A 56,704-nucleotide genomic window follows, 5' to 3' on the forward strand; every position below is an offset into this window, starting at 1 on the left:
ACTGGCCCAGGTTGGCGTCATAGCCCATTTCAGCAGAGAAATTTTTATCGCGGTCCAGGTAAATGCGCTGGTAGTTGTCCGCGCCGAGCACCAACACGCCGCGCTGATCCAGGATCTTGATCCGCGAGACCTCGCCCCACTTCCGGTAGTGCTCGTCAGCGAGGTCTTTCAGGCGGAACACGGCATCGAGACCTCGGCCAAAATACGGCAGACCATCGCTGCCGGGGATATGGTCCAGATCCCTGTTATCGGGCTCTTGTTTGTAGGCCTGACTGGTCATCTCACGTTCCTGTAGGTAATTTGGCAGTAGCCGCCCCGTCGCCACACAGCGTGGCGCGGCCATGGTTCGCATGTATGCACAGGGCTGGCGATGCCTCTCCCCCTTTGCTGCGTATGGGGTGAAGTCATGGCACAACATTCGCAGGGCATCGGGTCTGCGCGCGTTGATTCAGCACACAACACGGGGCACCGACCATACGGCCCATTGTGCCATCGGCGAGCATGTCAGTAATCCCCAGAAACCACTCGAAGGTTTGATGAGGTGATGAAGCGCATTCGCGGTTCGTTTACTTATGACAGCAAGCGCTAAAACTATTGCTGGGAGGACGTAGTAGCCGTTGGACCTGCGTTAGTCTCCAGAATCCGATCAACTGCCGGTTTCAGGCGCCGATACCCAGGAGGTCATCGCGCTGTGCCATATAGATCTCGGCACAGTAGCCATAGTCCACCGGCAGGTTGACCCCGCTGACAAAAGCAGCGAGCGTGCTGCCCAATAGCACCAGCGGCCCGGCCATATCCCCGGCCTCGGCATAGCGGCCGTTGGCTGGCAGGAACAGGTCTATCGCTGCATCGGGCATCTGCCCTTCTCCCTTGAGCTTCTCCATGAACGCGCTGTCGGTGGGCGATGGTGAAATACAGTTGATGCGGATATTGCGCTGTGCCAGCAGCCTGGCTTTAGCCATGGTGTACACGATCAAGCACTGCTTGGAAAAACCGTAACCGTCGGCGCAGGACTCCGGGTTGGCATCCAGCCACTCGTCTGCCGCGGCAAAAGACGGCGGCCTGTTCAGGAATGCCGTGACGCTATCCAGCCTGGATTTCCAGGCCATGCCCGCGGTCGACGCAATCGAGGTTATGGAACCACCCTCCTGCAAACGCGGAAGCAAGGCCTCGGTGAGGTAACGCAGGCCGACAAAATTAACGCGTATGGTATCGCGAGCACTGAACGGCGGGCTGGGCACACCTGCGCAGTTGAATAAAGCGTATACCTCTCCGGGTAATTCGTTCAGCGCGGCGTCAATGCTGGCGGGGTCGCTCATATCAACTTGAATGCAACGCTTGACAGCAACCGAGACCGGCGCAATGTCGAGCGCATGGACCTCCGCTCCCAATTCAACCAGCTGCTGGGCCGCGGCCTGCCCCATGCCCGAAGCGGCGCCTGTAATGACCACATTCCTGCCTCGGTATCCCAGAATATCCTGCATTCTTTTTCCCTCTGCTTAACCCTTTGGTGACCGTCGCTGTGGCCGCAACTCGAGTAGATCCACTGACACGCCCCTGGGCTGGGCCAATGCGAACACAACCGCGTTGGCGACATCATCCACGGTCATACCGACCGCCATATAACTGCCTTCTTCGCGCCAGGCTGCGAAGGCCGCCATAGTCACGTCCATGTCCCAGGCCTCAGCGATGCTGGAATCCGCGCCCCCGGGACGAATACAGGACACGCCGATTTCCTCCGCCTGGCACTCCGTGGCCAGGTCGCGAGTGAAGCGCTCCACCGCCGCCTTGGAGGCGGCGTAGATCGAAAGATGGCTCATTTCATCGAAATGAAACGCCGAGGCGGAAGAGATATTGATAATGCGCGGGTTGTCACTGCCATGCTCTCGTAACTGCGGTATCACCGCCTGGCAGGCGAAAACCGTACCGAGGAAGTTGGTATTGACCTGCATCAGCACCTCCTCTTCCACCAGATTCTCAACCGTGTTGGGCCTGGCGGCGCCGGCGTTATTAACCAAACCATCCAAACGGCCAAAGTGCTGCGCGATAGCCGCAATAGCTCCCGTGATGCCAGTGCGTTGACCCACGTCGGCGGCGACGCCATAGGCACGGTCCGCGCCAAGTTCGCTCACCGCTTGCTCAAGCCCCTGCTGATTTCGGCTGACCAGGCCCACGCGCGCGCCTGCAGCCACCAGCGCCCTGGCTATAGCCAGGCCAAAGCCCTTCGAGCCACCGGTGACAATATAAACGCGATCAACCAGTTCCATCTTCATACCGCTATCGCTATGGTCTTGGTTTCCAGGTATTCCTCAAATCCCTCTGTTCCCATCTCCCGGCCGATGCCGCTTTGCTTGTAGCCGCCAAAGGGAGCGTCCGGGCCGTAGAAATTGCCACCGTTGACGTTCACAGTGCCGACTCGCAAGCGCCTGGCAACCTCCAGCCCTCTATCCAGGGTGCCTGCCCAGACACTGCCAGAGAGCCCGAAGGGCGAATCGTTGGCAATACGCACTGCCTCGTCCTCATTATCGTAGGCAATGACACACAGCACGGGGCCAAAGATTTCCTCGCGCGCGATGGTCATATCATTGGTGACGTCGACGAATACAGTAGGCTGCACGTAATAGCCTTTGGGCAGGTTTTCGGGGATACCGCCACCGAGCAGGAGCCGGGCGCCCTCCTGTTTACCTTTTTCTATATAGGACAGCACCCGATCGCGCTGTCGCGCATTCACCAGCGGGCCCATGATGTCCTGCTCTGAAGACTGGTCCCCGTAGTGAATCAGGCCGAAATAGGTTTTCAGCAATGCTTCCACCTCGGCCTGCCTGGCGCGGGGAACCAGCAGCCGGGTATTGAGAGCACAGCCCTGCCCGGCGTGAAAGCACACCGCGAGGGCGCTGAGCAGGCTGCCCGCCAGATCAGCGTCTTCGAGGATGATATTCGCAGACTTGCCGCCCAGTTCGAGAAATACCTTCTTCACCGTCTGCGCAGCGCTCGCCATAATATGTTTGCCAACGGCAGTCGAACCGGTGAAGGAAACCATATCAACGCGCGGGTCGGTGACCAGTTGCTCGCCTACCTGTACGGGGTCCTGCGCGGTAATCACGTTGAAAACGCCGGCGGGCATATCGGTATGCTCGGCGACGATCCTGCCGAGTGCAGAGGCGCACCAGGGCGTATCCGGCGCTGCTTTCAGGACCACGGTGCAGCCCGCCGCCAGCGCTGGCACGCACTTGGCCAGGTTGATCTGCAGCGGCACGTTCCACGGTGTGATGGCCGCCACCACGCCTATGGCTTCCTTCTCGACCAGGCGCTCGTTGTTGCCACCCATGATTTCGTTGGTCCCGATATTCCTGTGCCATTGATACCGCGGCAGGCTTGCAAGTGTGTAGTCTATAAATTCAATGGGCAATTCACATTGCGGGCCGGCCTGGCCACAGATGCCCAGGGGTGCGCCTGTCTCCGCGGAAATCTGCCGCTTCAGCTCTTCCATGTTCGCGAGCAGCCCCGCTTTCAGCTGCTGCAGGCAATGCAATCGAAAGGCGTGGTTGGTCGACCAATCGGTGTCGTCAAAAGCGCGTCGCGCCGCAGCGATGGCGCGATCCATGTCCTCGGGCCCGGCATCGGCCACGTGCCCCATTACTTCCTCGGTAGCCGGGTTGATATTAGGGTAGGTTTTACACTCCGCGGCGTTTACCAGCTCACCGTCTATGAGCAGGCGTGTCTCCGGATTCATCTCCTGGCCCTCAGTCTTGCGGCAATCGGGACTCATCCCGTGCCAGAAAAACGTCTTCAATCCGGTCACGTACATACACTGCGGTAGGCATGGTCACCCCATGGCCTGCTGCAGTATCCAGCGCGCACTGCAGGTCCTTGCGCCCAAGCGTGCCCATGGGACCAAACAGCCTTGCCATCTCTTCCTCGCTGCAGCTTGCTGCCATGCCATTACGACCGGATATGAACATGTGCATCTGCTCGTTGACGACGCCGTTGGACAACCCGACCTCACGCAGCACCTCCGCGGACAATCCACAGGCGTGGGCCAGGCGGGTGGCTTCGGCCATGGCCACGAACTCCGTGAATTGGATAAAGTTATTGCACAGCTTCAGCGCAATACCGGCGCCAACCGCCCCGGCGTGAACCACTTTTTCTGCAGACGTCTCAAACACCGGGGCTGCGGCCCGGACTACTGCTTCCGCGCCGCCGACCATATAACACAGCGTCCCGGCTTCAGCCTTGTGTGCGCCGCCGGTGATGGGCGCATCGACAAGCACAATACCCGCATCCGCGGCCTGTTGCGCCCACTTCAGCAGATTGGCCTGGGTGACAGTGCTGTGCACGGCCACGAGTGTTCCGCTCGCGGCGTTGGTGAAAATACCGCCGGGGCCGTAGAGCAGTTCCTCTACCTGCTGATCGTCACGGACACAGATACCGATATGAGTGCAGCGCGAGGCGATATCCCGCACCGACTCACCTGCAAGCGCGCCATGCTCTACCAGTTCCTTCACTGCCGGTTGGTATGTGTCATAGACCCATACCTCGTAAGGTTCAACGATGAGGCGCTGCGCACAGTGCCTGCCGATGTTGCCAAGACCGATAAAGCCCACTTGCTTTTTTTGCTTATTCATCAGCGCGAACAGCCTTGCTGGTTAGGGTCAGCGGCCAGAGTAGTTTCGAGCATTTTTATTGTCAAGCCAGATTGACTACTAGGCAATATGGCTTTACTTTACGCATCATGAACACGGCTATCGAACATTGTGGGCTCGACCTTGAGACGCAGCGTCAATACCGCGACAATTTCGCAAGGCACTTCCTGAGTGTCACGCTCTATATTCAGGCCGAGATCATGGCTGCGCTGACACTCAAACACGGGCACAGCAACCTACGGCTGAACTTTGCACCCTATATCACCCTGGCTGGTCACGACGGTGCGCGCTTGTCGGACATCGCAGAAACACTGGGTATCAGCCGCCAGGCAGCCAACCAGATTGCCAACCAGATCGAGGCTGCTGGCTATCTGCGGCGCACGGCAGACCGCAGTGACGGCAGGGCCAAATTGCTCACTCGCACCCCGCGCGCACGCGCCCTGGTTGAACAGGGCGCCTCGGAGGCAGCGCGCCTGCAGGCGCGGTTCGCGGCACTTACTGCTGCCGGGGATGTGGAGAAGACAACCCTCACGCTCGCGCAACTGAACAAGCACCTGGCATTACTTGTCGCACGGGAAGGCGGTGACTTATCACTGGCTGCAGTCCTGCCAAGGCTGTCTGACCATATCAGCACCCGACTGCAGGAACTCACCATGGCCCGGGGGCACCCTGGACTGAAGCGCAGTTTTGGTTCAGTGCTGATGTCAATTGGCCCGGCTGGGGGCCGCATTCAACAGATCGCCGATGCGCATGATGTGAGCAAACAGGCCATCAGCGCGATCGCATCAGAGCTGGAAGAACTGCGTTATATCGCGCGTCTGCCCGATCCCGGAGACGCCCGACAGGTGATTCTGGTGTTCACCGCCGCGGGGCGCCGGCTCATTGAGGATTCGGTCGCGTCCACTGCGCAGCTCTATAGCGAACTCGAGGCTCTTGTCGGGAAGCGAGCGTTCAGGCAGGCAGCATCCACGCTTGCCGCGCTGTACCAGTCGCTGAACCTGGGCGAAGAGATATTTGGCCACGTCGGCGACGATGACATCGGCAGCATCGCCCGGCAACTTACACGGCAATTGGGAGATGAGCGCGCGCGTGCACTCGCGAGGGTGATTCTTGCAGCTGATCCAGATGAACCAGCAAGGGTATCGTTATGAGTTCAAGTGAACGCCGCAAAATCGGCGCCAGAAAAATGGAGGAAGTCTATGCCGGTGATGTAACCGTGCCGGCTGAGGGCTATGCGTTCACCGACGTGATGCTGGAAACACTGTTTGCCGAAGTCTGGACCCGTGACACCCTATCCATGCGCGACAGGCGCATTCTCCTCCTCGGCATGTTGGCGGCACAGTCACAACACGACACCTTCAAAATACAGGTCAAGGCAGCGCTCAAGCGAGGCGAACTCACGGCGGACGAAGTCCGTGAGCTGCATTTATTCATTGCCCAGTATTGCGGCTACCCGACAGCGGCGGCACTGATCACACCCATGGAAACCGCAATCGCTGAAGCACAAGAAAAACCCGGGGACGTTGCAGCCGAGGGGGCCTCAGAATGAGCAGCATTATTGAGCACTATGATTGGCTAGCGGGCCTGGTCACGGTAGTCGGCATAATTGCGGTCACTGTCCTGGGCCGGGCTATCGCTTTTCGCATACCGGCCATCGCCGCAGCGCGCGCGGCGGACAAGGCCCAGAACATCGACAAGTGGCGCAACAAGGCCAGTAAATACCGCCCGAGAGTGCAGCCCAGCCAGAAGATAGGCCTGGGGCTAACCCTCGGCTTCTACATCCTGGTACAGCCGTTTATTGTCACACTGGATGCGGAGCCGATCTGGAAAATCCTGCTGGACAGTTTTCTGATACTGATGGTTTACGACTTCTTTTACTATTTAATCCACCGCTTCCTGTTTCATGGACAGGGTTATTTCCGCCGCGTTCACGCTGTGCACCACCAGGCTCGGAGCCGGGTCAGTTCGATCGACTCCCACCTGCTCCACCCATGGGAACTCTTCATCGGCGTCGCACTTTTTTACGTGGTGACGGTCGTCATGGCGCTGGTGAATGGCGGACCTTTCCATGTCGCGACCATCGTGATCACCTCGGTCATCTATACACAGCTGAACCAGATCAATCACTGTCGCATCGACCTGCACACGGCACCCTGGAAAACCCTCAACTGGATTGCCATGAAGCACGACGCCCACCACCTCGATATGCACAGAGGCAACTACGCCACCATCACCCTGCTCTATGACTGGCTGTTCGGGACGCTGGAGACGCACCCGATGGAACTGGAAGGAAAAACGGCAGCGCAGACTGGCGGCTGACACAGTCGACCGGCGCTGCACCAATCAATTATTTCGGTGCGCCTTCCTGCAAAGAAGCCGTTGCAGGAACCGCGTCGACCCGCACCCACTCAATGGTGCGGCTCATGAAGCCGACCTTGACCTTGAACTGCATCAGGTCAGGCTCCTTCAGGGATATCTCAGCGTCCTTGTACTCGCCCAATTTCTCGGCATAGACCTGGCCTCGCCACACGTTCTCACTGGCCCCATCGGCCTCCAGTTCCCTGATGATCTGGCGGCCGACACGTTCGGGAAACTTGTCATTGCGTAGCACGGTGCCTTCGCCCTCATCCAGGCTGATTTCGATCCAGCCCGGTTCGTCGGCATGTTTCCAGAAACCTGAGATATCACCCGCCAAGGACAGGGGTGCCGTGAGCATGGCACACAAAAATACTGCGATACGATTCATCTCTGTTCCCCTGTTAACTAGCCGTTAAGCTCACGCGCGGTCAGCTTGCCCAGCTGCGACATGTGCACCTCATCGGGACCATCGGCAATGCGTGAGAACCGCGCCAGGGTGAATACATCCGGGATCATGGTGTCCTGGCACACCCCCATACCGCCGAACACCTGCATGGCGCGATCGGCCACCTGCTGCGCCATATTGGGTGCGACGATCTTGACCATGGAGATATAGGGTATCGCCGCTTTCATACCCTGGGTGTCCATCACGTGAGCGGCCTGCAGGGTCAGCAAGCGGGCCTGCTCGATATCGCAGCGACAGCGGGCGATCTCGTGTTGTACGCTGGTTTTCTTGATCAACTTCTCGCCAAAGGCTACACGCTCGTCGGCACGGGCACACATCAGCTCCAGGCAGCGCTGGGCATTACCTACCAGCCCCATGGCGTACTGGAATCGGCCGGGGCCCAGACGACCCTGGGCAATTTCGAAACCGCAGCCCTCTCCCTTGATCATATTGCTCACCGGCACGCGCACGTTGTCGAACAGGAATTCCGCTTCGCCGCCCGGGGAGTGGAGGTTGTCGAATACGCGAAGTTCTCGCACCAGCTTCACCCCAGGGGTATCGCGGGGTACCAGAATAGTGGAGTGCTGGCGGTGACGCTCATTCTCGGGGTTCGACTTTCCCATTACCAGCATGATCTTGCAGCGCGGATTAACCGCATTGGTCGTCCACCACTTGCGGCCATTGAGCACATAGTCGTCGCCGTCGCGGACAATCTCCAGCTCCATATTGGTGGCATCGGAAGACGCTACCTGGGGCTCGGTCATCGCATAGGCGCTGCGGATCTCACCCGCCAGCAGGGGCTTCAACCACTGCTCCTGTTGCTCTTGAGTGCCGTATTTCGCCAACACTTCCATATTGCCGCGGTCTGGCGCGTTGCAATTAAAGACAGCCTGCGCCCAGATCACCTTGCTCATGGTTTCGAACAGCGGGGCAATTTCCACGTTGCTGAGGCCCGGGCTCCAGGGTTCATATTCGCGCGGGAGAAACAAGTTCCAAAGCCCCTGCGCCCTGGCCAATTCTCGCAGTTCGTCAAACCAGGGGGGCGTCTCCCAGAGATTGTCCTGGTTGAGTGTCCACTCGTGCCAGTCGTGCTCGCGGGGGTAAACATGCTCCTCCATGAACGCTTCGAGTTTGGCATTCAGGGCCATCACCTTTTCGCTGACTTCAAATCCCATATTCCTTCTCCTCAGTCTGTGTAGCGGGTGGCCAATCGATTTACCGCTTCATAAAATTCATTCACTGTGCTGTGGACAATATCCGCCGCACTCTTTATTTCATCAATGCGCCCGACCACCTGCCCGGATAAGGGAATAGCCGCTTCCATTTCACCGCCGAAATAGAGCTCGGGTATCCCCGCAAGGTGTTCCATCGCGTTGAACGCACCCAGTGGTTCCAGCATTTCAGTACGCTGCGTGCGCAGTGCACGCAGGGCGGGACGCGATTGCTGGTTGAGAAATACCGTATCCGTTTCCTTTGCTGCGACAATCGACTGTTTCCAGTTGTCGTGCACCGGCGAGTCAGAACTACTGAGCATACGGGTACCCATCTGCACCCCCTCGGCGCCCATGGCAAAGGCACCGGCCATAGAAAGTCCGTCGCACATGCCGCCCGCCGCAATAATGGGAAGATCTGTGCGTGAGCGGATCAGCGGCAATAGCACCATGGTTGATACCGGGCTCGGGTTCTTGAAGCCGCCGCCCTCCCCGCCTTCCACTACCAGGCCGTCCACGCCGCAGTCGATGGCCTTCAGCGCCATATCCAGCGTCGGCACCACGTGAAACACCTTGATACCCGCCTCCTGAAACGCCTGCGTGCAAACACTGGGGCTGCCCGATGAGGTGGTGACGAACTTGATACCCTGCTTGATCACAAAGTCGACAACGTTGGTGCCTTTGACGTAAGACAGGGCCACGTTCATGCCGAAAGGCTTGTCGGTGAGGTCGCGCATTTTCGCCACCTCATTGCGGATATTGTCGAACTCACCGGAGGCGGTTTCGATAACTCCCATGCCGCCGGCATTGCTCACCGCGGAAGCCAGCTGAGCGCGGGCAATCCAGCCCATGGGCGCCTGGATGATGGGATAGTCGGTACCGGTCATTTCGGTGACGCGGTTTTTGATAGGGCGTGCTGTGGTCATATTGTTCCTCTAGTAGCTGTGTCTGATTACGTGAGGGAAAGCATCGTTTCCACACCGGTGCCCTGCAGCAGTGCATCCACCCGCGAGCGATCGGCATCACCAAGGGCACGGTAGCGCTCATTAGTCCACTGCAGGCATTTAGCCTGGTAGGGAAAGGTCTGCTGGGTCCAGCGGGCGCCATCGATCTCGGACTCCCAGGTTTTTTCACCCGCCTGAACTGCGCGGGCATTCGCCAGCTGGGCAGGGGCGTAGACCCGGCCTATCTCTTCCATCAAACCACGCAGGCTCTCGGGTTGGTCATCCAGTGCGATCCAGTCCTGTTCTGATGGCTCGTGCCCACTCTGGTCGCTCATTTGGTCGACCCAGGCAACAGTGCGCAGGGATACCTCGTGGGCAATGGCACGGGGTGTGGGATCAAAGCCCACCAGCTGAGTCAACTGGCCATAGAGTCCGAAATCGCCAGCCCCCGGGCGATCACCCAGCATGAATTTCTGGTTGGCCAGGTGGTTCTCCATGGCTGCCAGAAAGCGCCGATAGCTGGCATCGATCACCGGCGCAGTGGTGTCATTGGATCCCACAACGTACAAACGGCCGACCTGGCGATCCGTAAAATATTGCTTGAACTGCTGGAGCGCCTCCGGTGGCAGGCTCACATCCATACCCAGCGGCAACAGGGTGCCCGCATTATCCGCGTCCGCTTCAGGGTACCAGCGATAGTGAAACATATACTTGGTACACCACTCGTCGCCAAAGTCTTCAATCAGGTAATCGATAAAGGCCAGCGCTGGATCACCAGGCAGCACCGAGCGGCCCGGGTACATCTGTTCCAGACGGCGGATAATCGGCGTGGAATCACACTCGGCTTTAAGCCCCTGGTCCCCGTCAAAAAAGAACGTGGGATGAAAAATGGGCTTCGGCTTCTCCACCCCCAGCGCATCACAAACCTGGTCCGGCTGGTCCCATGTCACCGCGTAGGGCACGCGGCGGTAGCGCAGCAACGCCACCATTTTCTGCGTATAGGGCGAGGCTGTGCCGCCCACCAGGCGGATCGGTTGCTGTGCCGTCATATGCACTTCTCCTCTATCTCAAGTGAAATTAGCAGGGTAAAACCCGCGCACGCCAGGCAAAACATATTGACACATAAACTGCCATTATGTAAACCTGCCACTGTAGTAAATTGATCGGCCACCGTGCATAAAAAGGGCGCAGCTGACGATACTTGAGAATCGCGGGTTGTCCCCGATTTTCTGTTCCCAGTTTATGGAGAGAGTATGTACCCAGGGGAATACCAGCTCGTTGGCAGCGAGATGAGCTTCTTTACGCGAAAACTCGAGGCCCAGTTGCGATGTCAGCAAGTGCCCTGGCGCTACCTGTTCAAAACCGAACAGCGAAAGGCTGAGCTGGAAGCCAGGGCCGGCACCCACTTTATTCCACTGCTGTTGACCCCTGACAAGTGGCTGATACAAGACACTATCGCCATCGGCCCCATGCTTAGCCAGCGCTTCAGGGCGCGCGGGGTCGTACCTGAAACGCCGCTACAACGCACCTGCTGCTATATATTGGAGGATGCCTTCAACCACTGGCTGGGGCGCGTCTGCGTGCATTCCCGCTGGTGCTACCCGGACAACGTTGCCTGGATCGGCCCCCGCTTCGGCGCCAATCTGATGCTGGACCGCTCCATTGAAGAGCCTTTCTCAGAAGCGGAACTGGAACAGTTCGCCCCTATCGGCCCGATGATGTACGAAGGATTCGGTAAAGGCGTGTGCGAGGTGAATGGCGCAGGACCAGACCAGGCCGCCGCCGTTCAGGGTGACTTCAGGAACATGCTGGACGCCCTGGCAGTACACTTTGCCAACAACGATTTCCTGCTGGGCGAGCGACCCTGCCTGGCTGATTTCGCCCTGGCCGGCGCCAGCAAGGCCCACTTTATATGCGACCCGGAGCCGAAAAGCTGGCTGGGGGAGCACAGTGCCATGCTGCATGAATATACCGGACGCTTCTTCAGTGACTGGCAGGGTGAACTCGTCCCCTGGCCTGCGCACGACCGGGTACCGGATAGCCTGCAAATCGTGCTGGATTACCTGCAAGGCAGCTACTACCAGTCAGCGCCAGCTAATATCGCCGCTGGCCTTGCCGGTGAGAAATATTACGAGTTCGACTACGGTTTCGGTACCACGCGGGCGCGCACCCAAAAACGTCTGAACCTGGCCAGACTGCATGTACAGGACGAACTGCAGCGGCTGGGGGCAGGCGAAAATGCCGACATCCAGGCACTGTTCGCCAGCCGTGGCATCCTACAGCACTACATGGCTTAAAACTGAAAACCAGGAAAACCAGGGACAGACCACGAATTGTGACCCCAATAATCGTGGTCTGACACGGTTTTAACGCAAAAGGCAATCACAATGTCCACACGCTTCAAAATTTGGCTGCTTCCCGCACTGTTCTACGCTGCCTTTTTCTACTGGTACACCGACTTCGGCGGCCCCTTGAGCGATGCTGAGATCGGTGAATTCGTGGCCACCATGCAAACCAACGGCAGCGACACCGAAGTCACAGCTTTCATCGAAAAGTTTGCTCGACAAGACAGCGGACGCCAATTCCTGATGGTGAACAACATCGACATGAACGAGAATCCACCGGATGTCGAAGGCGCCGAACCCGGCGAAAGCGCATCAAGCCTCATGGCACGCTACATGGAGCACATGATTCCCGCGTTACTGGCCCGCGCCTGCCACCCGGTGCTTATGGGCTCTGCAATCTATCCCGCCATGGACCTGGTCGGTATCGAGGGAGCTGAGAACTGGGACCAGGCCGCCCTGTTTCGCTATCGCAGCCGCCGTGCCTTTCTTGAAATTGTTACCAATCCCGCTTTCAGGGGAAAACATCACTTTAAAACTGCGGCGCTGGAGAAAACCATCGCTTACCCGATAGAAACCGACCTTTATCTCGGCGATCCCAGGCTCTTGCTGGGGCTGATCCTGCTGGCAATCACCGCACTAATCGACAGCTTCAGTTTGTCCAAAAAGGCCAGGCAAAAAAAAGAGACAGCCCACAGTGTATAAAACGCGGTCTGTCCCTGTTTCATTTGCTATTCTGTACTAAATGGTACATTATTAAACTCTCTGACCTCCAAGATTGAGAGCGGATATGGCACGTCCCGCCGAGTTCGACCGCACCCAAGCCCTGGAAGCTGCTATGAAGCTATTCTGGGCCCGCGGGTATACCGCAACATCACTGCCTGATTTGCTGGCGGCCATGGGCATTGCCCGCTCAAGTTTTTATGCCAGTTTCAAAACCAAGCGCGGGCTTTTCGTCGAATGCCTTGAACTGTTCGGTGACCGCACCCTGGACATTGTCGACAGGGATGCCGGCAAGATTCCCGCTGCTGCCCTGCCCCGTGCTTTTTTTGAAGCGACCTTGCTTCATGTGTCCCGACGTAAGGCAAAGCGGGGTTGCATGATGGTCAATACGGTACTGGAACTGGCCGATGTAGATCATGAACTCAATCAACTGGCGACGTTGAAACTCGAAGCCATTGAAAACGCTTTTGCGCTGGCTTTTGAGCGGGCGCAGCAAGAAGGCCAACTTGACACCAGGCGCAGCGCGCAGGAACTGGCCAGTATTGTGATGACGATCAATTTCGGCCTACGAGTTCAAAGCCGCCAGATGCGATCCCCGGAGCAAATCAGAACAATCATCGATAACAGCCTGTCCATGCTTGGGCTGGCTGCCTAACGACTAATCACAGGATACACGAGCAACTTATCATGTTGTCTGAGACCATGCCCTTTGAGAAAAATTTTGCCAGCGTAAACGGCAAACGAATCGCCTACCTTGAAGAAGGCAGCGGCGACCCTATCGTGTTGCTGCACGGTAACCCCACCTCCTCTTTCCTTTGGCGCAATGTCGTGCCTGAACTGGTCGAGTCGGGAAGAGTGATTGTTCCCGACCTGATCGGCCAGGGCGAGTCTGAAAAACTACCGGCCAGTGAAGGCCCAGACCGCTACACACTGGAAGTAGCCTACGCCTACGTAGATGGCCTGCTGGCAGCCATCGGCGCCACCAAGCGCGTCACCCTGGTCATTCACGACTGGGGCAGCGCCATCGGCTTCCTCTGGGCCATGCGCCACCCGGATGACGTCAGGGGCGTGGCCTATATGGAGGGCATCGTTAAGCCGATGAACTGGGCAGACTGGCCGGAGGGTGCCGTGGGCATTTTCAAAGGCTTCCGCTCCGACAAAGGGGAAGACCTGATCCTGAACCGCAACATGTTCATTGAGGCCGTACTGCCCACCTCGATAATACGCGAACTCAGCGAAACCGAAATGGATGCCTACCGGGCACCGTATCCCAACAGCGACGACCGCCAACCCCTGCTGAACTGGCCACGGCAGATTCCCATTGAAGGCGAGCCCGAGGATATGGTCGCCCTGGTGAACGAATACGGTGCCTTCATGGCTGGCAGCGAAATGCCCAAGCTATTTATCAATGCAGAGCCGGGTTCCATTCTGGTCGGCCCGCAACGCGAATTCTGCCGCAGCTGGCCAAACCAACAGGAAGTCACGGTAAAAGGCCTGCATTTTATTCAGGAAGACTCGCCGGTTGAGATCGGCCAGGCCGTCGCCAATTGGTTGAAAACCATCTAGTTCAATATTCAAGCAAGCAAAAGGAAACAGACCATGTCAGATGCGCCCGCGTATGTTATCGGAAACTTCACCATTCACGATAAGGATGTTTATAGGGAGTACGAGAAGGGATTTTTCACGATATTGAAAAAACACGGCGGTACATTTTTCACCTATGACGATAATACCGTACACCTTGAGGGTTCCGATCCCAGGCAAGGCCGCACGGTGATATTTCAATTTCCCTCCGCAGCCGCTGCCGACGCCTGGTACAACGACCCGGAATATCAAGCCCTGTCAGAACACCGCCGGGCTGGTACAAGCCTGGTGTCACTGACCATGGTGCATGGCTTGCCACCCCGCTAAAAAACGGGGACAGCTCAGGATAAGGAAAGCCGATCCAGTCAAAATGTCATATTTCAGGAGCAGACCATGATAAAGGTGTACGGTGTGCACGGATCACCGTTCGTACGCAAGGTTTTTGTCGCGTTGGACTTTAAGAACATTCCCTATGAAATTGTTCCGCAGATGCCCTTTTCCGGCGACGAAAAGTACCTGGAGATCAATCCCCTCGGCAAGATTCCCACTCTGGTGGACGGAAAGCTGACGCTAGGTGACTCCAAGGTGATATGCCGGTATCTCGAAAAAGCCTACCCGGAGCCGGCGCTCTACCCCGCTGATATCGTCGACAACGCCATGGCGGACTGGTTCGAGGACCTGTGCGGCGGCGCGGTGGCCGAGATGGCCGCTGGCATTTTCTTTCAGCGCTTTATGCGGCCTTTCGCGTTCAAGCAGGAACCGGATGAGGAACTGGTCGCCAAAATCATAGAAAAGCGCCTGCCGCCGATGCTTGACTATCTGGAGAGCAAAATACCCGCCGCTGGCTTTGTATTCGGCGAGTTCACCATGGCTGACCTGAGTATTGTCAGCCCCTTTATCAATGCCGCCTACGCGCGCTACGAGGTCGATGACCAACGCTGGCCCTCAGTGTCCGGCCTGCTCACCCGGGTCAAGGCGCAGCCGCAGGTCGCGGCCGTGCTGGAGAAAGAGGCCAAAGCGCTGGGGCTATAAGGCATCACCAGATATTGCGTGCCGGTTTCAGAAACCGGGGACAGACCACAATTTCGTGATGTATAAATCGTTGTCTGCCGCCGTCCCTTTTTTTGGGGGGTGGGAGACGCAGGTATTGGGACTATGCAGTTGCAAGGTGTAAGCCCGACCTGTCGCAGCAAGAGGCTGGGGTTTTGGCCTAACCTGGAAACGAGGTCCATTTAACCCGTTAGCGCGCCGTTACGAACCAGATGCATGGGGTGATTTGAGGCGGCATGTCCAAGCCCAGAGACACACATTTGCGTAGGGATTTTTTTCGCTCATGCGGAACTCCGTTGACACTTAACAGTGCTGTGCCCTACTGATCTAGGGCTTGGAAAAGGTACCAGTAACAGCGTATTTTTCGACTATTACTGTGGAACGGAACCTGGAAGCTGCGCATGCCGGAGAAGCCGAAGTAAAAGAAGGCGACGGTTGGCGTGGACAGCGCCACTCTTGGGAAATTGTGCTTTCATCAATTCCTGCAGTACTTTCATTGTGATCCTGCCTGCAACCACTTGCCTGAAAGTTTGCGTGTCTCAATGTTCAACTGGCCTGCCAACCCTGCGGTGCGGTGCACCCCGATTTCCTGCATCTCTGCTGACTGCATCACCTCGAGCATGACCTTACGCGAGGGCCAAACCGCCAGCGCGACCAGGTCCCACAGCTCCTCTACTTCACCCAACGCCAGGCGCTCCACGTCACCCTCGAAGCCAATACACCCACCAACGCCTTGCAGCAATTTCTTTACGCCCTTTTCATACAGAGCATAAGCCTCTCCCCCGGTGAGATCTGTTTCACGGCCATCCTCATACTCTGCCTTTACTTTAAATTTGAGCAGATTGACCATACAGATCGGGCCCTCGGCGCCGGGCTCAAGAAAGCCCTGTATCTGCTCTTTGTTGGGGTACACTTTGTTGATGACTTCCATCGTCATTTCCTTTTCTCAAGCAATTTTGTATTTATGGAGCCTGTCAATCGCCAGACCTGCCGAGTCCTGCAACGACACCATAATGCCCTGCTGACCGGAGATCTCGTTGTCCAGCACATCGTGCCAGACGTTGGCACAGACCTGGGCGCCCCGGTGAAACTTCATTTCAAGTTGCCCCTCAAGTTCCACGGCAAGAGCTGCAATGGCGGTATAGCCTTTTTGGGTCAGAACGTCGAGGGCACATTGCTGAGGCTCTCCACTACATCGTAGGTCACTACCTGGCCACAGTCTTTGGTCCGGCATTTAAACAACGGCGCTGTTTTCATAGCGCTGTAATATCTCGCGCAGGGTGCGGCTGACCCTTGTCTGCAGGCGTATCATCTCCAGTTTTGGCCAGGTACAGCGCTCGCCCGAGGCGATCAATTTCAACACCTGTTTCTCGCCGGGAAAGCCGAGCAAATTTTTGGGATTGATCAAGCGGTAGTCGGGCAGAATATTGATATCGCCCACGTAGTCCTGGTTGATGATCGAGCGCATCAAGCTGGCGACCTGTGTAACCGCACCATTTTTCCTGTCCGCCCGGTCAATAATCATGGTGATTGCATTGAACCATTCACGGGTCGAGCGCAGACCCGCATTCTGCAGCAGCCCCAGCGATGTCTGCTTGCGGTGCCCATCTGTCACAAAGGGCAACACATGGGGATTGGTCTGGCTGACGATATAGTGATTAACACCATACAGCCGCGCCAGGCGCTTGGCCGGCATATCGTCACTCACGGAACCGTCTACCCAGCGCCGCGACGGCAGGTAGCTCTTTAGCTGACCATCGTCATCCAACGCCTGCAGCGTCACCGGCGGGAATATACCCGGCACGGCAGCAGAGGCCATCACAGCACTGCGCATCAATACTGTGGGTGAGGTCGTGGCATTAAGCAGGCGGGATGTCTGGTGCGTTTCCGCGGGGGCAATAGAGACATTCATCGCCCTGCCGGTTCTTTCAAACGCCTTCTGGAAAGTCATGTCATCGGGTAGATAATGCTTCAGGTTCTCCTCCATATCTGCCGGGTCAGCGGTACCCCCGCGCTTGGAGGATTCCGGCATTTGCTGCAGAAATACCTCAGGCTCCATTAACTCACGCAACTCCTCGTCCGTGTGGCTGCTGACAATACTGCCGATGATAGAACCGCCACTGGAGCCCGACATAACAGATGGAAGCAGGTCCGCTTCAAATAGCGCTCGCGCAACTCCCATATGAAAATACAGCAGCGAACCGGAGCCGCTCATCATGAATGCGGTGTGGCCGAAGCAATGACTGGCCCGGCGGAAGAAATCGAGTTTTTCTTCGGGACTGATATCGCCCGTATCTTCCCCGGCCAGGTGCTCCAGGGTATGGACGATTTCCTCAATGTAGTCTTCTATTAGCAGTTTGGTACCGGTAAGCGCGTGACCATACAGGCCCGCCTTACCCATACCACCCATATTGCCGTGTATGCCCTCATTGAGGGTATACAACAGTCCGCGGTGATCGTGCCTGGCCTTGAGGCTGCGCAGGCGATCCAGCCGAGTTCGTATGGAAACATAATCGTACTGCTGGCTGTGGTCACGTCTGCGCCAGCGATCACGCCCCGTGCGTATATCATAGGCTTCGGCCGCCTCGCGCCATTCCTGGTAGCTGCCTGCACCTTTCAATGCTCGCTTGGCCTGTAACTGTGTCGCTATACCCACTTGGCTCTCCTTTACTATCGGGGACGGACCTCGTGCAAGTAAACGTGGCCCGTCCCCTTTATGTCTATCAGCCTAGGCGACAATTTCAAGCGCCATGCTCGCCAGCGGGTCCACCATATCACCCACCTCGCGGGCCGATGCGTTTGAAGCATTGCCCTGGGTTGCACGCTTGGCCACACCCTGGGCGATAGCTGCCAGGCGAAAGAAACTGAACGCCAGGAAGAAGTTCCAATTGTCGATGTGATCTATGCCCATATATTGGCAATAACTTGCTATATATTGCTCTTCACCAGGCAGGCCAAGCGGTTGCAGATCGAGTCCTGCAAGGCCGACAGGCGCCATCTGCTGCCGCTCACTCGCCGGCAGGCGCATGGCCATGCATTGGTAGGCCAGGTCTGCGCAGGGGTGCCCGAGGGTGGACAGCTCCCAGTCCAGTACCGCGATTACCCGACTGTTGTCCTTGGCGTACATCAGGTTATCCAGCCTGAAGTCACCGTGCACCAGGGCCACCTGGCCGTCATCGGCGGGCAGGTTCGCCTCCAGATAGCTGATCAACCGGTTCATTGACTCAATTTTTCCCAGCTCCGATGCACGGTACTGGCTGGTCCAACGTCCCAGCTGCCGCTGGAAGTAATTACCGGGACGGCCGTAATCTGCCAGCCCCGCTGACTCGAGATCTACACTGTGAATGCTCGCCAGGGTGCGCGCCATCTGGTCATACATGGCGCCGCGCGTATTGGGATCATCTATCTCGCCCAGCGCCGGATTCCAATAGACATTGCCGTCGCAGTATTGCATCAGGTAGAACATGGAGCCGATCACCGCGGTGTCCTCACACAGGTGATAAACCTCGGCTACGGGCACATCTGTGTCCCGCAGCGCAGCCAGTACACGATACTCCCGGTCGACCGCATGGGCCGACTTGAGCAACTTTCCGGGCGGTTGCCGACGCAACACATAGGTGCCGGAGTCTGCGTCGATCCTGAAGGTCGGATTGGACTGGCCGCCAGGAAATTTGCTGGCGCTCAGCGGCCCCTTGAAGCCCGGCACATTGGCTTCCAGGTAAGCGGCCAACACGGCTTCATCAAGCATGGCTACTGATGACATTACGAATCCTCGCTATTGAAAAAGGAATATCGCCTGCCCCTGGGTTGGGGCGCCCTGTGCTCCTCGGGCAGGGTGCAGATCCTGTCCATATAAGTGGTACTGCCATCGGCATATTCCCACACCAGCTGTTCACCTTCCATGTAGCGCTTCACTACCACCGGGCCCCAACCAAAGACATGGAAGTTGAGCACGCCCTCCTCCCAGATCATGGAAGCCGTGCTGCGCATGCAATACTCTTGTTCGCCAATGGTGAATAGCACCGACCCCTCGGTATCATCGGTGTTCAGGCCGGCAGTACTATTTGGGCCGTAGTCGTGAATGATTCCACTGGCCGTGACCACCGTACGACTGCCGCACTGCTCAACCCGCTCCACGTGACCCGTATGGCCGCCCTCAACACCAAGCCACAAACCCCTGATATCGTCGGCGCCGTCCGGCAGTGGCTCGGTACACTCGGCCAGTATCGGCAGTGGAAAGTGGGAATAGCCACAGCCCGGCGTATTGCCTTTGGGAATATCCGCAGCCATTTTTCCACTGCCATCAAGCTCGGGCAGCTCACAGTAGTCGAGGGTACTGCCGTCCCCCGCCAGTGTGGCAGGATCGGTAGTCAGTGGCGGCCGGGAAGAAAAGTAAGCCAGCCAGAACAGGAACAAAGCCAGGCACAACGGCAGTACTAAAAGTGTTAATAACAGCTTCTTCATCGCAGTGTACATCTCCCGTTCATTGAGACTCTGGCGAGAACATGGGGTCAGAGCTTTACTCTTAACCCGTGTTTGCAACCAGTGCGTTGGCCATGGGGCCGAACCAGGTCTGCTTTAAGGTTTTGAAAATACCTGGCTCCTTGGTACCCAGTTGGGTGGCCAGGGTCCTGGCCTGATCGAGGAGTTCTTCCCGGGAGGCCTTGCCATCGGCGATGCCTGCCGCCACTGCCTCATCCGCGGTGTAGCGTTTGCCGGTGAACAGGGCATCCCGGGCGGTACTGGCCGGTAACTTGCCCCGCAATATGCCCATCATGGGCGTCGGTATGGGTACTCCCACATCCACTTCGGAGACAGAGAACCAGCCCCGGTCCTCGCGCATGATGCGGTAGTCGCAGGACAGTGCCAGGAACGCACCGCCGGCAAAAGCGTGGCCGTTCATCGCCGCCACGGTCGGGCAGGGCAATACCAGGAACCGACTGTGAATCTTCGCCATACGCTGGCCGAACAGCTCCATCTCTTGTGGCTGAAGCGTCATCAGCTTTTCGAGGTTGAGGCCGTTGCAGAAGAATTTATCGACGCCGGTGAGCACCAGCGAGGCACCCTGACCACAATCGGCCTCCACCGCATCGAGGATTTCCAGCATGCGCTGCTGCCAGTCAGGGCAGATGGTATTCTGCCCCTCATTCATCGTCACCAGATGCAGTTCACCCTGCTTTTGGTAATCGATCACGATCACGCAGCCTCTACTGCGGCCGCGGCCTTGACGGGCGCATTCACCAGCGCTGAGAAACGCTGCTGCTGATAGTCGGCGTCACCAAACAGCGTGTTGGCAATCATCAGCCGCTTGACATAGGCGCCCACTGAAAGCTCTTCAGTCATACCCATGCCGCCGTGCATCTGGATTCCCTCACCGCCGATCTTGCGCCCTGAACGACCCACCATGACTTTCAGCGCCAGCAGGCTGCGCCGGGCGTCCTCGTCACGGGCATCCAGCGCGCACACGGCGCGATAAAGCAGGGACCTGGTATTCTCACAGGCGGCGAACATATCCACCATGCGATGCTGCAGGGCCTGGAATGAACCGATGTGCGCACCGAATTGTTTGCGCGTTTTCAGGTATTCCAGGGTCTGGGCGTTGAGGGACTCCATCGCACCCAGGGCATCAGCCGCCACTGCCAGCGTGGCCCGCTCTATTACCGGGCCCATCAGGGCATAGCCTTCACCCGGCCCACCGATAAGTGCTTCGGCCGTGACATTATCCAGTTTGACATTGGCCGCGTCGCGGCCATCGGTCATCTTGTAGCTGGTGGCCGTTACACCGGCGGCAGAACTATCCACCAGGAACAGGCTCAGGCCGTTTTTATCGGCCTGCTCGCCGGAGCTGCGCGCGAGCACCACCAGCTTCTCTGCGGCCCCGCCGTTGAGCACCACGGTTTTCTCCCCATTCAGCACCCAGCTCACCCCGTCCTGGCGAGCGCGGGTTTTGATGTCGGTCAACGCATAGCGGCTCTGGCGTTCCAGGAAGGCGAATGCACCCTGTAACTGGCCGGCGATGATCTGCGGGATCAATTCATGCTTCACCTCCTCGCTGCCGCCAGCCTGCAACAGCCCACCAAACAGCAGTACAGTTGGCAGGAAAGGCTCAGCCACCAGGCCGCGACCCAGCTCCTGCATGATGACCATGGTATCCACCGGGCCACCTCCAAAACCACCGTACTCCTCGGCAAAAGGAATAGACAGCCAGCCCAGTTCAGCGAATTGCTGCCAGTGCTCGGCGCTAAAACCATGCTCCAGAGCCACTACTTTGTTGCGCTGATCGTAGTCGTAATTGTCCTGGACAAAGCGGGCGATGCTGTCCTGGATCATGGTCTGTTCTTCAGATAGATTGAAGTTCATTGCGTATCTCCTACAGTCCCAGTACGTGCTTGGCAGTAACGTTTTTCTGCACTTCATCCGATCCGCCATAGATCGATGAAGCGCGGCCACGGAAGTACAACTTCTGCGCAACATCGGCAAAATCATGTCCCACCTGGCTCGAACTCAAATCACCCTGCTGCGCCTGGGAGTAGTAGCCGGCCACATCCATGCGCAGTTCCTGTATGGCCTTCTGTATCGTCGTTCCCTGCAGTTTCAGCAGCGAGGACTCAGGCCCGGGCATGCCACCTTCAGCGGCAGCAGCGAGAACGCGCAGCTCGGTAAACTCCAGCGCCATCAGGTCAATTTCTACCTCTGCCAGGCGATTGGCGAACAGGGGATCATCCAACAGAGATTCACCACCGTTGACTTCGGCACGGGCCAACTCTCGCACCTGCTCCAGGTTGCGCTTCGATTCGGCCACCTCGGCGATGGACAGGCGCTCGTGCACCAGCAGGGACTTGGCGTAGGTCCAGCCCTTGCCCTCTTCCCCAATGCGGTTGTCCATGGGTACCCGTGCATTGTCGAAGTGAACCTCATTCAGGTGATAAATACCGTCGATGGTTTCAATGGGGCTGACGGTCACCCCCGGCGTGTTCATATCGATCAAAAGGAAGCTGATGCCGTCCTGCTTACGGCCACTGTTATCGGTGCGCACCAGACAGAAAATCCAGTCTGCGGCCTGGGCGAAGGAGGTCCAGATCTTGCTGCCATTGACCACGTATTCATCCCCATCGCGCTCGGCTTTGCATTGCAGTGAAGCCAGGTCAGACCCGGCACCGGGCTCGGAATAGCCCTGGCACCACCAGTCCTCACTGTTGAGAATACGTGGCAGGAAGCGCTCCTTCTGCTCTTCAGTGCCATAGGTGTAGATCACCGGCGCCACCATGGTCACGCCGAAGGGGATGGGGGCCGGCAAACCCGCTTTGGCGCGCTCTGCATTGAAGATGAAATGCCGGGTCATGGTCCAGTCCTGCCCCCCGTACTCGACAGGCCACCCGGGTGCCATCCAGCCCCTGGCATTGAGGCGTTTTTGATACTCGATCATGCCCTCCTCGAGCTGCGTCGATGCTTCGCCGCCGTGCAACATGGCTTTCAGTTCCTCGTCCAGGACCTCGGCAAAAAAATTCCGGACTTCAGCCTGAAATGCGAGCTCTTCATCAGTAAAACGTGTATCCACAAATAACTCCTTTATTAAACTCGACCAGTAATATCCAGGATGGCCTGTACGCATTGCCCGGGCTGGTCCTGCTGGACAAAGTGCCCCGCCGGGGCAATGGTTCTGTGTTCGACACCCTTACAGCCCGGCACCCTGTCCAGGAACGGCTGGGCCATATTAGCCGTGACCGGATCGTCATCGGCAAAGGCCAACATAAAGGGTTTATCGAACTGCTTCAGTACCTGCCAGGCAGCCCGGTTCTCCTCGACTTCCGGTTCATCCTCAAACAGTGGAAGCAGCGAAGGGAAACGCCGCACCCCTGCCAGGTAGGATTCATCCGGGTACGGCGCATTGAAGGCTGCCTGCTCGGCCTCTGTGAGGTGTTTGGCCTTGCCGATCAGGTGCAGGAAATTGCCCGGCTGCTGTGCCTGGCGGCTCTCGGCGCAAAACTTGCGCCAGTACAGGAAGCCCGGAAGACCCGAGGTGTCACGGAAACGTGCATCCAACTCTGTGGCAGGAACCACTGGCAGGGTCTTGTATGCCTCGCGCAGGGGTGCAGCAAAGTCTTTCGGAACCGGCCCTGCGGGTAAACCACCATTGGAAAGTACTACATGTGAAAAACGCTCCGGAAAGGCCGCCACAAGGCGCAGACCGATGAGGCTACCCCAGTCCTGCAAGAACACAGTGACGCCTCGCAGGTCGAGCTGGGCCAGCCAATCACTCATCCAGGCGACATGACGGGCATAGGTATAGTCTTCAGGCCGGGTGGGCTTATCCGAACGCCCGAAGCCGACGAAATCGGGGGCAACAACCCTGAAACCGGACTCAACCAGCGGCGGAATCATGTGGCGGTACAGGTAGCTCCAGACGGGCTGGCCGTGCATCAACAACACCACATCGCCGTCGGCTGGCCCCTCATCCAGATAGTGGATACGCAGTTCACCGCCCTCCCCGTCATCAACTTGCAGGTAGTTGGGCTGAAATGGGTAATCGACCAGGTTGTCGAAGCGCTCATCGGGTGTACGTTTGCATTGCATACTGCGGAATCTCTTCTTGGTCTACCTGCGCGTGGCGCAATTTATGTTAGCGATTACTTGTGAAATCATAATGTGATTTTCTTGCATTCCATTAGTTATCGTCATATCTTATGCCACAACCTTATGTCATACTCAATGCCATTACAACATAATTTTAGAGGAGTATCACAATGATAAAAATGAGGCCGCTCGCTTCCGCTCTTGTTCTCGCCACTTATGGCGCAGGCACACTCGCCCAGACCGGCGCACTGGAAGAGGTGATTGTCACCGCCACCAAAAGAGCCGAAAGCCTGCAGGATATCGCGGTCACGGTGACCGCCTTCAACGAATACACTATCCGGGAAGCCAATATTCGCGATGCTGGCGATGTGGCTGTGCTGACCCCCTCGCTTAACATCAACGCCAATATCAGCCCGTTCAGTACACGGGTTACCGTACGCGGCATCGGCACTACAGGCTCCACCTTCCTTGAGCCCTCCGTCGGCACCTTTGTGGACGGTGTCTACCTCAATCGCTCAGGCCTCGCCGTTTCAGACCTGGTGGATATAGAACGTATCGAGGTGCTGCAGGGCCCACAGGGCACTCTCTACGGCAAGAACACCAACGCCGGAGCCATCAGCATTACCACGCAATCTCCCAATTTCGAGGAGACTGAAGGCCACCTGGAGGCCACCGCCGGCAACTATTCCATGCAGCGCATCACTGGCTCGCTGTCAGGCCCAATCGCTGACAACCTGGCCTATCGCATCGCAGGTAATTACCACGAGAGGGACGGATACCTCGAGAATCTTTCGGGTCCGGACCTCAATGATGCCGATGAGTGGAATGTGGTCGGAAAGCTGGCCTGGCAGCCGACCGACGAATTGTCGATTTTGTTCAAGGCCAGCCGGGTGGAACGCGATATGAACTGCTGCTCACCGGATTCGGTGCACGACCCTATAGCCGACCAGGCCATTATCGATCGCGGGCAGGCGCCCCTGGGAGACGATCCTTTCGATCACAAAACGTCACAGGATGTGCCCAGCCCTTTCAAGCAGGAATCTACCGCGGCATCGCTGCACATAGACTATGACGCCGACTGGGGCAAAATCGAATCCATCACCGCCTGGGATGACTATGACCTCGAATCCTCCCAGGAAGCCAGCCGCTCGGTACTCGACGCGACCTGGCTGGACCAGCCTCAATCGGGCAATAGCTTCTCCCAGGAACTGCGTTTCAGCAACAGCACTGACAACGTCGATTATATGGCCGGGCTGTATTACTTCGACCAGGAAACCCGGGAGTTTGAAAACAAGCTGTCGTCGGTGATTGGCGATGATGTACCGATTGGCGCACAGATCTTTGGTCCACAATTAGCACTCATCGTGGCCCCGGGAGATGAGAGCTACCAGGACAGCCTGTTCGAGACCGAAACCATAGCGGTGTTCGGACGCGCCACCTGGCATGTCGGTGATAACTGGCACCTTACCGGCGGCCTGCGCTGGAGCGACGAGGAAAAAGACGCTGACCTGTTTGTCGATGTGGAATCAACAGCCCTCACCGCCCAGGATCCGGAAAACATTCCACCGCCAATACTCGCCTTGCTGGCGCAGCAGGGCATCTTTCCACCTTTCTCATTACTTTCCTCTGCTCGCCCTGAAATTGACGAGTCCTTTAACCGCAGCAGTGACAATGTCGACTGGCTGGCCAGTGTAAGCTACGACCTGAACATGGACACCCTGCTATTCGCCAGCGCGTCCACCGGCACCAAGTCAGGCGGCTTCAATGGCGTCGCCGGTGAGCCCGAGGAACGGGAATTCGACGACGAGGAAACCACCAGCTACGAGCTGGGTATCAAGACCACCCTGATGGACTCGCGGCTGCGGATCAACTCCACCCTGTTCTTTACCCTGGTCGAAGACATGCAGACCAACCAGCAGGCCTCAAGCGGTCTGGGGCAGTTCACCTCCAACCAGGGGGAGGCGGAAGTCGCGGGACTGGACTTTCAACTGGATGCACTGCCCCTGCCAAACCTGACAGTCACACTTGGCCTGCAGTACCTCGACAAGTACGAGTTCACCGACGGGCCTGACGAGGGACTCGATCTGGCTTTTGCCGCTGAGCTCAGTGGCAGCCTGGCTGCGACGCTTGTGTTCCCCCTGGCCGATGGCGGGGTCTACCTGCGCGGCGATTACAGTTTCATGGGCGACCACACGACCAACCCTGCCCCGGCCTCACAGCTGGAAGACAAGGATAAACAGGATCGCCAGAACCTGAACATGGTATTGGGTTGGCGCAATGACAACTGGAACATCAGCCTGTGGGGTAAAAACCTGACGGACGAAGAATATGCCGTTCAAACTCTGGTGCCTTATCCCATCACCGATATGGACGCGTACTTCCTCGCACCACCGAGAACCTATGGAGCAACCCTGCGCTACGACTTCTAGTTGCGCGGGCCGCTCCTGCCATTTAGCCCAGCGCATTCTGCCTGGGCTAACAATTGATGGGCATGAACTACGGCTGCTACAAACTTCACTTCCTCGCACCGGTAAAAAATAGGGGACAGACCACAATTTACAGAAGTTGTGGTCTGTCCCCCATTTTATTCCCATACTTCCAGATTGTCGGCGCGAACAATGCGGCGGTTGAGCGTGGCACTGAGAACGGGCGTCATGCCGCAACCGGCCAGCAGACTATCCACATCAGCCTTGTCATCACCTGACAGGGCAGAGTAGGTGTCCTGCACACGCTGCAGCAGGTAGAAGCGGTGGGGCTGGGCCAGGGCTGTGATGGCTTCTCCGCGCAGATTGAACTGGGCGGTACCCATGGCCTGAGCCAGGCGCCCCACTGCCACCGAGCCGGCTTCGGGCTGGTTTTCCGCCAGCCAGGTATTGATGAATTCCGCCGCCGCCAGGGTTTCCGGGACAAAGTCCTCCGCCAGTACCCGCAATACCGCCACCAGTGTGTCAGGCACGTCGTCATCTGCCAGGAAATCGGTCCCGGCATTGAAATACTCGGGAACATCCTGGTCGGCACGGTTCATGCGCTCCACCCACCGGTACACCCGGGTGGCGCGTTGCTGCATCAGCCGGGCCGGGTGAGGATCGCGGCCCAGGTGCGCATACATCGGCGCCAGCAGTCCGAAATCGCCAACACAGGGGCGCCAGCCGAGGAGATAAGGGTACAGTTCAAAGTGGGCGTCGAGGGCGTCCAGGTATTCCAGGTAAAGGCTCTCCACCACCTCCCGGCTTTGCTCGGTCACACCGAAAATCATCCCTGCGTGACGCATGCGATTCATCATCGCCTCGGTTTTCTCCTCACGCTCGGGCGTGTCCCGCTGGGAGTGGAGGAAGTGATAGCGTATGAACTCAAGGTTGTCTTCTGGGAAGTTCCAACGATAGTGCATAGCCGGCCGCAGCAGACCATCGGTGCCAATCACATCAAACAGGGCACTGATAATCTGCTGGCGTGGGCCCGCCGGGCGACAGGGCCTACCGCTCGCCGCCTCGAAGTGCTCGATAATCGCAGCGCCGTCACGAATCACCTCGCCCTCAGGTGTCACCAGAGTGGGAATGGTCGCCAGCTTGCCTTTGGGGAGCACTTCCGCCTTGAAGCTCTCGTGACCGGTGGACAATTCCCGGAAGGGAATCTGGTGCTTGATCAGGTAGCTGCGGGCGCGGCCCGAGTACAGGGAGTGGGTAATGGCGTAGAGCCTGTGTGTACCGGCCATGCTATGCATCCTTTCGGGTATTTCGCCAGGTCATCAGAAACGGGAGTAGTACAAGAGCGGTCAGCAACGCCACCAGGATTGGGGTCCGCAAGCGCTGGTAGAGTGTATTTATCACCAGCTGCTTCAGGTGATCATATCCCGGCGGAACCGCCAGTACCTTGTTGTCCCTCGCGTACCGCTCATAGGCAGACAGCATGCGCTGCAGGCGCGCTGGCTGCTGCGATGCCAGGTCCGAGGTTTCACCCGGGTCACGCACAATATCGTACAGGCGCCACTGCCCGTCACCCAGTGGCCCCCGGTTGAGCACAAGTTTGTAATCGCCCTGGAACAGGGCTGCATGGCCTGCGAGCTCATAGCCCACTGCATCCTCAGGGCCGTACACTCGATCGACCTCCTGCCGCAACAGCGGACCCAGGTCACGACCGATAATCGGCTCCACCGGTCGACCGCGGTATCTCCGCTCCGGCGGTTCCACACCGGCGAATGAAAGTATGGTCGGTGTAATATCGGTAACAAAGGAAAAAGCGTGGTTCAGCCCGCCCTTATCGGCTAGTTCCGCCCCGGCCACAATCAGCGGCACGCGCATACCGCCCTCCCCCGCATAGAACTTGTAAAACGCCAGAGGACTGGCGGCCGCGCTGGCAAAGCTGGGGCTAATACTGTTGTAGCTGCCTTTCAGGCCCAGGCGTTCATAGTCAGTGTGATAGCCCAGGGCCGTCGGCCCGCGTCGCGCGATGAAAGACCCAGGATCCGCCGGGCCGCTGGCCTCAGCACCATTATCCGACGTAAAGATGATGATTGTGTTGTGGTACTGTTCCCGCTCCTTGAGGTAATCCACCAGGCGGCCGAGATGGTAGTCCATGGCTTCTACCATAGCGCCGTACACTGCCATACGCTTGGCCTGGTAACGCCGCTGATCGGCGTCGAGCGCATTCCAGTCGTCCGTGGTCGACATGCGCCCGATGCCGCTGTCGGCGGGAATAATGCCAAGCTCTACAGCCTTCTGCCGGCGCTGCTCCCGCAACTCATCCCAGCCGCCGTCGTAAACGCCCATGTAACGGTCTATGAATTCCTGCGGTGCCTGCACCGGTATGTGCACCGCCTGGAACGGCAGGTAGGCGAAAAAGGGGGTGCCGTCATCGATATTGCTGTCGATGAACTCAATGGTTTTGTCCACCAGGAACCGGGAGGAGTAAAAATCGTCGGGCAGCTGGTACTCCTTGCCATCCGCATACCAGCTGGCCTTCTCATAAAGCGGGATGTAGGGACGCTGCTCCCAGTTGTCAGCACCGGAATCCGCCAGGGCAACCGTGCGCTTAAAACCGCGTTCACTGGGCAATTGCCCGGGGCCCGCGCCCAGGTGCCATTTGCCCGCCATATAGGTGTGATAGCCGGCCCCCTCCAACAGGGTCGCTACGGTCACCACATTGTTGCCCAGTACCCCCTGGTAATGGCTGTGACGCTTCTGCTCCGGCGCCAGCATCTCTGGAATATTGGGCACGCCGGCAATATGGGCATCCACACCGGTGAGCAACATGGCCCGGGCCGGCGCACAATTGGCCGCTGTGTGATAGTTGGTAAAGCGGACGCCCTCCTGCGCAAGCGCATCGAGCGTGGGGGTGTTGATTTCACTGCCGTATGAGCCGAGATCGGTAAAGCCGAGGTCATCAGCCAGTACGAGGACGATATTGGGTCGCTCGGCAGCGGGGGTTGTTGGAGATGGAATACTCTCCGGGTTCCCGGCGTAGCCCCAGGGCGCCAGCAGCGCCAGTGCGGCCACAGCGGCGCTGAAGGCAGCTCTTACGTACACAGCTCAGGGTTCCCTGGCGAGCCGTCTTGAGGCCACCAACAGAATCAGCGTCACGACTATCTCCACCCCGATCTGGGGCGCAAGGGCGGCGTCATGAATCAGCCAGGCAATCACCCGACCTATCGCCGTCAGAAAGAGCAACAGCATCGCGGGGTAGTACCAGGTGCGACGGCCGCTCACCAGGGCGGCCAGCATGCAGATGCCCAGCGTCAGGAAAAAGCCCGACATATCGCCCACCTGCGAGCTGAGCCCCAGCCCCTCGCCCAGCACCAACCCGAACTCAGGGGCAATGCCCGCTGGAGCCACCAGCCAGCGAACACCGGTGACGACAAAGAGGATGGCCGGCAACAGCACCAACAGTCCAAGTATCCTGTTCATAGTGATCTCACTTTCGTTAATTGGGGGCCGACCACACAATACACTTGATTGTGGCCTGCCCCCTATTTAGTCCGCGCTGCCAGCACCTGCATCATTACATTGGCGGTTTCGAGGCCGGAGTTCTGGTTCTGGCCGGTGACAAAGCGCTGCTCGTCGTCGACAGTGACATGTGTGGCAAACAAATCCCTGAATGCGGTCTCGCTTTCGAATATGGCACCTGCCTTGCGCAGTTCCGTCTCCGGGTGCAGCGGTGTCAGCTCTATGCCAAGTTCCCTGATTTGCTTGTCAGTCACCCCGGTCATGCGGCGCCCGGCAATCAACAGCTTGCCGTCTCGGTCGCGCGCATTCACCAGGCCCAGTACACCGTGGCAGACGCCACCAATCATTGCAGCCTTATCACCGTAGTAGGACTCGCTCACCTTCGCCGCCAACTCAGGGGATTGCGCCAGGTCGTAGGCTGCGCCCCAGCCACCGGATATGAACACAATGTCATACTGCTCGATATCCACGTCGGCAATGGGGATGGAGTTCTTCACCTTGGCCTGTGCAGTGGCATCATCAAGGTAGCGCTTGTCTTCCGGAGAGATGATCATGAACTGCAATGTCTGTGGGTCGATAGGGATTTCACCGCCCCGGATACTGGCTACGTCCACCTCCATGCCACCGTCGAGGAATGTATAGTACGGATGGGTCAACTCAGAGGCCATCACCCCGGTGGCCGGGCCCTCGGTTTCCCCCGGCGCAGCCAGCACGCCATGGCTGGTGGCGATGATCAGGGCGCGCTTGCCCGGTAGTGTTGTGGTCGGCCCGGTGTATTCGGGATGCAGGCCCGCCTTGTGCAATATCGTGGGTAGTGAAAGCAAAAATACGCCGGCCAGCACAACCAGTACTGCACCCAGTTTGAGCAATTTCTTCATAAGTAAGACCTCTTTCGCATGTAAACTGAGCCCTGGAGGCTACGCCATATTAATATGTCATATAGTATGTCATAATTAACTATGGCACATCAAGCCCAGTCACTCTTGCCCAGGGGAATCTGATCATGAAAAAACTACTCACCGTAGCCGCCATACTGGCGGTCGTTTTCGTCATTGCCTACAGCCAACGAGCAACCATCGCCTCCCGGATAATGGAAAGAGGCCTGGAATCCCGCATGGGTGCAGACACTGTCGCGGAACTGGAAGACGGCCTGCACCTGGCGTTGTGCGGTGCCGGTGGTCCGTTGCCAGCTCCCAAGGCCTCCGGCCCTTGCGTTGCGGTGGTTGCCGGCAAGCAACTGTTCATGGTGGACGCTGGCACCGACGGCCCACGCAACCTGGCCCGTATGGGCTACCAGCCCGGCAATGTACAAGGCGTGTTTCTTACCCACTTTCACTCTGACCATATCGACGGCCTGGGCGAAATCAGCACCATACGCTGGGCCGGGGGTGACAACGCCGCTCCCCTCCCCGTCTATGGCCCCAGGGGGGTGGAGCAGGTCGTGGACGGCTTCAACGCCGCCTATGCCCAGGATTTCACCTATCGCCATGAGCACCACGGAGACCTGGTGGCCCCCATGAGTGCTGCCGGCATGCAGGCCGTGCCTTTTGACAAGCCGCCCATGGGTGAACTGACCCTGGTGTATGAGGGTGAAGGTCTCAGGGTAGAAATGCTGGCGGTGGACCACTCGCCGGTGGAGCCTGCAGTGGGGTATCGTTTCAGCTACAAGGGGCGCTCACTGCTGATAACCGGTGACACCACCAAGCAGGCCAACATCCAGAAGTTCTCCGAGGGCATCGACCTGCTGGTGCACGAGGCCCTGGCCCCCAACCTGGTCAACATGATGAATGCGACCGCGAAGAAACTGGGCAATGAGATCATGGCCAAGATCACCTACGACATTCTCGACTACCACGCCAGCCCGGTGGAAGCCGCGGAAACGGCCCGCGATGCCGGTGTCGGCCACCTGCTGTACTACCACATCGTCCCGCCACTGGTTATTCCCGGCCAGGACCTGCTGTACCTGAACGGGGCTGAAGATATCTTCCCGGACTACACCATCGGCCAGGATGGCGTGGCCTTCTCACTGCCGGCAAACTCGACAGAAATCATCAAGACCAGTGACGGGCTTTAATCAATCGGGACAGACCAGGAGTAGAGAGCAAGTTGCCAACTAGTTAGGCCAGTAGATGTATTCGTCGCCCTCGGCAAAGGGCTCTGCCAGAGTCTTATCGATGGCAATCGACAACTCCGTGGCGGCGGGGTACAGCGGCGGCCTGGCACTCGCGGCATGCGCATCGAGGAGAGCCTGCAGTTGCGCCAGCTTCTGCGGTTCTGTCGCTGCCAGGTTATTTTGCTCAGTGGGGTCTTCGGCGAGGTTGAACAACCACTGCTTGTCCGGTCGCGCGGCCACCTGCAGTTTCCAGTCACCGTGTCGCACCACCCGGTAGTGGCCGCTCTGCCAGAACAGGGTTTCCCTGTCCCATTGCTCCGCCCCATCCCCGGTGGCCAGCGGCAACAGGTTTTCACCATCAATCACCACACCCTCGGGCTGCGGGGCTTCAGCTGCCGCGGCCAGGGTCGGCATCATATCGATATGTGCCACCGGCTCCTCGGAGACCGTGCCGGCAGCAATGCGCGCCGGCCACTTCACAAATAGTGGCACGCGTATGCCACCCTCAAACTGGCTGATCTTCCAGCCGCGGAAGGGGTGGTTGATGTCGGGCAGGCCGATATAGCCGGGGCCGCCATTGTCACTGGTAAACAGAACGATAGTGTTGTCCGCCAGCCCCGCATCCCCCAGCGCGGCATTGATGCGACCCACGCTGCGGTCGAGGGCGCGAATCATCGCTGCGTAGACGCGCAGGCGGTGGGGCTGGATATCCCCAACCGCCTCGTAATCCTCCCGGGTCGCCTGCAGGGGCGTGTGAACCCCCCAATGCGCGAGATAGAGAAAGAATGGGCGATTCTTGTTGGCCTCGATGATTTTGATCGATTCATCAGTCCAGTAGTCCGTCAGGTAGCCGCCGGGCTCGAAACGATCCTCATCGCCGGTATTGAAGCTGTTCGCATAGACCATGCGCGCCCACAGGAACTGGTCGATGGGGTCAAACTCCAGTTTGGCATTGACCACATTGGGGTCATCCTCCGGCAGGAACAGGCCGCTGGCCATCAACAGGCTCTGGTCAAAACCCTGCTCGTGCGGGGCCATGCCGTTCTGTCGCCCCAGGTGCCACTTACCGATATGGAACGTCTGGTAACCGCGTTCGCGCAGAATCTCGGCGATCGTCACCTCCTCCGCCGGCAGGCCCTGCTCCTCGTAAGGCGGCCTGCTTGCGTCGAGTTCCGCGTCATAGATTGCCGGCGGCAGGACGCTGTCCATATCCGCGGAAATGCGCGATACCACGGGCGCCATTCCGGAGGGCGTCGGGGTGAACTCAAAGCCGGTTCGGGTTGGATAGCGACCGGTCATCATCATCGCCCGGGAAGGGGCACAGGTACCGGCGCCCGAATAAGACTGGGTGAATACCGCGCCCTCGGCCGCCAGTTGATCGATGTGGGGCGTCTGCACACGCCCACCGGCAACACCGCCGCCAAAGGTGGAGATATCGTTGTAGCCCAGGTCGTCAGCGACAATCAGGATAATGTTGGGGGGGCGTTCGCCGGGCTCCTCGCCGGCCTGCGCAGGACCCGCACTCCAGGGTAGATCCCTGGGAGGCCCAACCTCATACTCATTGGCTGACTTGTACTTGACCAGCGCGAGCAGCAGCGCAGTCTGGTTCTGGTAGGCCAGGCCGCCCAGCACAAGAACCAGTGCCAGTAGCGACAACAAAACTTTTTTCACAGTGGTTTACTCCCCTTGGATCGCGCTGTCAGCTGCCGCTGAATTCAGGTGGGCGTTTTTCCATAAAAGCCTGCATGGCTTCCTTCAGGTCGTTGGATTTCAGTGAACTGATCATGGTCCACAGCCCATTGAGCAACAGGCTCTGGTCGGTTGTCATACCTTCGCTTTGCTGCAGCACAAACTTGGTGCCGCGCACCGCCAGTGGCGCGTTAGCGGCAATTTCCCCGGCGAGCGCCAGGGCTGCCTGGTACACCGCATCGGCGTCTGTGTAGACATCGTTCACCAGGCCGATTTTCTCCGCGCGCGCCGCCGATATATCCTTGCCCGTATAGGCCAGTTCGGCGACATGCCCAGCGCTGACCACCCCCGGCAGGCGCTGCAGGGTGCCCACATCGGCGACGATACCGATCCTGGTTTCACGCACACCGAACAACGCGTCCTCTGAGGCCAGGCGGATGTCACAGGCGGTGGCAAGATCGACACCGGCCCCCAGGCAGTGGGAGTGAATGGCGGCGATCACCGGGACCGGGCAGCGGGCGATCGCCGTGATACCGTCCTGGCACAGGCGGGTATGCTGTAGCTGCTCCAGGCAGCCGCTGGTGGTGGACAGGTCCGGCGCACTACCCAGGCTGGCCAGGTCAATTCCCACGCAGAAGCTCTTGCCCCGACCGGCGATCACCACTGCGCGTATGTCCTCGTTGGCAGCCACTGCGTCCATGGCGCGAATAAAATCGCCCCACATATCGAAACAGATGGCATTCAGCTTGTCCGGCCGGTCCAGCCACAGGGTGGCTACGTGACTGGTAATTTCGAGTGAAAGTGTGGAGGAGGTAAACGCCATGGAAAAATCCTGCAACGTGGGCAAACTGGCTGCTGCATCGGACACAACCAATAGTTTTATATGGCACAATTTATGCCATATTAAGATGCAATGCAAGCTCGCAGTAGTAGCTCAGGTTCAGAAATGGCTTAGCTGCCGCTGAATTTCGCGCGAAGAAAGCCAGAGACGATCCGGCCCTCTCAGTCGTCGACCATCAGGCTGTTCAGCAAAGCCTTGATAATATTGATACTGGCCGTTTTGCTCAGCCCCTGGTGATAGCGCAGCCTGTGCCACATTTCGAAGGAACTTATAGCATCGATGGATTCACGAGTATCTCGGGGTACAGATTTCAACTCCGGCAGCCAGTCGTCCAGGTCCTTGCGCAGGCCACGCTGGTTACGGGCATAATTCTTGCGCAATATTTCATAGCGCCAGAGTTGGGCGTGGGTACCCAGGACAATATTACTTACGCTTTCATAGGCATCGGCGTGCCGTTTCACCGCGTGGTCAATCCGCTCCTCCAGAGTTCCGTCCCGATCCCCGCCGAGAAATAGCGCTTCATAGGAGCCGCGAATATGATCGTCGGCTGCTTCAAAAAGGGTCTCCATATCCTCGAAATGGCGAAAAAAGGAGCGAATACCAACACCTGCACGATCGGAGATCTGCTGGGCTGTGGGGACCAGTACGCCCTCCTCCTGCAGAGCCAATGCCGCTTCTACGATGGCGAGTCGACTACGTTCGCTGCGAAGGCGGCGTCCGTCTACAGCTTCGGCACTCTGATTCTTTGACATGATGGTCTCGAATTACCCTTTGATAACATTAATATAATGACATTGAGTATGCCGTAATTTGCTGGGTTTTTCCACCACCACGAATGACACACCCCGGAACCTGACTGCACCACCTTCTGGGATATCCTCGTCAGGGCATCAGGCAGCACTGATGGATGCCAGACGCTCGCTAATGATCTTATCGGCATCGCTGACAATATTGCGAACCAGCTCCTCGCAACTCGGAATATCGTTGATTAGCCCCCCGCACATACCCACGGTGACCATACCCGCCTCGATATCACCAGTGCTCCAGGCCTTCTCCTGGTTGGCGCCGGACACCAGGTGGTGCACCTGGCCGAACTCTCCACCTCTTGCTTCAATCGCCGCCACTTCATCGGCTATGCCATTGCGATACACTCGCGCGGTGTTCTTGTAGGTGCGGAAGATGAGGCGGGTCTGGTTCTCGTCCATCTCGACCACTTTCTGCTTTATACCCTCATGAATGGGTGCCTCCTGGGTAACGAGAAAACGGGTACCCATGTTGATACCCTCGCAGCCCAGTGCCAGCGCCGCAGCCAGTCCGCGGCCGTCTGCGATTCCACCGGATGCCAGCACAGGAATCTTCAACGCTTGTGTGGCGGCAGGGAACAATACGAGGCCACCGACATCCTGCTCACCGGGGTGCCCTGCACATTCAAAGCCGTCGATGCTGACCACGTCAACGCCGATGCGCTCAGCCTTCAGGGCATGGCGTACCGCCACGCATTTGTGAATTACCTTGATGCCCGCTTGCTTGAAGCGCTCCATAAAAGGCTCCGGGCTGCGACCGGCCGTCTCAACAATCTTCACGCCACTTTTGATGATCACGTCCACGTAGTCGTCATAGTTGATCTCGCTGGCGACAACGCCCACAGTCAGGTTAACGCCGAATGGCTTGTCAGTCAGGGAACGGCAGCGAGCGATCTCCACCTCCAGACCTTCAGGCGTGAGCTGGGTGAGCGCGGTCATCACGCCAAGAGCACCGGCATTGGAAGCTGCCGCCGCGAGATCGGCAGTGCCCACCCGCATCATGCCGCCGCAGACGATGGGGGCATCGATGCCCAGTAATTCTGTAATCCGTGTTTTCATTCAGTTTCTCTCCGCGTATCGCACTGAGCCGCAACATATCTTATTGGCATTTATTATGTCAATACAAAGGCCGGTTATCTCACTCTGGCAGCGAGACACCAAAACGGTGAGAAAAATACGTAATTATTTATTTACAATCAGGAAGCTACGAGGACTTGATCAGGGATTTGGGTCTATTGAGTACTTTTGGGTGCACTATGCACCAACAATGATTGAGCAGTCATAACGCTGCGGGCATGCAATGAGCCAGCGTTAATAGTACGGGGATACTATGCCCATTTCTCCGCACCAACCAAACTCTTTTTTGCCCCCCGGCAATAGGTATGCTGCACTATTTACGTTGACCGATTCTGCAGCGAGGTCGACCATGCCGATCATCTGCCAAATTCAAGCAAGACAATACAATGAGTAATGCTTCGACCCCGGATGTTCATATCAACCTGAATGTGCGCGGCATGCGCCGTTCTGCGACGGTGGCCATTAACGAGCGTTGCAATGAGTTGTTGCGCGAAGGCCGCGACATTCTCAAGTTGGGATTGGGGCAGTCGCCTTTCCCGGTGCCGGAGTGTGTGGTCGAGCAACTGAGAGTCAATGCTCACCAGAAGGACTACCTGCCGGTGACTGGCTTGCTGGCGCTGCGCGACGCGGTGGCGACCTATCACCGCCAGCGTGACGGTTTCCAGGTGACGGCAGAGGACGTACTGATTGGTCCCGGAAGCAAAGAGCTTATGTTTTTGCTGCAGTTGGCATACTACGGTGACGTGCTTATTGCTAATGAAAGTCTCTCTCACAAGCTGGAGCCGATCTAGGGGGTCAGGTCAAGCGATTTTGGGCAGAAACAAAAAAGGGCCACCCCTCGGTGACCCTTCTAAGCGCCTGTATTTCAAGGCTTAATTGGTGGAGCTAAGCGGGATCGAACCGCTGACCTCAACACTGCCAGTGTTGCGCTCTCCCAGCTGAGCTATAGCCCCAAGAACTTGTGCTAACTTATTGATCCGTCTGGTTTTTTGCCGAAGCACGATCAATTAAGTGGACCGCATTCTATTTAGCTGGGCCGCAGCTGTCAAGGCATTGGCCCGCAGAAATTTCGCCTACAGCGACAACCACAGCCGCAACAGGTGGCGCTTGCGCGCCGGGTCAGCATGATCCTCGTATTCAGTACGCGCATGCAGGTTGCTGTGATTGGAGAGCAACTGGATATCACCGGGTTGCAAGTCCATATCCAGGTACATGCCCTCCTCCATCGCTATCGCCTCGTAGGTCGCGAACAGCTCTTGCTCCCGGGGCGTTAGCGGGGGCACGTCATCGTGGCGCACCGCCGAGCGGAAATAATCCGCGTGATAAAACGTGCGCAGGACGCCATCGGCATAACAGCACGGCGGCACTTGCAGGCTACTGCCCACTTCGTTCACGCCCTTGTCGCGCACGTCCAGGTGCACCGGTTCAAACAGGCGTGCGATGAGCTCCGGCCTGCGCTGCAACAACTCATTGAATACGGCCACCGAGCTGACGATACGACTCTCACCACCCTGCTTCGCCTTGTTCAGGCACAGCAAGCCCACCACGTCGGCGGCATCACAGTGGTAATCAATATTGGCTGCTGTTTTGTAGAGGCGCGCGTTCTCATCCTGCTGCTGCGCCCCGGTATCGATAACGTGCCCTAACAGGTGGCCCTCGGGATTCTGCTCTCCCGGTCGCCCCAGGTGCAGGCCGAAGCACCAGAAGAAGATTTCGCTTTGTGACTGGGTCCACCCGGCCACCGGTACGCCGCGTATGACCTGGAAGCCGAGACCCCGTTTGATGGTTTCACGCCACACGGGGAAACGCCCGGCGAGGCGCGGCAGGGGAAAATCCTCCGCGGTGAGCTCGCGCACAGGCACGCCACGGTTTTCCGCCGTGGTCACGGCTGCCTGCAGTTCGGCCACCTCGGCCTCATCCAGTGTATAGGCCAGTTCCGCCAGCGGCGGCAGCTCGTCGCCGCGCCATGCCGCCTCACAAAGCACCGGCGCGGTCGGCACCTGTTCATGTGGGCGATCGAAGTAATGCAGGGTCTGCTCTATAAAACGGAAGTAATGGTTGGCAACCAAGTCGAAAATCCTCGCACAGCATCGCATCCGCTCAGCCGGCAGTATTGTTATACGTACCAGCGCTGAACCAAAGCTCGCCGCGTTGGCGTAAACTTCGAGTATCACACCAAACGCACCACGCGCCAATATCAGGAGCATTGAACATGCTGGGAAAGATTCTACTGGTTGTCAGCGGGCTGATTTTCACTGGCTACGGCACGGCCTGCCTGATGAACCCACAGTTACCCGCGGACCTCGCCGGGCTGGCTATCGTTAGCGGTGACGGCTTCGCTGAACTGGGCGCCATGTATGGGGGCCTGCAACTGGGTGTCGGCCTGTTCTGCCTGCTGTGTGCTGCCCTGCCTGTGTATACGCGCCCGGGACTGACGCTGCTATGCATGGGCATCGGCTGCCTTGCGCTGGCGCGCCTGGTCTCTGCCTGGGATGCGGACTGGATGGTGGGTGGCTATACCTGGGGCGCACTGGCCTATGAAGTGGTCACAGCGGTGCTCGCGGGTGTCGCCTTGCGGCGCGATTGACACCATATGTGTATCCTATCCGCCAATTATCACCTGACGAGAATGCCATCGTGAATATCGGTCCCAACACCGTCGCTGTCTTTCATTACACCCTGCGCAACGAGGCCGGCGAAGAGCTGGAAACCTCCCGTGGCGCTGAGCCCAGCGCGTTTCTTTTCGGCGCCAGCAATATTATCCCCGGCCTGGAGGCCGCCTTGGCGGGCAAGGCAAGCGGTGACGTGTTCACAGCCAGTGTTGCACCAGGGGACGCCTACGGCGAGGTGGACCCCCAGCGGCAACAGCGGGTCCCGGTAAAACACCTGTTGTTCAAAGGCAAACTGAGGCCCGGCATGGTGGTGCAACTCAACACCAGCGACGGGCGCATCCCGGTGACAGTAGTCAAGGTTGGCCGCCACAGTGCGGATATCGACACCAATCACCCACTGGCCGGCCAGGCGCTCAGTTTTGATATCGAGGTGGTGGATGTGCGCGCGGCCACCGAGGAGGAAGTGGCCCACGGCCACGCCCACGGCCCGGGCGGGCACCAGCACTGACGCACGAACCCGCGTTTTTACCCGCGTTGGCCCCCAAGCCCCCGGCGCGCCCTAGAGGTGCTCACCGTCGAGGTAGTACCAGCTGCCGTCGATGCGCTCAAAGCGACTGCGTTCGCGCAGGCGATGGCCCTTGCCGTCAATCTTGAAACGCGCCACAAACTCCACCTTGCCCCTGGTGTCCGTCTCCAGGCCCGCTTCGGTGTCCTTGATGGACAGTCCTATCCATTTCTGCTGCGGGTCCAGGCGCACCCGTGAAGGCCGCGTCTGCGGATGCCAGGTGGCCAGCAGGTAGTCGGCCTGCCCTACGGCGAACGCGGTATAGCGGGAGCGCATGAGTGCTGCAGCGGTCGGCGCCGTCGCCCCGCCTTCCAGATAACGACCGCAACAGGCGCGGTAGTCAGCGCCACTGCCACAGGGGCAGCCAGGCTCTGCCGGCTTAGCTTTGCTCATCAGGCCCCGCATATTTCGGCAACCGCAGGTCAAACAGAATCGCGCAGGCACGCAGGGTAAATGCCGCGGCAATGGCAACCGGGATAGCCACCGAATCCGGCACTGCAAAACTTTGCATAGTGGTATAACAGGCCGCTCCGAGCACCGCCGCGGTGACATAGATCTCCGGCCCGAGGAGTACGGGCTCCTGGTTCAGCAAGGTATCGCGGATCATGGAGCCGAAGGTGGCGGTCATGACGCCCATGCCCACCGCGACGATCATCGGCGCATCAAATTGTGTCGCCTTGATGGCACCCAGCACGCTGAACAGAGACATGCCCACTGCATCGGCCCACAACAGCACGCGATGCAGGGAATGGAACAGGGGCGCCATAAACCAGGTGGCGACGGCGGCAGCGAGGCAGACCCACAGGTACCTGGTCTGCTCGAACCAGAACACGGCGTCGGCGCCCAACAGCAGGTCGCGCACCGTACCACCGCCTATGCCGGTAATGGTGCCGAACAGGATAAAACCGAGAATGTCGTGCTTCTGCTCTGCCGCTGCCAGGGCGCCACTGACGGCAAACACGGCCGTGGCGACAAGATCGACAATACTGATCGCCTCATGCAGCAGCATTCACTGGCCACCGCCGTACTGCACATCCAGATAGGCGAGAATGTCCTCCGACTCAAACATGCCCGCTTCCGTATTGGGATCAAACAGGTAGGGAATGGATACCTTGCCCTCTACATGCTGTAACTGGCGGCGGTTTTCCAGGCGGCTGTCGGGGGTCACGTTGAGCGCTTTGCGCACCGGCGGCAACAACCACTCGGCCAGCTCGGAACGGCCGCAATTGCGCACCACATAGGGGATTTCCATTATGCACAGTTTCTCGCGCACCGGGCGCGCATAGGGACTGGACTCGAAACTGTACAGCTCCAGCAACTGCTCCGGCATTTCGCCGGGGTGAGCCTGCATGCTCTGGAACGTGCGTGGCGCACTGGCCAGCATGGAGCCTACGGTCTGCAGGGAGCCGAACTTCCACTTCATCGGCAGTCCATTGGCGTAGGTGTCGTACAGGTAGGCAACGATATCAAGCGACTCGTACATTTCCGTGCCGGTATTGGGATCTACCAGGTAGGGAAACTGGGCCTTGCCCGCGCGCGCAACCAGTTCCGGGCGAAAGCGCTGCCCCTGTTTGGGGCATGGCAGGATAACGACATCGAGGTCCAGTTCGGTCAGGGCTTCCCGCACCAGCCTGCAGTAGGGGCAGTTCTCGATATCGTACAGCTGCAGCAGTTCAGCCGGTTTCTCGCCCACCCGATTGACAGCGATGCCGTTGCTGCTGCGCACCAGGGTGGAGACCAGGGATGTTGCCAGATTCAGTGCCATCACGCTTTTCCTTGTTAACGGGCGTTCACGCCTCGCGGTAACAGATAGTGGGGATTTACAGCGCCTGGTATTCCTTCTCCAGGCGCTTCATTGCCTTCTTGGAAACGCCGCCGAGCACGCTGATGGCGTGACGCAGGCGCGCGCGACTCATGTCGGGCCCGAGCATGGCCATGGAATCCACCACCGAGAACGACGCGCTGGTGCCGGCTATCGCGATAAAGATCGGCGCCAGGAAATCCTTCACCTTGATACCGAGCGTATCGGCCAGCGCCTTCAACTCGTCCCAGATCATGTCGCGCTCCCAGTGGCGCAGGGATTCCATGCGCCACAGGGCAAACTGCAGCCCCTTGACCACGTCGTCACGCTCACCGCGGACGGAGTCGAAATCTGTCTCACTGATCGGCAGCGTACCCGAGACCAGGAAAGCCGCCAGGGGCGCAAAGTCGCTGAGTGTTTCCATGCGCTTGCGGGCGTGGGGCAACACCTGCATCAACATGTCCTCGTTGTACGCCCAGTTGACCAGGCGCTCGGCGAGTTGTTGCTCGTCCAGGTCCTCGCGTATCCACAGGCCGTTCAGCCAGGACAGTTTCTCCACATCAAAAATCGGGCCACCCAGTGACACCCGGTGTATGTCGAAATTATCCTGCATCTGCTGCAGCGAAAATTTCTCACTCTCGTCGGGCATGGACCAGCCCATTCTGCCAAGGTAATTGAGCAGCGCTTCCGGGAGATATCCCATGCGCTGGTAATACAGGATGCTGGTGGGGTTCTTGCGTTTGGACAATTTGGATTTGTCGGGGTTGCGCAGCAACGGCAGGTGGCACAGCTGGGGCATATCCCAGCCGAAATACTGGTACAGCAGTTTGTGCTTGGGCGCAGAGTTGATCCACTCCTCACCGCGGATCACGTGGGTAATCCCCATCAGGTGGTCATCTACCACGTTGGCCAGGTGGTAGGTGGGCATGCCGTCGGACTTGAGCAGTATCTGGGCATCCACCATGCCCCAGTCCAGCTCGATACTGCCGCGCAGCATGTCATCGACAACGCAGGCACCCTCCTCCTCGGGCACCACCATGCGGATGACGTAGGGGGCGCCGGCCGCTTCGCGACGGGCTGCCTCGTCTTCAGGCAGGCGCAGGTCCGAGGGTTTCAGCGCACTGCTGTTACCCGCCTCGCGGCGAGCCTCGCGCAGCGCGTCGAGCTCCTCGGCGGTGCGGTAACAAACGAAAGCCTTGCCCTCGTCTACCAGCTGACGGGCGTATTGCCCGTAGAGCGCCATACGCTCACTCTGGCGGTAGGGTCCGTGCTCGCCGCCGACATCGGGACCTTCATCCCAGGTCAGCCCCAGCCAGTTAAGCGAGTCCAGTATGGCGCGCTCCGATTCCGGTGTACTGCGCGCCTGGTCGGTGTCCTCGATACGCAGTATGAACTGCCCGCCGTGTGCGCGGGCAAAGCACATGTTGAACAAGGCGATATAGGCGGTGCCGACGTGGGGGTCACCGGTGGGTGATGGCGCAACGCGCGTGCGAACGGTCATAACGATCCTGGCTATGTGAAAAGAGCGGCGATTATACGGGCTCTACAGGGCAAATCCCACCGATCGCGGTGCCTGTCGGCCGGGCATCAGCCCAGCAGGCTACCCATCGCTTCCTGCTCCGCCTGCAACACTGCAACCACCGGCGGAAACGCCTTGACCCGCTCCACGAAACCGGCATAACGCGGCCAGCGACCGGCATCGACCGTGTAGCCACCAAGTCCGGCGTTGATGGTCGGTGAAACCAGGGCGATATCAGCCGTGCTGAAATCCCCGAACAGGAAGCCCTGCGCGGGCACCTGGCTTTCCAGGTAATCCAGCGCACCGGGAAGCATCTCGTGCACCACGCGCCGCACCCTGTCTTCATCCGGCTGCTCGTTGCGCAGCCCCGGCTTGACCACATTCTCGATAAATGGAACCGACATGTACTCGAGTAAGCGGGTATCCCCATACTCCTCAAGGAAGCGCGCCCGCGCGCGCTCGGCAACGTCGCTGGGCATGGTCGCCGGCTCCGGGTACTTTTCGTTCAGGTACTCGCAGATCACGCTGGAGTCGGGCAAGGTCACTTCGCCATCAACGAGCACGGGGATTTTCAGCAAGGGACTGATTTCGATAAAGTCGTCAGGCATCATCCCGGGAATCACCACTTCAGGCTCATAGCTGATGCCCTTGATGGTGAGAATGGTTGCCACCTTACGAACATAGGGTGATAGATGTGCGCCAATCAGTTTCATGTGTGCTGCTCCGACTCGTGGGAAAACAGTAGTGTAGCAGCCCGCGCCTTCAATCGTGCTCGTATTCGGACCATCCCAAAGCCTGCAGCACACCGGCAAACACGTCGTCCAGTTCGGCCTGGAAATCCATTGCACGACCGGTGTCGGGGTGTATCACCGACATGCGCCGGCAGTGCAACAGCAGTCTGGAGCACCGGTAAGCGCGCTGGAAATAGCGATTGTGAACACCCTTGCCGTATTTGGCATCACCAATTATCGGGTAGCCCAGGTGCTTCATATGCCGGCGTAACTGGTGGCGCCTGCCCTGCACTGGCTCGAGCCTGACCAGCGAGTAGCGGGTTTGCGGGTAACGTTCCACGGCGACCGGAATCTCGGCCCTGGCCAGGCACTGGTAGTGGGTCGTAGCCGACTGCGCCGGGCGCGCCTCACGGCGATCGCGATCGGCAACCGGGTCTGGCTTGTCACGCAGGGCGTGGTCAACACTGCCCGACTCAGGGCACCAGCCACGCACCACCGCCAGGTATTGCTTGGCCACGCTATGGGCGACAAATTGGGCAGACAGGGCCCGCGCCGTGACCGGGTCCAGCGCAAACAGCAACACGCCCGAGGTGGGTTTGTCGAGGCGATGCACCGGGTAGACATGCTGCCCGACCTGGTCGCGCACGGTTTGCAGGGCAAAGCGCGTTTCATGGCGATCTATCGGGCTGCGGTGAACCAGCAGTCCGCTGGGCTTGTTGACGGCAACCAGGTACTCGTCCCGGTACAGGACCGGCAGCGGCGACGTCTCAGTAGCGGTCAAAGTAATCCTGCACCATGCCCGGGTCACTGCCGCGTGTCAGCACCAGCTTCAGCAGCACTCGCGACTGGGCCGGGTTGAGTTCACCGGAGGCAACCGTCCCCAGGGCATCATCGTCTATCTCTAACTTGCGCCCCACGGGCCCGGTGGTAACGCGCGTGGAGCGCACGACCACCACGCCCTGCCCGGTGGCCCGGGCCACGGCCTGCAGCGCCGCGGCCGTCATGTTGCCGTTGCCGACACCGGCGATGACCAGGCCCCGGGCACCATTGGCCACGGCGGCATCGATCAGGTCTGCCGAGAATCCCGCGTGCATATAGATCACATCGACCCGTGGCAGGGTCTTGTGGCCAGCCACGCTGAACTCAGACGCCGTGCCATGCACGCGGTAGGGTTTGCGGAAATAGCGATTGTCACCATAGTGCGTGGTACCCATCAGCCCGCGTTCGGCAGAGACAAAAGCCTGCACATCCGTGGTACTGGTCTTGGTCATACCCCGGGCGCCATGGATATCGTCATTGATGACCACCAGCACGCCACGGCCACTGGCTTCCGGGTCTGCTGCCACAGCCACGGCATTGTATATATTCAGCGGCCCGTCAGCGGACAGCGCCGTGGCCGGGCGCATGGCCGCGGTCAGCACCACGGGTTTGTCGCTGTGCACCACCAGGTTGAGGAAATAGGCCGTCTCTTCAATGGTGTCTGTACCGTGGGTAATGACCAGCCCATCCACGTCGTCGCGGGCCAGCAGCTCATTGCTGCGCCGCGCCAACTGCAACCAGATGGCATCGTGCATATCCTGGCTGCCAACATTGGCGACCTGCTCGCCGCGCACATTGGCCCGTTCCTGCAGCTGCGGCACCGCCTCGATCAGCGTTTCTACGGCCATCTGGCCAGCATCATAGCTGGCCTGGGTGCCGGATTTTGCCGCACCGGCTATGGTCCCGCCGGTAGCGAGGATAACGACGTTGGCTTTCATGGATTCTCCTGCCTGGGTCGCGACGCTGGCGAGCAGAGCCAGGGTCAAGGCCGTCAACCGGAGCAAGCCCGCATATTGGCCACCTATTGTTGACGGTGGCTGTGAGTATCGGGGAATTGCCGTCGCTGCTCAAGGGTTGCGGGAGCACTAGCGGCTGCGCAATTGTGTACATCGTTTCCGCGAATCACATTACGAGGCATCCAGAGTACGCCGAGCATTACCGCAGCACAGGATAACTCCTCTACAAGCGGATTAAATGTGACGGATAAGATGACAGCGCTGCTGTCGGGTCCATAGAGAGGCCAATAGCTGGGCATCATACTGGGTTGTCGAAGCGCTCCGGATACTCGTCTGGAACCAGGTTCAGCACTGCGACTGATAAACGAGAGACTGATCTATAACGAGCTTCACGCCTCGAGAGGCTAATCTATGCTCAAGCGATAAAGGTTTTTGAGTGTCCCTGGCATCCACTTTGTGTGGAGAAAAGCGTGCAGCCAAAGAAGCAGCCGCACGCTGTATTGACTTCCCGAAAGCTACTCGCAGTTTCTCACAGAACACTCACAGGAGCCTGCCCGTCCCCTCGGTGGTCTGCGATGGATGGTGCTTACCCATGCACCCGTCCATTCGCCATTGATCTGGTCGCACCGTGCAGGGCATACACTCTCGGCACCAAACCTACCGGGCCTTCTGTAGTGCAGGTGTGCGGTTTGATCGATGATGCTGAACTCCGGTAGATCACCGTGATCATAGTGCGCGTCAACTGCTGGTAATGCGACGCTGATCAAGCGCAATTCATCGTCTCCCTCTACATGACATATGTTCACGAGTTCCTTGCCATAGGCGTTGCCGTTTTGAGCATACACCGATCCTGAGAACGCTAGCGCAATAAAGATGGCGGCCGCTGTTGCTTTATTAATAATTTCATACATCTTCCTTACTCCTTGTCTATTGCTGATCCACATTCCTTCCGCGGCGCACTTGCTCAAGCGTCACGGCTGGTCAAGTCAGTGTAGTAATGGTTCAGGAGTGCCAGTAGAGGGTTGAAAGTGTAGGAATTTCGGCTTCTCATATGTAGAGCGTATTACCCAGGAGCGGGTAACGGAGTGTAGGACGAGATATCTACAACTACTTCCGGTATAGGTCGAAGAGACTACATCACGAGCAGGGAACATGGTTTGGGGCGTAATTCGCCTCAGTTAACAAGGCCGAGCCGGAACGCATAGCTGGTGAGTTCCGCTGCGGAGTGGAGGTCCAACTTGGACATGATTCTCGATCTGTAAGTGCTGACGGTTTTGGGACTCAGCTCCAGATTTCGTGCTATTTGCTTGCTGGATTCACCATGGGCCAGGTGCATCAAGACTTGCAGTTCACGCCCCGAGAGTGGAACTGGAAGCTTCTGCGCAGCGATCAAGGAGCTGTTGCTTCGAATGATGGGCGAAATGTAAATGCCACCGGCTAATATGACTTGCAAGGCAGTTAGCAGCTCCCCAAATTCACATTCCTGGGAGAGGAGCGCACTAAAGCCGTCGTATTTTGTGCCGAAAACATCTTTCGTATCACAGGGAGCCAAATAGACAAATGCCGTTGAGTCCGCAGCAAACAGATAGTCACCCGGCTCGCGACATTTTTTGGCAGGAAGTTCCCCCGTCAATATTGCGATTTCCGGCTCCGATGACCTGAGCTGAGCGGGAACTGACTCAGCATCATGAAACAATCCAACGACCGTAAATTGCGTTTGAGACTCCAGGAGGGCGGAGAGCCCTTCGATCAGCAATTGGTTCCTGCCTGCCAATAACACCTTATGGACAGTATCACCGTAGTGTTCAGTGTCACCCGAGCCTATGGACCCCGCGCCAATAGGGTTAGCCCTGGCGGATGGGTTCGCCAACAAGTAGCTGTCTCTCGTCACAGCACTTCCTCCGGTTCCGTGGAAGTATTGGCACTGACTGCATGCATTGAGGACTATTGCGCATTACTGCACAAAGAAACATTAGATATAGTATGTGATTACGACTATGTCAAAACACCGCCTCGTTAGATGCACTGTCTTGATGTTAAAATCGGACTGGAACCGCAAACCCTGTTTTCGCTCAGATCAACACTCTTCCCGTGGACAGGGCTTGGCGGCTATTGCCATTTTGCCGCGTTTCATGCGGTGCGGGATGAGAGCTGGACAAGGCGTTAGTGCGTTGGCAAATCAGACGGCCTAAAGTGCGCCAGCGGCACCAATGGACTCTTGCGGCCTACACGGGTTTCGATATTAATACTGTAAATGCCTGATAAAAATGACAATTCCGACTTCTCCAAGAGCCGGCGCTTCTGCATCGCTCCGATGATGGACTGGTCTGACCACCACTGCCGCTATTTCTGGCGCCTGCTCACGCGCGAGGCATTGCTGTACACGGAGATGGTCACCACCGGGGCGCTGATCCACGGGGACAGGGAACGCTTCCTGCACTACAACAGTGAGGAGCATCCGGTCGCGCTGCAACTGGGCGGTTCCAACCCGGAGGAGCTGGCCCGTTGCGCGCAATGGGCGCAGGAATGGGCCTACGATGAGGTCAACCTGAACTGCGGCTGCCCCTCGGACCGGGTGCAGTCAGGTATGTTCGGCGCCTGCCTGATGGCCCAGCCCGCACTGGTGGCGGACTGCGTGCGCGCCATGAAATCCGCCTGTGACATCCCCATCTCGGTCAAGCACCGCATTGGCATCGATGACATGGAATCCTACCAGCAGATGCTCGATTTCGTGGCACCGATAGCGGAGGCCGGCTGCGGTGTTTTCATCGTTCATGCACGCAAGGCCTGGCTACAGGGGTTGTCTCCCAGGGAAAACCGCGAGATCCCGCCGCTGAACTACCCCTGGGTGTACCGCCTGAAACAGGACATGCCGGAACTGGAGATCATCATCAATGGCGGCATCAGGAGCCTCGAGGAAGCCGAACAACACCTGGCCCATGTGGACGGCGTGATGGTCGGTCGCGAGGCGTACCAGAATCCGTGGATGCTGGCGCAGGTGGATGCGCGCCTGTTCGGCATGGACAGTGGTCCGGATTCGCGTGATGATGTGCTGGCCGGGCTGCTGCCCTATGTCCGCCGCCAGCTGGACCAGGGTGCGCGCCTCAACCACATCACCCGGCACGTGCTGGGCCTTTACCAGGGCGTACCGGGCGCACGCCAGTTCCGGCGCCACCTGAGTGAAAACGCCTACCGGCCCGAAGCCGGCCTGGAGGTACTCAGCGACGCCTTCGACAAGGTGCGCAACCGCACCCGTATAGAAACCACGGCGAACACAGCAACGCTTCCCAACCCATGAGCGGGTGTGAATAAACGCACCCGGCCAGCCAACACAGGACAAGCAGACGTGAACAGCAAGCTCGAACAGTTGAAAACCATGACCGACGTCGTTGCCGATACAGGCGACATCGAGGCGATACGCCGTTTTCAGCCCATGGATGCCACCACCAACCCCTCACTGCTACTGAAGGCGGCCGCCCTGCCCCACTATGCGGAGCTGCTGCAGAATGCCAAACACTGGGCCAGCGCCCAGGGCGGTAGCGACGCGGAGCAGCTGGCAAACTGTTGCGACCGCTTCGCCGTCGATGTGGGCTGTGAAATCCTGGGTATCGTCCCCGGACGTATCTCCACGGAAGTGGATGCCCGCCTGTCATTTGATCGCGCCGCCACCATTACCCGGGCCAGAAAGCTGATCGGCATGTATGAGCAGGCAGGTATCGGTCGGGAACGCATCCTGATCAAGATTGCCTCGACCTGGGAAGGTGTCTGCGCCGCGCGGGAACTGGAACGCGAGGGCATCAACTGCAACCTGACCCTGCTGTTTGGTTTTACCCAGGCCGTGGCCTGCGCCGATGCGGGGGTTTTCCTGATATCACCCTTTGTCGGGCGTATTCTCGACTGGCACCTGGCCAACACCGATTTACAGGTGCTGAAGCCACAGGACGACCCCGGCGTGCAGTCTGTCAGCCGCATTTACGATTACTACAAGCAACACGGTTACCAAACCGTGGTGATGGGCGCCAGCTTCCGCAACACCGGTGAGATCGAAGCGCTGGCCGGATGTGACCGGCTGACTATCAGCCCCCCGTTGCTGGAGCAACTGGCCGCCGACACCGCCGCGCTGCCGCAGCAGCTGGATGCCAGCAAGGCCAGCTCGGCGACCCCAAGGCACACTCCGGATGAAGTCGAGTTCCGCTACCAGCTGAATGCCGATGCGATGGCGACAGAAAAGCTCGCTGAAGGTATCCGCAATTTTGTTGCCGACCAGATCAAGCTGGAACAGCTGATCCGCGGGTAACAGCCCGGGTCGGGCTTAACTGTGCTCCAAAGCTGACAACAGGTCCTTGAAACGGGCCCGGTTCTCTTCCGACAGGCTCATCAGCGTGCGGTGCGCCTCGATCACTTTATCGCGCACCGACTCCTCGCTGCCCTCTACGTGGGGTATTTCACTGATTTCATCGGTGTTGGCGCAGGCTTCCTCATGCAGTTCGAACAGGCGCTGGAAGCCCATGCTCTTCAGCAGGCGATTGATCCCGGGGTCGCAGGAGTAGATCGCGGGCTGAAAGCCAAACTTGTCATTGACCTCCAGCGCCAGCTTGGCGAGCAGTCCCAGGGTGGTAGAGTCGATGCCCTCGGCCTCACACAGGTCCACCCACACGCTGGCGAATGCCGGGTCTTCGAACATACGCTGGATGTACTCATCGATCGTCGTAGACAGAGTGAGGCGCACGTCGCCTTCAAGGCGAATGACATAGGCACCATCGTGACTGGCCGCCAGAATTTTTCCTTCCTGCATATCAGCCTCGCTTGCTGACGAACAGAGCTGCGATATCATCCGGTGCGGTGCCCACCCGGTCAAGCCCCAATCGGGTCACCATTTCTTCGGGTGAGGCGGCAGCTTGCTCAAATACCTCAAGGAAGTACTTTTCTTTTTCTATCAGGTTCTTCGGCGGCAGGATTTCGAGGATGCCGTCTGAAAACAGCGCCAGCATGAAGCTGTCCGGCAGGTCGATCAGGTGCTCCTCATAATGGGCGTCTTCCATGATACCCACCGCAGAACCTTCGCCACGCAGGTAGCGGGCACCCTCCCCACTCACCAGCACCGGCTGCGGCAGGTGCCCGGCCACGCTGTAACGCAGCGTGTTGGTCTGCATATCGAGTACCCCGACCACCATGGTGGCGAACTTGCCCACCTCCAGGTCCATCAGCTCCCGGTTGGCGCGCTTGAGCAGGGCCGAGGGACTGAGAATGGTATCGTCGCTACGGCGCAGCAGGTCGGAACGCTTGCGTGCAAACAGGTTTTTCAGCAACACGGTGGCAAACGCGGACGAACTGCCATGGCCGGACACATCGGCCATAAAAAAGGTGACAAAGTGATCGCCGACCGTGAAGTAGTCGGTGAAATCACCACTGAGGTAGAGAGACGGGATAACCGTGTGGCTGAACACGTAATCATCAAGGATAAGCGGCGTTGCCGGCAGCATCCGCATCTGCACCTGGCGTCCGGCCTGCTGGTCCTGCTCCAGCATCTTGATCGTGCCGCGCAGTTCCGTATTGGCGGCTTCCAGACTGTGCCGTGACTGTTCCAGTTCACGGCGCACCTGGCGCTGACGCATGCAGCGGTCCATGGAGCGCTTGAGGGCATCGACATCGGCAATGGGCCGCACAAAAAAGTCGCTGGCGCCAACGCGCAGGGCCCGCATCATGCGGTCGGCCTGGGCCTCGTCGCTGATAAGGATAACCGGGATCTGCACGTCCATTTCCTTGAGCGTGCGGCTGGCGAAGTCCCAGCTCAGGCCTTCCATGTCCATTTCACACAGAATAACGTCGAGGTCGGGGCGATGGTGAAGGTATTCACGTGCCGCGTTGGCATCCGTGTACACCTCGGTGGCATAGCCCAGGGTCTCGACTAACGCTGCCAGCGACCTGAGGCGATCCTCATCGTGGTCAACCACCAGTGCGGTACCAATCAATTCCATGCGGGTGATGTTCGTTATAGGGTTATCAGCGACACTACGCCCATCACCATAGGCAGGCAACCATGCTTACACCGGATTGGGCAGGATTTCACACTTTTGGATTCCGGACCCGAGTGCCCCCTTCATCGGCCGGGTACCGGCGCAGGCAAACGGCACGGTGCTGAACCAGGGCGCGGGCGGATCAGAAGTCCTCCCAGTCCTCACCGCGGTCGAAATCGGAGAAGTTGTCTGTCACCACGCCATCGTTGACGAAGGTCTCACGCTGCTGCAGGTAGGCATCGCGGACAAAGATATACTCGTCACCACTCAACAGTTCGTCTGCCTGCAGCAGCCTCGCCCTGCCGTCAATGAGTTCCAGGCCCCAGAGGGAGTTGCGCACACGCACGTTATCGATATACGTGGGGATTGAGGTATAGGTATCGAATATGGTCCCGGTACCACTGCGGAAAGTACGTGGACCGAAGAACGGCACCATGATGTAAGGCCCGGGTTTTACCCCCCAGATTGCCAGCGTGTGGCCGAAGTCGGTCCGGTAGGGTCGAATACCCATCGGCGTCGCCACGTCAAACAGGCCGGCAAGGCCCAGTGTGCTGTTTACCAGGAAGCGCCCTCCTCCCTGTGCGGCGCCGACAAAACGCCCCTGCAGCACGCCGTTGATGGCCGAGTTGAAGTCGTACATGTTGGCAAACAGGTTACCCACGCCCCGCTTGGCAAAACCCGGCATGACCCAGTCATAGCCTTTCGCCACTGGCCGCAGCAGGTACTTATCGAAGGTGTTGTTGAGAGCGAACAAGGGCCGGTTAATCGCTTCCAGCGGGTCCGGATTAGGTGCCTTCTCCTCCGCTACGGCTACTGGCGGGGCAAGCGCAAACACAATGAGCAGCAGTAAGGGGGCGAATTTCATGGCATGGCGGACCGGAATAAGAGGCGGAAATGTTACGCTCACTATGGCAGGCGGGCAAGCCTTGTCAATTATCGCCCACCGGCAGCAGCACCGAACTGGCCAGCAGCTTACCGATTTGCTCCAGTGCAAAACCGGCTATTTGCTGGCTATCCACGCCCATCTCCGCGGCAAGTGTATCGATCACGGCGGCGGTGGCAGCGGAGCGGTTGTCTCGCAGCAACTCGAGCAGCCTGGCGGTAGCCGCATTGAGCGCCATGAACTGCACCTTGTCCTGACGATCACGATACACCACCAGGAAAGTAGGCGCTGCCGCCTCGGTCGGTTGATAACCCGGCCCGATTTCATGCACCGGGAAAGCGTAATGCAGCACCCAGGCCAACGGTGACAGGGTCAACACGGCCTGCGATAGCTCCGCCACGGGCGCTTCCGCCGGCAATGTTTCCTCGGCCACGTCGAGGGCCAGTTCCACCCACTCGTAGTGGGCCAGCTCAGCCATAAACGGGGGATCACATTCCCGCGCCTGGTGTTCGTCCATCAGGTAGGCAATGAATTCCTGGCTGATCTCGAGGAAATAAGGCGAGCGACAACGGTGTCGATCCATAAACAGGCGCACGAGTTGTTGCCACTGGGCGTCGTCATACAGGCTGCGCAGCACGGGAAAACCGCCACTGATGAAACCTTCCACATTGTTGTAGATCAGATCCCGGTATACCTGCAGGCGCCGCTCCTCCACACCTTCCGGTGCCGGGTGTCGCGGGTCGCGCAGGTGGGCGGCCATGCGTAGCTGCGCCTGTCTGAGGCCGGCGCCACTCACGACCCCCCTCCGGAGGCCACACCCGTGGCTTGCGCATGCCCTTGCAGGGCGCGCACCTGCTCCACTTCCTGCAGCAGATCGGTCAGTGGCGGCAGGTTGAAGTCGCGCTCCAGCAGTGTCGGCAAGTTGCCAACGCGCTGATAAGCCTGTGCCAGCAACTGCCAGACCGGGTCGATTACATCAGCGCCATGCGTATCCACCTTGAGGTCTTCAGCCTCGTCGTAGTGCCCGGCCACGTGGATATAGCGGGCACGCTGGAGTGGCAGCGATTCCATAAAAGTAATGGGGTCATACCCGTGATTGATACTGTTCACGTAGATATTGTTGACGTCGAGCAGCAGGTCACAGCCACTGCCATCCAGGACAGCATTGATAAACGCCGCTTCCGTCATGTCCTGGTGCGGTTGCGCGTAGTAGGAGGCATTTTCAAGCGCGATCGGCGCGCCGATGATGTCCTGTACCTGGACAATCCGCGCGACCACGTAGTCCACCGCCTCCTCGGTAAAAGGGATCGGCAGCAGGTCGTAAAGGTGGCCTTCCGCCGCACAGTAGGTCAGGTGCTCACTGTACAGTGGCACATTAAACTCGGTCATGAATGCGCGCACCGCGCTGACCAGTTCCATGTCCAGGGGGTCAGGGCCGCCAATGTCCAGCGACAGGCCGTGCAGTACTATGGGGTAGCGCTCCGCCATCTGCCGCAACTGGCGACCGAAGCGCCCACCCACGCCTATCCAGTTTTCAGGCGCAAGCTCCAGGAAATCGACCGCTCCCTGGTCCATGTCGAGCATCGGGCCCAACAGGGCCCGCCGCAGGCCGAGTCCCGCTCCGTGGAACCCGGCATCTTGCATTGGCATCAGCCGCCGCACTTACCTTCGCCGCATTTGCCTTCGCCGGATGATTTCTCACCGCCGCATTTACCTTCGCCGCACTTGCCTTCGCCGTCGGCTTTCTTGTCGCCGCACTTGCCTTCGCCGCACTTACCTTCGCCGTCGGCTTTCTTGTCACCGCATTTGCCTTCGCCGCACTTGCCTTCGCCGTCGGCTTTCTCACCGCCGCACTTGCCTTCACCACACTTGCCTTCGCCGTGCTTGCCATAGTTGGCCAGGTCATAGCCGCCGCTCAGTTGCTGGGCAGAAAACGGATTCACTTCCGCAGACGCCATCGGTGCTACAGAAGTTGCCAGGAAGGCTGCGCCGAGGGCGGCGGCCAGAGTTTTTTTGGAATGAGCCATGATAGGTTCCCTGTTGGTAGTCGAGTTTGTTGTCTTAGCACGCCGCGCGGAGCTGATACAACCCTCCGGGGCTCCACGTGACACCTGTTGTGACAGGGCCCGGTCGAGGAAGTTTCAATACCCCAGTGAATTAGTCAGCAATTTTTTACAAGCGGTCGGGGTTGCCGCAAACTGCCCCTCAGCCAGGATTGGCCTGCAACCAGGTTTCCACCTCCGACCACTGCTGGCGCAGGCGCTTCTCGGATACCGCCTGGCGGGTGCCGAGATTCTGCGCGAACAGCGACACGCGAAATTCCTCCAGCATCCAGCGAAACGTCTGTGCCGCGGGGCAGGCGCGCAACAGTCCCTCACGCTCGGTCTGCGCCGTCGCGAGTGGCGTCGCCAACGCACTGAGCATATCAGTGTACTTGAGATCCTTGGCATACTGGCCCGGCAGGCGCTCCAGCCGGTTGAGCAAGGCCTTGAGGTAGCGGGGATACTGCGCCAGCCAGCTCGCCGGGGTGTCGCGCAGGCAACCGGGCCGCAACAGCGCCGCCAGTTGCTGCGCCATGTCCGGTAGACTCCCCTGCCACTTTTTTGAGTCCATACTGGCGAGCAGCTGGCGAATACGCGCAGCCACCGGCAAGCTGGCCTGCAGCACATTTTCGATATCGTTGGCCTCGGTAACAATGGCGCCCTTGCCACGCTGCAACAGCTGCTGGAACGCCTCTTCCGTGTACGGCAACTCTGCATCCAGTTGCATGGCGCGCACAAACGCGGCGTCCACCAGGTCGTCAACCAGCACAGTGCGCTCCACCGCCGCTCCCGCCAGCATCAGGTTGAATTCATTCCCGCGCAGCATTTGCTTGCGCAGGTACTTGACCGATTGCGCGCTGTGCAGGCGCAGCAGGCGCAGCACGCCCAGGCGATGCGCCTGTCGTGCGGCCTCGGGGTAGTCACAGAGCTCGATTGCCACCGTGTCGCGGTGATCAACCAGCGCGGGAAACGAGAGAATCTCTATACCGGCCTGGCGGAAGCGCCACTCTCGCGGCAGCGCGTCGAAGTCCCAGCGGGTAATTCCAGCCCGCGCGGGTGACTCGCGCTCATCGCTACTGAGACTCTGGCGGGTATCACTGCGGTACTGCTCGATAAGGCGCTGCAAATCGCGGCTCTGCTCCAGCAGGCGACCCTCGCCGTCCACCACGCGAATATTCATGCGGTAATAATCGTCGAGTTTATCCATACGCCAGTCGTCGACGGTCAGGGACACGCCCCCCAGCTTACCCAGCACCCGCGCCAACTCGACGCGCAGGTCCTTGTCGCAGGGGGCCAGCTCTGCCAGGGCACGGTCAACGTAATTTGGCACCGGGACCAGTTTCTTGCGCTTGTCCTTGGGCAGCGCCTTGACCAGTGCGATACATTTCTCGCGCAACAGGCCGGGTACCAGCCAATCAAACAGGTAGCGCGGCACCCTGTTGAGCAGGGCGACAGGGACGGTCACCGAGACCCCGTCCGTCTCGCGACCGGGCTCGAACTGATAGCTCAGGCGCAACTGCAGGTCGTGCCACTGCAGCTGGTCCGGGAATTGCTCTTCCCAGTGGGCGCCGGGGTCCCGTGCCAGCAGCATCTCGCGCTGAAGGCGCAGTTCCCCATCGGCCTGGGAGTGCTTTTTCAACCAGGCGCGCAGGTGGTTTGCCGTGTAACAGTCTGCGGGCAGGCGCTCATCGTAAAAGCTGAACAGGACTTCTTCATCTACCAGGATATCCCGACGCCTGACCCGCGATTCCAGTTCCTCAAGTTCGCGGACGAGGCGCTGGTTGTGCTTGAGGAAGCCGGGATGCTGCCGGTACTTGCCCGCCACCAGGCCTTCGCGAATCAGCAACTCGCGCGCTTCCGCCGGGTTGATCGGGCCATAGTGCACCGAACGCTTGTCAGAGACGGTGAGGCCATAAAGGGTCAGGCGCTCCCAGGCCATCACCCGACCGCTGCGGGACTGCCATCGCGGCTGGTAATAGTGATGCTTGAGCAGGCCGGGATTGACGTCGATAACCCACTGCGGATCGATTGTGCCGACAGTCCGTGCGAACACCCGCGAGGTCTCCACGATCTCCGCGGCCACCAGCCACTTCGGCTTCTTGCGCGCCTGCGACGAGCCGGGGAATATCTGCATCTTGCGATTGCGCGCACCGAGGTATTCACGGTCTTCCTGGTGCTGCGCAATATTGCCCAGCAAGCCGGCCAGCAGCGCGCGATGCACGCCCTCATAGTTTTCTTCCTCCGGCAGTTGCGTTGCCGGGCGCAGCTTTTGCTGGCGACAGGCAATGGTGAGCTGCATATGTATATCACGCCACTCGCGCATGCGCTGGAATGACAGGAACTCGCGCTTACACAGCTTGCGCAGCTGGTTCTGGCTCAGTGCCTGGCGCTGTTCCTCGTAATAGCGCCACAGGTTGAGCCAC

The 56,704-nt window shown here is 58.8% G+C and carries 58 protein-coding genes and 1 tRNA gene (2 of these 59 cut by a window edge); 16 read left to right on the forward strand and 43 right to left on the reverse strand.

Annotated features, from left to right (window positions below):
- The 5 genes from F0M18_RS05020 to F0M18_RS05040 form a co-directional block, all read right to left on the reverse strand.
- On the reverse strand, positions 1 to 280 hold the start of the coding sequence (locus tag F0M18_RS05020) for a cytochrome P450 (protein WP_188109599.1). It extends 1,070 nt beyond the left edge of the window; only the first 280 of its 1,350 coding nucleotides appear in the window; it begins with the start codon at positions 278 to 280; its stop codon lies beyond the left edge, outside the window.
- A gap of 379 nt (positions 281 to 659) precedes the next feature.
- The gene (locus F0M18_RS05025) at positions 660 to 1,484 is read right to left on the reverse strand and encodes a coniferyl-alcohol dehydrogenase (protein ID WP_149610314.1); all 825 of its coding nucleotides are present in this window, start codon (positions 1,482 to 1,484) and stop codon (positions 660 to 662) included.
- A gap of 15 nt (positions 1,485 to 1,499) precedes the next feature.
- On the reverse strand, positions 1,500 to 2,273 hold the full coding sequence (locus F0M18_RS05030; protein ID WP_149610315.1) for an SDR family oxidoreductase: 774 nt from the start codon (positions 2,271 to 2,273) through the stop codon (positions 1,500 to 1,502).
- On the reverse strand, positions 2,270 to 3,802 hold the full coding sequence (locus tag F0M18_RS05035) for an aldehyde dehydrogenase family protein (protein ID WP_262500830.1): 1,533 nt from the start codon (positions 3,800 to 3,802) through the stop codon (positions 2,270 to 2,272). Before F0M18_RS05035 ends, F0M18_RS05030 begins: the two co-directional genes overlap by 4 nt.
- A complete protein-coding gene (locus F0M18_RS05040; protein ID WP_149610317.1) occupies positions 3,744 to 4,625 on the reverse strand; it encodes an NAD(P)-dependent oxidoreductase in 882 nt (293 codons plus the stop codon). The genes F0M18_RS05035 and F0M18_RS05040 overlap by 59 nt, the downstream gene beginning before the upstream one ends.
- A 107-nt stretch (positions 4,626 to 4,732) precedes the next feature.
- On the opposite strand from F0M18_RS05040, the gene F0M18_RS05045 reads away from it, so the two are divergent.
- From F0M18_RS05045 to F0M18_RS05055, 3 genes are read left to right on the forward strand one after another with little or no spacing between them, the layout of a single operon-like run.
- Entirely contained in the window at positions 4,733 to 5,794 is a 1,062-nt protein-coding gene (locus F0M18_RS05045; RefSeq protein WP_149610318.1) for a MarR family winged helix-turn-helix transcriptional regulator, read from the forward strand.
- Positions 5,791 to 6,192: a carboxymuconolactone decarboxylase family protein gene (locus F0M18_RS05050; protein WP_149610319.1), complete on the forward strand. Its 402-nt coding sequence runs from the start codon at positions 5,791 to 5,793 to the stop codon at positions 6,190 to 6,192. Before F0M18_RS05045 ends, F0M18_RS05050 begins: the two co-directional genes overlap by 4 nt.
- Positions 6,189 to 6,962 (forward strand): sterol desaturase family protein, encoded by a 774-nt coding sequence (locus F0M18_RS05055; protein ID WP_149610320.1) that lies wholly within the window; start codon positions 6,189 to 6,191, stop codon positions 6,960 to 6,962. Before F0M18_RS05050 ends, F0M18_RS05055 begins: the two co-directional genes overlap by 4 nt.
- A 28-nt stretch (positions 6,963 to 6,990) precedes the next feature.
- Here the strand turns inward: F0M18_RS05055 and F0M18_RS05060 are convergent, their stop codons facing one another.
- From F0M18_RS05060 to F0M18_RS05075, 4 genes are read right to left on the reverse strand one after another with little or no spacing between them, the layout of a single operon-like run.
- A complete protein-coding gene (locus F0M18_RS05060; RefSeq protein ID WP_149610321.1) occupies positions 6,991 to 7,389 on the reverse strand; it encodes a DUF2147 domain-containing protein in 399 nt (132 codons plus the stop codon).
- Positions 7,390 to 7,406: 17 nt separating this feature from the next.
- Entirely contained in the window at positions 7,407 to 8,621 is a 1,215-nt protein-coding gene (locus F0M18_RS05065) for an acyl-CoA dehydrogenase family protein (RefSeq protein WP_149610322.1), read from the reverse strand.
- Positions 8,622 to 8,632: 11 nt separating this feature from the next.
- Positions 8,633 to 9,583 (reverse strand): NAD(P)H-dependent flavin oxidoreductase, encoded by a 951-nt coding sequence (locus F0M18_RS05070; RefSeq protein ID WP_149610323.1) that lies wholly within the window; start codon positions 9,581 to 9,583, stop codon positions 8,633 to 8,635.
- 26 nt (positions 9,584 to 9,609) lie between these two features.
- Positions 9,610 to 10,650: a glutathione S-transferase C-terminal domain-containing protein gene (locus tag F0M18_RS05075; protein WP_149610324.1), complete on the reverse strand. Its 1,041-nt coding sequence runs from the start codon at positions 10,648 to 10,650 to the stop codon at positions 9,610 to 9,612.
- Between the two features lie 204 nt (positions 10,651 to 10,854).
- Here F0M18_RS05075 and F0M18_RS05080 point away from each other — a divergent pair, with 204 nt between their 5' ends.
- From F0M18_RS05080 to F0M18_RS05105, 6 genes are all read left to right on the forward strand, one after another.
- Positions 10,855 to 11,898, forward strand: a complete 1,044-nt coding sequence (locus F0M18_RS05080; RefSeq protein ID WP_149610325.1) for a glutathione binding-like protein — start codon at positions 10,855 to 10,857, stop codon at positions 11,896 to 11,898.
- Between the two features lie 90 nt (positions 11,899 to 11,988).
- Positions 11,989 to 12,648, forward strand: coding sequence for a hypothetical protein (locus F0M18_RS05085; RefSeq protein WP_149610326.1), 660 nt, complete (start codon positions 11,989 to 11,991; stop codon positions 12,646 to 12,648).
- Positions 12,649 to 12,733: 85 nt separating this feature from the next.
- A complete protein-coding gene (locus F0M18_RS05090) occupies positions 12,734 to 13,321 on the forward strand; it encodes a TetR/AcrR family transcriptional regulator (protein WP_149610327.1) in 588 nt (195 codons plus the stop codon).
- A gap of 32 nt (positions 13,322 to 13,353) precedes the next feature.
- Positions 13,354 to 14,232 (forward strand): haloalkane dehalogenase, encoded by an 879-nt coding sequence (locus F0M18_RS05095; RefSeq protein WP_149610328.1) that lies wholly within the window; start codon positions 13,354 to 13,356, stop codon positions 14,230 to 14,232.
- A 33-nt stretch (positions 14,233 to 14,265) separates the two neighbouring features.
- Positions 14,266 to 14,577: a DUF1330 domain-containing protein gene (locus F0M18_RS05100; protein WP_149610329.1), complete on the forward strand. Its 312-nt coding sequence runs from the start codon at positions 14,266 to 14,268 to the stop codon at positions 14,575 to 14,577.
- Positions 14,578 to 14,643: 66 nt separating this feature from the next.
- Positions 14,644 to 15,282 carry a glutathione S-transferase family protein gene (locus F0M18_RS05105; protein WP_149610330.1) on the forward strand — a complete coding sequence of 213 codons (639 nt, stop codon included), beginning with the start codon at positions 14,644 to 14,646 and terminating at the stop codon, positions 15,280 to 15,282.
- A 511-nt stretch (positions 15,283 to 15,793) separates the two neighbouring features.
- Here F0M18_RS05105 and F0M18_RS05110 read toward each other — a convergent pair.
- The 9 genes from F0M18_RS05110 to F0M18_RS05145 form a co-directional block, all read right to left on the reverse strand.
- On the reverse strand, positions 15,794 to 16,231 hold the full coding sequence (locus tag F0M18_RS05110; protein ID WP_149610331.1) for a DUF1330 domain-containing protein: 438 nt from the start codon (positions 16,229 to 16,231) through the stop codon (positions 15,794 to 15,796).
- Between the two features lie 15 nt (positions 16,232 to 16,246).
- Entirely contained in the window at positions 16,247 to 16,396 is a 150-nt protein-coding gene (locus tag F0M18_RS19940; protein ID WP_188109600.1) for a hypothetical protein, read from the reverse strand.
- Between the two features lie 138 nt (positions 16,397 to 16,534).
- Complete coding sequence (locus tag F0M18_RS05115) at positions 16,535 to 17,956, reverse strand: DUF3336 domain-containing protein (RefSeq protein ID WP_149610332.1); 1,422 nt, start codon at positions 17,954 to 17,956, stop codon at positions 16,535 to 16,537.
- Between the two features lie 72 nt (positions 17,957 to 18,028).
- Positions 18,029 to 19,063: a phosphotransferase gene (locus F0M18_RS05120; protein WP_149610333.1), complete on the reverse strand. Its 1,035-nt coding sequence runs from the start codon at positions 19,061 to 19,063 to the stop codon at positions 18,029 to 18,031.
- A complete protein-coding gene (locus F0M18_RS05125) occupies positions 19,063 to 19,776 on the reverse strand; it encodes a hypothetical protein (RefSeq protein ID WP_262500831.1) in 714 nt (237 codons plus the stop codon). Before F0M18_RS05125 ends, F0M18_RS05120 begins: the two co-directional genes overlap by 1 nt.
- Before the next feature lie 49 nt (positions 19,777 to 19,825).
- Entirely contained in the window at positions 19,826 to 20,494 is a 669-nt protein-coding gene (locus F0M18_RS05130; RefSeq protein WP_149610334.1) for an enoyl-CoA hydratase/isomerase family protein, read from the reverse strand.
- Between the two features lie 2 nt (positions 20,495 to 20,496).
- The gene (locus tag F0M18_RS05135; protein WP_149610335.1) at positions 20,497 to 21,660 is read right to left on the reverse strand and encodes an acyl-CoA dehydrogenase family protein; all 1,164 of its coding nucleotides are present in this window, start codon (positions 21,658 to 21,660) and stop codon (positions 20,497 to 20,499) included.
- A 10-nt stretch (positions 21,661 to 21,670) separates the two neighbouring features.
- On the reverse strand, positions 21,671 to 22,858 hold the full coding sequence (locus tag F0M18_RS05140; RefSeq protein ID WP_149610336.1) for an acyl-CoA dehydrogenase family protein: 1,188 nt from the start codon (positions 22,856 to 22,858) through the stop codon (positions 21,671 to 21,673).
- A 14-nt stretch (positions 22,859 to 22,872) separates the two neighbouring features.
- Positions 22,873 to 23,874 carry a haloalkane dehalogenase gene (locus F0M18_RS05145; protein WP_149610337.1) on the reverse strand — a complete coding sequence of 334 codons (1,002 nt, stop codon included), beginning with the start codon at positions 23,872 to 23,874 and terminating at the stop codon, positions 22,873 to 22,875.
- Positions 23,875 to 24,044: 170 nt separating this feature from the next.
- Between F0M18_RS05145 and F0M18_RS05150 the strand changes: the two genes are divergently transcribed.
- Complete coding sequence (locus F0M18_RS05150; protein ID WP_149610338.1) at positions 24,045 to 26,303, forward strand: TonB-dependent receptor; 2,259 nt, start codon at positions 24,045 to 24,047, stop codon at positions 26,301 to 26,303.
- A 155-nt stretch (positions 26,304 to 26,458) separates the two neighbouring features.
- Here the strand turns inward: F0M18_RS05150 and F0M18_RS05155 are convergent, their stop codons facing one another.
- From F0M18_RS05155 to F0M18_RS05170, 4 genes are all read right to left on the reverse strand, one after another.
- Positions 26,459 to 27,586 (reverse strand): glutathione S-transferase N-terminal domain-containing protein, encoded by a 1,128-nt coding sequence (locus tag F0M18_RS05155; RefSeq protein ID WP_149610339.1) that lies wholly within the window; start codon positions 27,584 to 27,586, stop codon positions 26,459 to 26,461.
- 1 nt (position 27,587) lies between these two features.
- Entirely contained in the window at positions 27,588 to 29,396 is a 1,809-nt protein-coding gene (locus F0M18_RS05160) for an arylsulfatase (protein ID WP_262500832.1), read from the reverse strand.
- 3 nt (positions 29,397 to 29,399) lie between these two features.
- On the reverse strand, positions 29,400 to 29,774 hold the full coding sequence (locus F0M18_RS05165) for a hypothetical protein (RefSeq protein WP_149610340.1): 375 nt from the start codon (positions 29,772 to 29,774) through the stop codon (positions 29,400 to 29,402).
- A gap of 62 nt (positions 29,775 to 29,836) precedes the next feature.
- Positions 29,837 to 30,691 (reverse strand): type 1 glutamine amidotransferase domain-containing protein, encoded by an 855-nt coding sequence (locus tag F0M18_RS05170; protein WP_149610341.1) that lies wholly within the window; start codon positions 30,689 to 30,691, stop codon positions 29,837 to 29,839.
- A gap of 125 nt (positions 30,692 to 30,816) precedes the next feature.
- On the opposite strand from F0M18_RS05170, the gene F0M18_RS05175 reads away from it, so the two are divergent.
- Complete coding sequence (locus tag F0M18_RS05175; RefSeq protein ID WP_149610342.1) at positions 30,817 to 31,887, forward strand: MBL fold metallo-hydrolase; 1,071 nt, start codon at positions 30,817 to 30,819, stop codon at positions 31,885 to 31,887.
- 39 nt (positions 31,888 to 31,926) lie between these two features.
- On the opposite strand, the gene F0M18_RS05180 is transcribed toward F0M18_RS05175, so the two are convergent.
- The 4 genes from F0M18_RS05180 to F0M18_RS05195 form a co-directional block, all read right to left on the reverse strand.
- Positions 31,927 to 33,597, reverse strand: a complete 1,671-nt coding sequence (locus tag F0M18_RS05180) for a sulfatase (protein WP_149610343.1) — start codon at positions 33,595 to 33,597, stop codon at positions 31,927 to 31,929.
- A 28-nt stretch (positions 33,598 to 33,625) separates the two neighbouring features.
- Positions 33,626 to 34,438, reverse strand: a complete 813-nt coding sequence (locus F0M18_RS05185; protein WP_149610344.1) for an enoyl-CoA hydratase-related protein — start codon at positions 34,436 to 34,438, stop codon at positions 33,626 to 33,628.
- A 179-nt stretch (positions 34,439 to 34,617) separates the two neighbouring features.
- Positions 34,618 to 35,208: a TetR/AcrR family transcriptional regulator gene (locus tag F0M18_RS05190; RefSeq protein WP_149610345.1), complete on the reverse strand. Its 591-nt coding sequence runs from the start codon at positions 35,206 to 35,208 to the stop codon at positions 34,618 to 34,620.
- Between the two features lie 138 nt (positions 35,209 to 35,346).
- On the reverse strand, positions 35,347 to 36,318 hold the full coding sequence (locus F0M18_RS05195; protein WP_149610346.1) for an NAD(P)H-dependent flavin oxidoreductase: 972 nt from the start codon (positions 36,316 to 36,318) through the stop codon (positions 35,347 to 35,349).
- 404 nt (positions 36,319 to 36,722) lie between these two features.
- Between F0M18_RS05195 and F0M18_RS05200 the strand changes: the two genes are divergently transcribed.
- Positions 36,723 to 37,127, forward strand: a complete 405-nt coding sequence (locus F0M18_RS05200; protein ID WP_149610347.1) for an aminotransferase class I/II-fold pyridoxal phosphate-dependent enzyme — start codon at positions 36,723 to 36,725, stop codon at positions 37,125 to 37,127.
- Positions 37,128 to 37,213: 86 nt separating this feature from the next.
- On the opposite strand, the gene F0M18_RS05205 is transcribed toward F0M18_RS05200, so the two are convergent.
- Together F0M18_RS05205 and F0M18_RS05210 are read right to left on the reverse strand one after the other, a co-directional pair.
- Positions 37,214 to 37,289: transfer RNA gene (locus F0M18_RS05205), tRNA-Ala, on the reverse strand.
- 120 nt (positions 37,290 to 37,409) lie between these two features.
- Positions 37,410 to 38,405 carry a TauD/TfdA family dioxygenase gene (locus tag F0M18_RS05210; RefSeq protein WP_188109601.1) on the reverse strand — a complete coding sequence of 332 codons (996 nt, stop codon included), beginning with the start codon at positions 38,403 to 38,405 and terminating at the stop codon, positions 37,410 to 37,412.
- 143 nt (positions 38,406 to 38,548) lie between these two features.
- Here F0M18_RS05210 and F0M18_RS05215 point away from each other — a divergent pair, with 143 nt between their 5' ends.
- Together F0M18_RS05215 and F0M18_RS05220 are read left to right on the forward strand one after the other, a co-directional pair.
- Positions 38,549 to 38,923, forward strand: a complete 375-nt coding sequence (locus F0M18_RS05215) for a DUF4345 family protein (protein ID WP_149610349.1) — start codon at positions 38,549 to 38,551, stop codon at positions 38,921 to 38,923.
- A gap of 50 nt (positions 38,924 to 38,973) precedes the next feature.
- On the forward strand, positions 38,974 to 39,456 hold the full coding sequence (locus tag F0M18_RS05220; protein WP_149610350.1) for an FKBP-type peptidyl-prolyl cis-trans isomerase: 483 nt from the start codon (positions 38,974 to 38,976) through the stop codon (positions 39,454 to 39,456).
- A 51-nt stretch (positions 39,457 to 39,507) separates the two neighbouring features.
- Here the strand turns inward: F0M18_RS05220 and F0M18_RS05225 are convergent, their stop codons facing one another.
- From F0M18_RS05225 to F0M18_RS05260, 8 genes are all read right to left on the reverse strand, one after another.
- A complete protein-coding gene (locus tag F0M18_RS05225; RefSeq protein WP_149610351.1) occupies positions 39,508 to 39,906 on the reverse strand; it encodes a YchJ family protein in 399 nt (132 codons plus the stop codon).
- Positions 39,893 to 40,522, reverse strand: coding sequence for a trimeric intracellular cation channel family protein (locus tag F0M18_RS05230; protein ID WP_149610352.1), 630 nt, complete (start codon positions 40,520 to 40,522; stop codon positions 39,893 to 39,895). Before F0M18_RS05230 ends, F0M18_RS05225 begins: the two co-directional genes overlap by 14 nt.
- A complete protein-coding gene (locus tag F0M18_RS05235) occupies positions 40,523 to 41,278 on the reverse strand; it encodes a glutathione S-transferase N-terminal domain-containing protein (protein ID WP_149610353.1) in 756 nt (251 codons plus the stop codon).
- Between the two features lie 55 nt (positions 41,279 to 41,333).
- Complete coding sequence (gene gltX / locus F0M18_RS05240) at positions 41,334 to 42,815, reverse strand: glutamate--tRNA ligase (protein ID WP_149610354.1); 1,482 nt, start codon at positions 42,813 to 42,815, stop codon at positions 41,334 to 41,336.
- An 86-nt stretch (positions 42,816 to 42,901) separates the two neighbouring features.
- Positions 42,902 to 43,546 carry a glutathione S-transferase family protein gene (locus F0M18_RS05245; protein WP_149610355.1) on the reverse strand — a complete coding sequence of 215 codons (645 nt, stop codon included), beginning with the start codon at positions 43,544 to 43,546 and terminating at the stop codon, positions 42,902 to 42,904.
- A gap of 49 nt (positions 43,547 to 43,595) precedes the next feature.
- Positions 43,596 to 44,345, reverse strand: coding sequence for a pseudouridine synthase (locus F0M18_RS05250; protein WP_149610356.1), 750 nt, complete (start codon positions 44,343 to 44,345; stop codon positions 43,596 to 43,598).
- On the reverse strand, positions 44,332 to 45,321 hold the full coding sequence (locus F0M18_RS05255) for a type II asparaginase (RefSeq protein WP_149610357.1): 990 nt from the start codon (positions 45,319 to 45,321) through the stop codon (positions 44,332 to 44,334). The genes F0M18_RS05250 and F0M18_RS05255 overlap by 14 nt, the downstream gene beginning before the upstream one ends.
- Positions 45,322 to 46,513: 1,192 nt before the next feature.
- Entirely contained in the window at positions 46,514 to 47,230 is a 717-nt protein-coding gene (locus F0M18_RS05260) for a response regulator transcription factor (RefSeq protein ID WP_149610358.1), read from the reverse strand.
- A gap of 363 nt (positions 47,231 to 47,593) precedes the next feature.
- Between F0M18_RS05260 and dusA the strand changes: the two genes are divergently transcribed.
- Both dusA and tal read left to right on the forward strand, forming a co-directional pair.
- Positions 47,594 to 48,637, forward strand: coding sequence for a tRNA dihydrouridine(20/20a) synthase DusA (gene dusA / locus F0M18_RS05265; protein ID WP_149610359.1), 1,044 nt, complete (start codon positions 47,594 to 47,596; stop codon positions 48,635 to 48,637).
- Positions 48,638 to 48,685: 48 nt separating this feature from the next.
- Positions 48,686 to 49,636, forward strand: a complete 951-nt coding sequence (gene tal / locus F0M18_RS05270) for a transaldolase (protein ID WP_149610360.1) — start codon at positions 48,686 to 48,688, stop codon at positions 49,634 to 49,636.
- 15 nt (positions 49,637 to 49,651) lie between these two features.
- Here the strand turns inward: tal and F0M18_RS05275 are convergent, their stop codons facing one another.
- The 7 genes from F0M18_RS05275 to hrpA form a co-directional block, all read right to left on the reverse strand.
- Positions 49,652 to 50,134 (reverse strand): STAS domain-containing protein, encoded by a 483-nt coding sequence (locus F0M18_RS05275; RefSeq protein WP_149610361.1) that lies wholly within the window; start codon positions 50,132 to 50,134, stop codon positions 49,652 to 49,654.
- A 1-nt stretch (position 50,135) separates the two neighbouring features.
- Entirely contained in the window at positions 50,136 to 51,317 is a 1,182-nt protein-coding gene (locus F0M18_RS05280; protein ID WP_149610362.1) for a PP2C family protein-serine/threonine phosphatase, read from the reverse strand.
- Positions 51,318 to 51,498: 181 nt separating this feature from the next.
- The gene (locus tag F0M18_RS05285) at positions 51,499 to 52,221 is read right to left on the reverse strand and encodes an MlaA family lipoprotein (protein WP_149610363.1); all 723 of its coding nucleotides are present in this window, start codon (positions 52,219 to 52,221) and stop codon (positions 51,499 to 51,501) included.
- Positions 52,222 to 52,285: 64 nt separating this feature from the next.
- A complete protein-coding gene (locus tag F0M18_RS05290) occupies positions 52,286 to 53,035 on the reverse strand; it encodes an HvfC family RiPP maturation protein (RefSeq protein WP_262500833.1) in 750 nt (249 codons plus the stop codon).
- Positions 53,032 to 53,889 carry an HvfB family MNIO-type RiPP peptide maturase gene (locus F0M18_RS05295; RefSeq protein WP_394349382.1) on the reverse strand — a complete coding sequence of 286 codons (858 nt, stop codon included), beginning with the start codon at positions 53,887 to 53,889 and terminating at the stop codon, positions 53,032 to 53,034. Before F0M18_RS05295 ends, F0M18_RS05290 begins: the two co-directional genes overlap by 4 nt.
- On the reverse strand, positions 53,889 to 54,266 hold the full coding sequence (locus F0M18_RS05300; RefSeq protein WP_149610364.1) for an HvfA family oxazolone/thioamide-modified RiPP metallophore: 378 nt from the start codon (positions 54,264 to 54,266) through the stop codon (positions 53,889 to 53,891). The genes F0M18_RS05295 and F0M18_RS05300 overlap by 1 nt, the downstream gene beginning before the upstream one ends.
- 178 nt (positions 54,267 to 54,444) lie before the next feature.
- Positions 54,445 to 56,704, reverse strand: partial view of an ATP-dependent RNA helicase HrpA gene (gene hrpA, locus F0M18_RS05305; RefSeq protein WP_149610365.1) — the 3' portion only. 1,475 nt of this gene lie beyond the right edge of the window; the window shows 2,260 of its 3,735 coding nt (coding positions 1,476–3,735); the start codon falls outside the window, past its right edge; its stop codon occupies positions 54,445 to 54,447.

Source organism: Pseudohalioglobus sediminis (assembly GCF_008370495.1).
Classification (GTDB): domain Bacteria; phylum Pseudomonadota; class Gammaproteobacteria; order Pseudomonadales; family Halieaceae; genus Halioglobus.

Excerpts from the sequence above, each read along its gene's own strand:
- F0M18_RS05025 (WP_149610314.1), bottom strand. The coding sequence starts at position 1,484 with ATGCAGGATATTCTGGGATACCGAGGCAGGAATGTGGTCATTACAGGC.
- F0M18_RS05030 (WP_149610315.1), bottom strand. The coding sequence starts at position 2,273 with ATGAAGATGGAACTGGTTGATCGCGTTTATATTGTCACCGGTGGCTCG.
- F0M18_RS05040 (WP_149610317.1), bottom strand. The coding sequence starts at position 4,625 with ATGAATAAGCAAAAAAAGCAAGTGGGCTTTATCGGTCTTGGCAACATC.
- F0M18_RS05045 (WP_149610318.1), top strand. The coding sequence starts at position 4,733 with ATGAACACGGCTATCGAACATTGTGGGCTCGACCTTGAGACGCAGCGT.
- F0M18_RS05050 (WP_149610319.1), top strand. The coding sequence starts at position 5,791 with ATGAGTTCAAGTGAACGCCGCAAAATCGGCGCCAGAAAAATGGAGGAA.
- F0M18_RS05055 (WP_149610320.1), top strand. The coding sequence starts at position 6,189 with ATGAGCAGCATTATTGAGCACTATGATTGGCTAGCGGGCCTGGTCACG.
- F0M18_RS05060 (WP_149610321.1), bottom strand. The coding sequence starts at position 7,389 with ATGAATCGTATCGCAGTATTTTTGTGTGCCATGCTCACGGCACCCCTG.
- F0M18_RS05065 (WP_149610322.1), bottom strand. The coding sequence starts at position 8,621 with ATGGGATTTGAAGTCAGCGAAAAGGTGATGGCCCTGAATGCCAAACTC.
- F0M18_RS05070 (WP_149610323.1), bottom strand. The coding sequence starts at position 9,583 with ATGACCACAGCACGCCCTATCAAAAACCGCGTCACCGAAATGACCGGT.
- F0M18_RS05075 (WP_149610324.1), bottom strand. The coding sequence starts at position 10,650 with ATGACGGCACAGCAACCGATCCGCCTGGTGGGCGGCACAGCCTCGCCC.
- F0M18_RS05080 (WP_149610325.1), top strand. The coding sequence starts at position 10,855 with ATGTACCCAGGGGAATACCAGCTCGTTGGCAGCGAGATGAGCTTCTTT.
- F0M18_RS05085 (WP_149610326.1), top strand. The coding sequence starts at position 11,989 with ATGTCCACACGCTTCAAAATTTGGCTGCTTCCCGCACTGTTCTACGCT.
- F0M18_RS05090 (WP_149610327.1), top strand. The coding sequence starts at position 12,734 with ATGGCACGTCCCGCCGAGTTCGACCGCACCCAAGCCCTGGAAGCTGCT.
- F0M18_RS05095 (WP_149610328.1), top strand. The coding sequence starts at position 13,354 with ATGTTGTCTGAGACCATGCCCTTTGAGAAAAATTTTGCCAGCGTAAAC.
- F0M18_RS05100 (WP_149610329.1), top strand. The coding sequence starts at position 14,266 with ATGTCAGATGCGCCCGCGTATGTTATCGGAAACTTCACCATTCACGAT.
- F0M18_RS05105 (WP_149610330.1), top strand. The coding sequence starts at position 14,644 with ATGATAAAGGTGTACGGTGTGCACGGATCACCGTTCGTACGCAAGGTT.
- F0M18_RS05110 (WP_149610331.1), bottom strand. The coding sequence starts at position 16,231 with ATGGAAGTCATCAACAAAGTGTACCCCAACAAAGAGCAGATACAGGGC.
- F0M18_RS19940 (WP_188109600.1), bottom strand. The coding sequence starts at position 16,396 with ATGAAGTTTCACCGGGGCGCCCAGGTCTGTGCCAACGTCTGGCACGAT.
- F0M18_RS05120 (WP_149610333.1), bottom strand. The coding sequence starts at position 19,063 with ATGTCATCAGTAGCCATGCTTGATGAAGCCGTGTTGGCCGCTTACCTG.
- F0M18_RS05125 (WP_262500831.1), bottom strand. The coding sequence starts at position 19,776 with ATGTACACTGCGATGAAGAAGCTGTTATTAACACTTTTAGTACTGCCG.
- F0M18_RS05135 (WP_149610335.1), bottom strand. The coding sequence starts at position 21,660 with ATGAACTTCAATCTATCTGAAGAACAGACCATGATCCAGGACAGCATC.
- F0M18_RS05145 (WP_149610337.1), bottom strand. The coding sequence starts at position 23,874 with ATGCAATGCAAACGTACACCCGATGAGCGCTTCGACAACCTGGTCGAT.
- F0M18_RS05150 (WP_149610338.1), top strand. The coding sequence starts at position 24,045 with ATGATAAAAATGAGGCCGCTCGCTTCCGCTCTTGTTCTCGCCACTTAT.
- F0M18_RS05155 (WP_149610339.1), bottom strand. The coding sequence starts at position 27,586 with ATGGCCGGTACACACAGGCTCTACGCCATTACCCACTCCCTGTACTCG.
- F0M18_RS05165 (WP_149610340.1), bottom strand. The coding sequence starts at position 29,774 with ATGAACAGGATACTTGGACTGTTGGTGCTGTTGCCGGCCATCCTCTTT.
- F0M18_RS05170 (WP_149610341.1), bottom strand. The coding sequence starts at position 30,691 with ATGAAGAAATTGCTCAAACTGGGTGCAGTACTGGTTGTGCTGGCCGGC.
- F0M18_RS05175 (WP_149610342.1), top strand. The coding sequence starts at position 30,817 with ATGAAAAAACTACTCACCGTAGCCGCCATACTGGCGGTCGTTTTCGTC.
- F0M18_RS05185 (WP_149610344.1), bottom strand. The coding sequence starts at position 34,438 with ATGGCGTTTACCTCCTCCACACTTTCACTCGAAATTACCAGTCACGTA.
- F0M18_RS05190 (WP_149610345.1), bottom strand. The coding sequence starts at position 35,208 with ATGTCAAAGAATCAGAGTGCCGAAGCTGTAGACGGACGCCGCCTTCGC.
- F0M18_RS05195 (WP_149610346.1), bottom strand. The coding sequence starts at position 36,318 with ATGAAAACACGGATTACAGAATTACTGGGCATCGATGCCCCCATCGTC.
- F0M18_RS05200 (WP_149610347.1), top strand. The coding sequence starts at position 36,723 with ATGAGTAATGCTTCGACCCCGGATGTTCATATCAACCTGAATGTGCGC.
- F0M18_RS05215 (WP_149610349.1), top strand. The coding sequence starts at position 38,549 with ATGCTGGGAAAGATTCTACTGGTTGTCAGCGGGCTGATTTTCACTGGC.
- F0M18_RS05225 (WP_149610351.1), bottom strand. The coding sequence starts at position 39,906 with ATGAGCAAAGCTAAGCCGGCAGAGCCTGGCTGCCCCTGTGGCAGTGGC.
- F0M18_RS05230 (WP_149610352.1), bottom strand. The coding sequence starts at position 40,522 with ATGCTGCTGCATGAGGCGATCAGTATTGTCGATCTTGTCGCCACGGCC.
- F0M18_RS05235 (WP_149610353.1), bottom strand. The coding sequence starts at position 41,278 with ATGGCACTGAATCTGGCAACATCCCTGGTCTCCACCCTGGTGCGCAGC.
- gltX (WP_149610354.1), bottom strand. The coding sequence starts at position 42,815 with ATGACCGTTCGCACGCGCGTTGCGCCATCACCCACCGGTGACCCCCAC.
- F0M18_RS05245 (WP_149610355.1), bottom strand. The coding sequence starts at position 43,546 with ATGAAACTGATTGGCGCACATCTATCACCCTATGTTCGTAAGGTGGCA.
- F0M18_RS05255 (WP_149610357.1), bottom strand. The coding sequence starts at position 45,321 with ATGAAAGCCAACGTCGTTATCCTCGCTACCGGCGGGACCATAGCCGGT.
- dusA (WP_149610359.1), top strand. The coding sequence starts at position 47,594 with ATGCCTGATAAAAATGACAATTCCGACTTCTCCAAGAGCCGGCGCTTC.
- F0M18_RS05275 (WP_149610361.1), bottom strand. The coding sequence starts at position 50,134 with ATGCAGGAAGGAAAAATTCTGGCGGCCAGTCACGATGGTGCCTATGTC.
- F0M18_RS05280 (WP_149610362.1), bottom strand. The coding sequence starts at position 51,317 with ATGGAATTGATTGGTACCGCACTGGTGGTTGACCACGATGAGGATCGC.
- F0M18_RS05285 (WP_149610363.1), bottom strand. The coding sequence starts at position 52,221 with ATGAAATTCGCCCCCTTACTGCTGCTCATTGTGTTTGCGCTTGCCCCG.
- F0M18_RS05295 (WP_394349382.1), bottom strand. The coding sequence starts at position 53,889 with ATGCCAATGCAAGATGCCGGGTTCCACGGAGCGGGACTCGGCCTGCGG.
- F0M18_RS05300 (WP_149610364.1), bottom strand. The coding sequence starts at position 54,266 with ATGGCTCATTCCAAAAAAACTCTGGCCGCCGCCCTCGGCGCAGCCTTC.